36 protein-coding genes (1 of these 36 running past the window's edge) are annotated in these 57,671 nt (G+C 51.4%); 25 read left to right on the top strand and 11 right to left on the bottom strand.

Annotated features, from left to right (window positions below):
* The 14 genes from BOC67_RS08995 to BOC67_RS08930 form a co-directional block, all read left to right on the top strand.
* Nucleotides 1–501, top strand: partial view of a hypothetical protein gene (locus BOC67_RS08995; protein WP_291909603.1) — the 3' portion only. 111 nt of this gene lie to the left of the window's left edge; the window shows 501 of its 612 coding nt (coding positions 112–612); the start codon falls outside the window, past its left edge; the stop codon is at nt 499–501.
* Nucleotides 502–615: 114 nt separating this feature from the next.
* Nucleotides 616–939 carry a phosphopantetheine-binding protein gene (locus BOC67_RS08990; RefSeq protein ID WP_291909975.1) on the top strand — a complete coding sequence of 108 codons (324 nt, stop codon included), beginning with the start codon at nt 616–618 and terminating at the stop codon, nt 937–939.
* Nucleotides 936–2,129 (top strand): beta-ketoacyl-[acyl-carrier-protein] synthase family protein, encoded by a 1,194-nt coding sequence (locus BOC67_RS08985; protein ID WP_291909601.1) that lies wholly within the window; start codon nt 936–938, stop codon nt 2,127–2,129. Before BOC67_RS08990 ends, BOC67_RS08985 begins: the two co-directional genes overlap by 4 nt.
* 6 nt (nt 2,130–2,135) lie before the next feature.
* Entirely contained in the window at nt 2,136–3,200 is a 1,065-nt protein-coding gene (locus BOC67_RS08980; RefSeq protein WP_291909599.1) for a beta-ketoacyl synthase N-terminal-like domain-containing protein, read from the top strand.
* A complete protein-coding gene (locus BOC67_RS08975; RefSeq protein WP_291909597.1) occupies nt 3,194–3,973 on the top strand; it encodes a polysaccharide deacetylase family protein in 780 nt (259 codons plus the stop codon). The genes BOC67_RS08980 and BOC67_RS08975 overlap by 7 nt, the downstream gene beginning before the upstream one ends.
* On the top strand, nt 3,966–4,598 hold the full coding sequence (locus tag BOC67_RS08970) for an outer membrane lipoprotein carrier protein LolA (RefSeq protein ID WP_291909595.1): 633 nt from the start codon (nt 3,966–3,968) through the stop codon (nt 4,596–4,598). The genes BOC67_RS08975 and BOC67_RS08970 overlap by 8 nt, the downstream gene beginning before the upstream one ends.
* Nucleotides 4,576–5,202: a hypothetical protein gene (locus BOC67_RS08965; protein WP_291909593.1), complete on the top strand. Its 627-nt coding sequence runs from the start codon at nt 4,576–4,578 to the stop codon at nt 5,200–5,202. Before BOC67_RS08970 ends, BOC67_RS08965 begins: the two co-directional genes overlap by 23 nt.
* Before the next feature lie 6 nt (nt 5,203–5,208).
* On the top strand, nt 5,209–5,568 hold the full coding sequence (locus BOC67_RS08960) for a 3-hydroxyacyl-ACP dehydratase (RefSeq protein ID WP_291909591.1): 360 nt from the start codon (nt 5,209–5,211) through the stop codon (nt 5,566–5,568).
* 4 nt (nt 5,569–5,572) lie between these two features.
* Nucleotides 5,573–6,793, top strand: coding sequence for a DUF2062 domain-containing protein (locus BOC67_RS08955; protein ID WP_291909588.1), 1,221 nt, complete (start codon nt 5,573–5,575; stop codon nt 6,791–6,793).
* Nucleotide 6,794: 1 nt separating this feature from the next.
* A complete protein-coding gene (locus BOC67_RS08950; protein WP_291909584.1) occupies nt 6,795–10,670 on the top strand; it encodes a trifunctional MMPL family transporter/lysophospholipid acyltransferase/class I SAM-dependent methyltransferase in 3,876 nt (1,291 codons plus the stop codon).
* Nucleotides 10,657–12,180 (top strand): NAD(P)/FAD-dependent oxidoreductase, encoded by a 1,524-nt coding sequence (locus BOC67_RS08945; protein WP_291909581.1) that lies wholly within the window; start codon nt 10,657–10,659, stop codon nt 12,178–12,180. The genes BOC67_RS08950 and BOC67_RS08945 overlap by 14 nt, the downstream gene beginning before the upstream one ends.
* Entirely contained in the window at nt 12,158–13,873 is a 1,716-nt protein-coding gene (locus tag BOC67_RS08940; RefSeq protein WP_291909579.1) for a C45 family peptidase, read from the top strand. Before BOC67_RS08945 ends, BOC67_RS08940 begins: the two co-directional genes overlap by 23 nt.
* Nucleotides 13,870–14,250 (top strand): holo-ACP synthase, encoded by a 381-nt coding sequence (locus BOC67_RS08935; RefSeq protein ID WP_291909576.1) that lies wholly within the window; start codon nt 13,870–13,872, stop codon nt 14,248–14,250. Before BOC67_RS08940 ends, BOC67_RS08935 begins: the two co-directional genes overlap by 4 nt.
* Nucleotides 14,251–14,275: 25 nt before the next feature.
* Nucleotides 14,276–15,565, top strand: a complete 1,290-nt coding sequence (locus BOC67_RS08930; protein ID WP_291909573.1) for a phenylacetate--CoA ligase family protein — start codon at nt 14,276–14,278, stop codon at nt 15,563–15,565.
* A gap of 20 nt (nt 15,566–15,585) precedes the next feature.
* Here the strand turns inward: BOC67_RS08930 and BOC67_RS08925 are convergent, their stop codons facing one another.
* Nucleotides 15,586–16,071 (bottom strand): DUF6702 family protein, encoded by a 486-nt coding sequence (locus tag BOC67_RS08925; protein ID WP_291909569.1) that lies wholly within the window; start codon nt 16,069–16,071, stop codon nt 15,586–15,588.
* A gap of 68 nt (nt 16,072–16,139) precedes the next feature.
* Between BOC67_RS08925 and BOC67_RS08920 the strand changes: the two genes are divergently transcribed.
* The 4 genes from BOC67_RS08920 (at nt 16,140) to BOC67_RS08905 (ending at nt 21,168) form a co-directional block, all read left to right on the top strand.
* Nucleotides 16,140–16,724: a HupE/UreJ family protein gene (locus BOC67_RS08920; protein WP_291909566.1), complete on the top strand. Its 585-nt coding sequence runs from the start codon at nt 16,140–16,142 to the stop codon at nt 16,722–16,724.
* Nucleotides 16,725–16,739: 15 nt separating this feature from the next.
* Nucleotides 16,740–19,061 (top strand): M1 family metallopeptidase, encoded by a 2,322-nt coding sequence (locus BOC67_RS08915; protein ID WP_291909564.1) that lies wholly within the window; start codon nt 16,740–16,742, stop codon nt 19,059–19,061.
* Nucleotides 19,062–19,122: 61 nt separating this feature from the next.
* Nucleotides 19,123–19,944, top strand: a complete 822-nt coding sequence (locus BOC67_RS08910) for an alpha/beta hydrolase family protein (RefSeq protein WP_291909562.1) — start codon at nt 19,123–19,125, stop codon at nt 19,942–19,944.
* 120 nt (nt 19,945–20,064) lie between these two features.
* Nucleotides 20,065–21,168 carry an alginate lyase family protein gene (locus BOC67_RS08905; protein ID WP_291909561.1) on the top strand — a complete coding sequence of 368 codons (1,104 nt, stop codon included), beginning with the start codon at nt 20,065–20,067 and terminating at the stop codon, nt 21,166–21,168.
* A 170-nt stretch (nt 21,169–21,338) separates the two neighbouring features.
* Here the strand turns inward: BOC67_RS08905 and BOC67_RS08900 are convergent, their stop codons facing one another.
* From BOC67_RS08900 to BOC67_RS08860, 9 genes are all read right to left on the bottom strand, one after another.
* A complete protein-coding gene (locus BOC67_RS08900; protein WP_291909557.1) occupies nt 21,339–22,898 on the bottom strand; it encodes a SusD/RagB family nutrient-binding outer membrane lipoprotein in 1,560 nt (519 codons plus the stop codon).
* Between the two features lie 34 nt (nt 22,899–22,932).
* A complete protein-coding gene (locus tag BOC67_RS08895) occupies nt 22,933–26,058 on the bottom strand; it encodes a SusC/RagA family TonB-linked outer membrane protein (RefSeq protein ID WP_291909555.1) in 3,126 nt (1,041 codons plus the stop codon).
* Between the two features lie 347 nt (nt 26,059–26,405).
* The gene (locus tag BOC67_RS08890; RefSeq protein WP_291909554.1) at nt 26,406–28,010 is read right to left on the bottom strand and encodes a SusD/RagB family nutrient-binding outer membrane lipoprotein; all 1,605 of its coding nucleotides are present in this window, start codon (nt 28,008–28,010) and stop codon (nt 26,406–26,408) included.
* A gap of 28 nt (nt 28,011–28,038) precedes the next feature.
* Nucleotides 28,039–31,182: a SusC/RagA family TonB-linked outer membrane protein gene (locus BOC67_RS08885; protein WP_291909550.1), complete on the bottom strand. Its 3,144-nt coding sequence runs from the start codon at nt 31,180–31,182 to the stop codon at nt 28,039–28,041.
* A 593-nt stretch (nt 31,183–31,775) separates the two neighbouring features.
* On the bottom strand, nt 31,776–33,347 hold the full coding sequence (locus BOC67_RS08880; protein ID WP_291909548.1) for a SusD/RagB family nutrient-binding outer membrane lipoprotein: 1,572 nt from the start codon (nt 33,345–33,347) through the stop codon (nt 31,776–31,778).
* Between the two features lie 10 nt (nt 33,348–33,357).
* Nucleotides 33,358–36,843 (bottom strand): SusC/RagA family TonB-linked outer membrane protein, encoded by a 3,486-nt coding sequence (locus BOC67_RS08875; RefSeq protein WP_291909545.1) that lies wholly within the window; start codon nt 36,841–36,843, stop codon nt 33,358–33,360.
* Between the two features lie 11 nt (nt 36,844–36,854).
* On the bottom strand, nt 36,855–37,880 hold the full coding sequence (locus tag BOC67_RS08870; protein WP_291909541.1) for a FecR family protein: 1,026 nt from the start codon (nt 37,878–37,880) through the stop codon (nt 36,855–36,857).
* Between the two features lie 72 nt (nt 37,881–37,952).
* The gene (locus tag BOC67_RS08865; protein WP_291909539.1) at nt 37,953–38,543 is read right to left on the bottom strand and encodes an RNA polymerase sigma factor; all 591 of its coding nucleotides are present in this window, start codon (nt 38,541–38,543) and stop codon (nt 37,953–37,955) included.
* A gap of 147 nt (nt 38,544–38,690) precedes the next feature.
* Nucleotides 38,691–39,566, bottom strand: a complete 876-nt coding sequence (locus BOC67_RS08860) for an AraC family transcriptional regulator (RefSeq protein WP_291909537.1) — start codon at nt 39,564–39,566, stop codon at nt 38,691–38,693.
* Nucleotides 39,567–39,831: 265 nt separating this feature from the next.
* On the opposite strand from BOC67_RS08860, the gene BOC67_RS08855 reads away from it, so the two are divergent.
* The 3 genes from BOC67_RS08855 (at nt 39,832) to BOC67_RS08845 (ending at nt 45,782) form a co-directional block, all read left to right on the top strand.
* Complete coding sequence (locus tag BOC67_RS08855; protein WP_291909536.1) at nt 39,832–40,851, top strand: LacI family DNA-binding transcriptional regulator; 1,020 nt, start codon at nt 39,832–39,834, stop codon at nt 40,849–40,851.
* A gap of 232 nt (nt 40,852–41,083) precedes the next feature.
* A complete protein-coding gene (locus BOC67_RS08850; RefSeq protein ID WP_291909534.1) occupies nt 41,084–44,182 on the top strand; it encodes a SusC/RagA family TonB-linked outer membrane protein in 3,099 nt (1,032 codons plus the stop codon).
* 25 nt (nt 44,183–44,207) lie between these two features.
* On the top strand, nt 44,208–45,782 hold the full coding sequence (locus BOC67_RS08845) for a SusD/RagB family nutrient-binding outer membrane lipoprotein (RefSeq protein ID WP_291909531.1): 1,575 nt from the start codon (nt 44,208–44,210) through the stop codon (nt 45,780–45,782).
* 52 nt (nt 45,783–45,834) lie between these two features.
* On the opposite strand, the gene BOC67_RS08840 is transcribed toward BOC67_RS08845, so the two are convergent.
* Nucleotides 45,835–45,984: a hypothetical protein gene (locus BOC67_RS08840; protein WP_291909529.1), complete on the bottom strand. Its 150-nt coding sequence runs from the start codon at nt 45,982–45,984 to the stop codon at nt 45,835–45,837.
* Between the two features lie 942 nt (nt 45,985–46,926).
* Here BOC67_RS08840 and BOC67_RS08835 point away from each other — a divergent pair.
* From BOC67_RS08835 to BOC67_RS08820, 4 genes are all read left to right on the top strand, one after another.
* A complete protein-coding gene (locus BOC67_RS08835; RefSeq protein ID WP_291909526.1) occupies nt 46,927–50,214 on the top strand; it encodes a SusC/RagA family TonB-linked outer membrane protein in 3,288 nt (1,095 codons plus the stop codon).
* A gap of 18 nt (nt 50,215–50,232) precedes the next feature.
* Nucleotides 50,233–51,948, top strand: a complete 1,716-nt coding sequence (locus tag BOC67_RS08830) for a SusD/RagB family nutrient-binding outer membrane lipoprotein (protein ID WP_291909524.1) — start codon at nt 50,233–50,235, stop codon at nt 51,946–51,948.
* A 559-nt stretch (nt 51,949–52,507) separates the two neighbouring features.
* Nucleotides 52,508–55,774 carry a SusC/RagA family TonB-linked outer membrane protein gene (locus BOC67_RS08825; protein ID WP_291909521.1) on the top strand — a complete coding sequence of 1,089 codons (3,267 nt, stop codon included), beginning with the start codon at nt 52,508–52,510 and terminating at the stop codon, nt 55,772–55,774.
* Nucleotides 55,775–55,805: 31 nt separating this feature from the next.
* Nucleotides 55,806–57,512 carry a SusD/RagB family nutrient-binding outer membrane lipoprotein gene (locus BOC67_RS08820; protein WP_291909518.1) on the top strand — a complete coding sequence of 569 codons (1,707 nt, stop codon included), beginning with the start codon at nt 55,806–55,808 and terminating at the stop codon, nt 57,510–57,512.
* The last annotated feature ends 159 nt before the right edge of the window (nt 57,513–57,671 follow it).

Genomic DNA, 57,671 nt, shown 5'->3' with positions numbered 1-57,671 from the left:
AGAGCAGCCTACGACCACTTCTCGGGGCAATATCCGAAGTTCCATAAAATGGACCCGCTGAGCAAGCTCGGCTGGCTCGCCGCCGAAGTGCTGCTGAAAGACAGCCCCGTGCTGCAGCTGCCGAAAGAAGCCGTAGGCATGGTGCTTTCCAACCGGAGCGCCAGCCTGGATACGGACTTCCGTTATTATGCCACTGTGAAAGACATTGCCAGCCCGGCCCTGTTCGTGTACACGCTCCCCAATATCGTTATGGGTGAAATCTGTATCCGGCATGGGTTTAAGGGGGAGAATACCTTCTTCGTGTCGGAACAGTTTGATGCCGCCTTGCTGACAACGTACGCTGCCCAACTCCTGGCGGAGACGCCGTTACAGGCATGTCTGGTGGCATGGGTTGAAGTATTGGAACACCGTTACGAAGTGGCGATGGCGCTGGTAGAACGTTCGGGGACGCAGCCCCTGACCGCAGCGGCACTAAATTTTCTCTATAATAAAAAAATATAACAGGCGCCAAAGGCGCCAAAAGCCGGCGCTAAAAAAGGCCCCGGCAATAAAGGGCAGGCCCCCGAAAGGCAAGCCTTAAAAAACAACACATAATCCTTTGCTGCTTTGCACCGGATGCTGCTTTGCGGGAAAAAACCGCACACCAGCCAGCAAAGCAGGTCAAACAAAACAAACATGGAAAAGTTGATGGAGGATCTGAAATCGCAGATCATTGAACAATTGAATTTGCAGGAAGTAAAACCGGAGGATATCGGCAACGATGAGCCTTTATTCAAAACCGGGCTGGGCCTCGATTCCATCGATGCATTGGAACTGATCGTTCTGCTGCAGCAGCACTATAACATCCGCATTGCCAACCCTGAACAGGGTCCTGAAATATTCCACTCCATCCGTACGATGGCAGCATTTATTACCGCTCAACAAAAGCAGCAGGCATGAGTGTAAAGGTCTGGATAGCAGGCGGCGGCGTCATCAGCGGCATAGGCATGAACCTGGAGGAAAACCTGCAGGCGTTTAAAGACATGCGTACCGGTATGACTAAAATGCAATACCTGCAATCTGTCCACCAGGATGCCTTCCCCGTTGCGGAAGTAAAAGCGGACAACGATACGCTGGCCGATATGGCGCGCATGCCTGAAACCACCAGCCGCACCGCGCTGCTCAGCCTCATCGCGGCGAGGGAAGCCTGGAAATCCACCGGCCTGGGGGACATCTCCCGTTACCGCGTCGGATTCGTTTCCGCCAACACCGTAGGCGGGATGGATAAGACGGAAGATTTTTTTAAGGCCTTCCTTCCCAACCCCGGTGGCGGCCGTTTGCAACAGGTGGTTCACCACGAATGCGGCGCCGTTACCGAACTGGTGGCCGATGCCCTGGGCGTCCGGCATCATATTTCTACCATCAGCACGGCCTGTTCCTCCGGCGCCAATGCGCTGATGTACGGGGCGCGGCTCATCCGCAACAACATCGTGGATATCGTGATCGCCGGCGGTACCGATTCCCTGACGCGCTTTACCCTCAACGGTTTCAACACGCTGATGATCCTGGATCAGCAGCCCTGCCGGCCGTTTGATGAAACCCGCACCGGGCTGAACCTCGGCGAAGGCGCGGGTTATGTGGTGCTGGTATCCGATAACCTGCTGGCGCACATCCAGCCATGGGCAAGGCTCAGCGGCTTTGCCAATGCAAACGATGCTTATCACCAAACCGCTTCCTCTCCGGATGGCACGGGTAACTACCTGGCCATGAAAGGGGCGCTGGATATGGCGGGGCTCACCCCGGAAGACATTGGGTACATCAACCTGCATGGCACCGGCACGCAAAATAACGACGTATCCGAAGGCATTGCCATCAATCGCCTGTTTGCGCCGCACTTCCCGGCGATGAGCAGCACCAAATCCTTTACAGGCCACACGTTGGGCGCGAGCGGGGGAATTGAAGCGGTGTATGCGGCGCTGGCGCTGAAAGAAGGGATCATTTATCCCAACGCACGCTTCCGGCGCCAGATGAAGGAACTGCCTTTTGCGCCGGCCACGGCTTTCAGCACAGGGAATGATTTGAAACACGTAATGTCCAATTCATTTGGCTTTGGCGGCAACTGCTCCAGCCTGGTGTTTTCAAAAGAATAACGCAACATGAATATCTATATAAATGGCACGGGTTGTATCTCTCCGCAGGAAACTGCGCAGATAGGACCTTTGTTTTCCACCCTGAAGGAGTATGACCAGGTGCGGCTGCAAGCGGTAGATCCGGACTATAAACAATGGATAGACCTGAAGCAGATCCGCCGTATGAGTCGTGTAGTGAAAATGGGCGTGGGAGCTGCCAACCTCAGTATGGAAGAAGCAGGCATTAAAATGCCGGACGCCATCATCACCGGCACTGCCTACGGCTGCCTGGATGATACAGGCGTGTTCCTGAATAAAATGGTATCGCAGGAGGAGCAAATGCTCACCCCAACGGCTTTTATACAGTCCACCCACAACACCGTGGGCGGGCAGATAGCGCTGTTGCTGGGCTGCAATGCCTACAACAATACCTTCGTGCATCGCGGGTTTTCCTTTGAAAACTCCCTGCTGGACGCTACCATGATCCTCCGCGAAGGCGAAGCGAAAACTGTGCTGGCCGGCGGCCTGGACGAAATTACCCATTACAGCTACCAGGTGTTATCCCGCTTTGGCTTGTATAAAAAAGCGCCGGTAAAAACGATGGAGCTGCTGAAAAGTCCGGACCGTGGTACGATTGCCGGCGAAGGCGCGGCCTTTTTTGTGCTGAGCCCGGAAAAAGGGACGCATACCGTGGCGGAACTGGCGGGCGTATGCACCATCTATAAACCGCTGTGGGAAGGGGAAGTGATCGGTGAAATTGTGAAGTTCCTGGAAGCGCAGGACCTAACGCTGGAAGATATTGACCTGCTTGTAACCGGCAGGAACGGAGATATAGCACAGGATGAAATTTACGAGGAAGTAGCCGCCGCGCTGTTTCCCGACCATCCGGAGGCCTGTTTCAAACACCTCTGCGGGGAATATCCCACGGCGATGGCGTTTGGCGCATGGATGGCCAACCGCATCATTGCCGAGCAGGACGTGCCGGAGGCCGCGATGTTCTACGGGCAGGCGCCGGCAAGGATTAAGAATGTACTGATATATAATCACCATCAGGGTACCCACCACGCATTGATATTGCTGAAAGCATGCTAACGCACCGGTTCACATATATCATCCTCGGCATATTGCTGCTATGCTGGATCACGCTCCGCTTTGGCATGGAGGTGAACATCTCCGGCTGGTGGCTGCTGTTGCTGCCGTTGATATACCTGCCGCTGTGCGTATGGGGCGCTATTAAGATACAGGCCAACTACTTCATCCCGTCCGTATCACAGGCACGCACCAACGAAAAAGTGGTAGCGCTTACTTTCGATGACGGGCCGCTGCCGGAGTTCACGCCGCTGGTGCTCGACATCCTGAAGCAGGAGCAGGCGCCGGCCGCGTTTTTCTGCATCGGTAAAAATATCCCGGAGCACGACGAGTTACTGGAACGCATACACGCTGAAGGGCATGTAGTGGGCAACCATAGCTGGTGCCATGATTTCTGGTTTGACCTGTACAGCGCCAAACGCATGCAGCTGGACCTGGACCGCATGCAGGAGCAGGTGGAAAGTGTGCTGGGCCTTACGCCCCGGCTGTTCCGCCCACCGTACGGCGTTACCAATCCCAACCTGGCAACTGCCGTGGAAAAGGAAAGGCTGGTATCCGTGGGATGGAGCATCCGCTCCCTGGATACGGTAGCAAAGGACGAAGAGGCGCTGCTGCAAAAGATACTGGATGCCCTGCACCCCGGCGCAGTGATTTTACTGCATGATACTTGCAGGATCACCGCTGCCATACTGCCCAGGCTGATCAAAGGCATCCGCGAAAGGGGCTACCGCCTGGAAAGAATTGATAAACTTTTAAAAATACCCGCTTATGCGTAAATGGTTGCTGATAATGATTGGTGGATTGATAGGGCTGCAATCGCAGGCGCAGCAGGGCTTTAAAGCCGTGGCCGACCTGACGCCGCTGAAGCAGCAGTTTGCAAAAGCTGCCCAGGCTACACAAAGCATCCAATGTGATTTTGTGCAGGAAAAGAACCTGAGCATGCTTTCGGATAAGATTACCTCCAAAGGAAAATTCTGGTTTAAGAAAGATAATAAGGTAAGAATGGAATATACACAGCCTTCTTACTACCTGCTCGTCATCAACGGGAAGGATATAAAAATTAAGGATAGTCAGAAAGAAAATAAGGTTTCAGGGAAGTCCAACAAGTTATTTGAACAGATCAACAAAATAACGGTGGATTGTGTACGCGGGACTGTGTTGGACAATGCGGACTTTATCACCAGGGCATTTGAAAATCCGCAATACTATAAGCTGGAAATGACGCCGGCCAGCAAGGCGTTGAAGGAATACTTCAGCAAGATCACGCTGCTGGTAGATAAGGCGGACTACGGCGTGTCCAAAATCACCATGGCGGAGCAATCCGGCGATGATACCACTATCAGCTTTTTACATAAACAACTGAATGCAAACATCCCGGATGCGTTATTTTCTGCTAAGTAGTATGCTGGCGGCCATGGTGGCAACAGGCTGCAGGTCCGTGTACAAAGGCCTGCAAACGGATGCTGCTGCGCAGCCGGAGTGCATCAGGCAGTTTGCCCCGCAATTTACCAATACGCTGTACAGCGCCCAGGTGGATGTGACCAAACATCACCTGAGCGGGCTGGTGTTGCTGAAGCTTATGCCGGACAGCGCTATACGGCTGGTGTTTGCCAATGAAATGGGGTTTAAGTTTTTTGATTTTGAGTATGATAAAGACGGGAATTTTACCAAGCACTTTATCATCCCGAAAATGGATAAAAAGCCCGTGGTAAAAACGCTGAGCCAGGATTTTGCGCTCGTGCTCCTGCACCCGGACCTCCGCAAGGCCCATGTAGCCCGGGAAAACGGGGAGCGGTTTGTGGTGGCGCCTACGGAAAAAGGGAACAACTACTATATAACTGATAGCGCCTGTACGGAGTTGCGCCGGATAGAAAAGTCCTCGCGCCGTAAGCCGGTCGTAAGGGTGGAGCTGCGGCATTATCAAAACGGGATACCGGATAGTATCCTGATCAAACATCTCAACTTTAAGTTCAACATCTCCCTGCAAAGGGTAGAAAAAAAATAAAAAACTATGTTAGCTGGTAACTTCTATACCATTACGGAACAAACACAGGAAGGCGGGCAGCTCAATGCCACCATTGCCCTGAATGCGGAGCATCCGGTTTTCGGCGGTCACTTTCCGGAGCAGCCGGTAGTGCCGGGCGTTTGCATGATGCAAACGATCACGGAGTTCGTACGCACAGTAGCCAATCGTAAGGTGATGCTGCAAAAGGCTAACCAGATGAAGTTCATGAACATGATCGACCCCCGCCAGACGCCGCTGGTGGATGTACAGGTGACCTGCAAGGAGGAAGATGCCGCCCTGAAGGTGACTGCAGTGCTGAAGCGGGAGGATAAGACTTTCATGAAGTTCCAGGGATTGTTTAAATAATTGCATGTCGCTTACACCTACACATAACGGGCAGTTCGAACAGCGCCGCGTAGCGGTGCTGATACCCACCTACAATAATGCCGGCACTTTGGGGGCAGTATTGCAGGACGTGCTTGCCTATACCCATCACGTAATAGTGGTAAACGACGGGGCTACGGACCATACGGCCGATATCCTGGCGGAGCATCCGCAGGTGCAGCTGGTTTCGTATAGCCCTAACCGTGGGAAGGGAATTGCCCTCCGCAGGGGCTTTGCCTATGCGAAGGAACAGGGATATGATTACGTCATCACGATGGATGCGGACGGGCAGCATTTTGCTTCGGACCTGCCGGTGATGCTGGATAAAATTGCGGAGGATCCGGATGCGCTGGTCATTGGCGCCCGCAACCTGCAACAGGAAAACATGCCGGGGAAAAATACATTCGCCAACAAGTTTTCCAATTTCTGGTTTTATGTGGAAACGGGCCTGAAAGGGCCGGACACGCAATCCGGCTACCGCTTGTATCCTCTTCATAAAATGGGCAACACCCGGTACTGGTGTACCAAGTATGAATTTGAAATTGAGGTGCTGGTGCGCAGCGCCTGGAAGGGGATAAAGATAGACTGGGCGCCTGTTAAAGTGTACTATCCTCCTGCTGAAGAGAGGATTTCTCATTTCAGGCCCTTTCGTGATTTCTCCCGCATCAGCGTGCTGAATACGGTACTGGTATTTATCACGCTCGTGTACATCAAACCGCGGGACCTCATCAGGTACCTGTCCAAGTGGGAAAACTGGAAGAAGTTGTGGCGGGAAGAAGTGCTGAACCCCGGGGAGAGTAACGCAAAAAAAGCGGCTGCCATCGGCTTCGGCGTATTCATGGGCATTGTGCCTATCTGGGGCTTTCAGCTGGTAACGGCCATCCTGCTCTCTATCCGCTTTAAATTGAATAAGGCGCTGGTAGTGCTGGCGGCGCATATCAGTACGCCGCCGCTGACGATCGGGGTGTTGTACGCCAGCTTCATTACCGGGAAAATATTCATGGGGCAATCCTCCCGGGACCTGCTGTTCCTCGGGCAAACCCTGGATGCCATACAGGCCACTATCAAGGCCAACTTCCTCCAATATGTGGTGGGGGCCGTCACGCTGGCCATAGGGGCCGGCCTTGCGGCAGGACTGGTCAGCTTCGCGCTGCTGTCCATCTTCCGGAGGAAAAAACAAAATTCTGCAGATTCAGTAACAATATAAAATGGGCAACTTCTTCGTAGCAATATATAACTTCTTTGAGCGCCACAAGGCATGGCTGTGGATATCTACCGTCCTTAGCTTTTTGCTCGTGGGCTTCTTTGCTTCGAAGGTAAAGCTGGAAGAGGATATCACTAAAATCCTCCCGCAGGATAAGAAACTGGACAAGCTGCAACAGGTATTCCAGGATTCCAAATTTGCGGACAAGCTAATTATCACTGTTTCCCAGCGGGACACTGCCGCCACGGCTGTACCCGACAGCCTGACTGCCTACGCAGCCGCGTTTACCGCTGCGGCGCAGGCGCAGCTTTCTCCCTATATCAAAAACATACAGGGCCAGGTGGAAGATGCCACCGTCATGAACCTGATGCAGCTGATACAACAAAACCTGCCTTTGTTTTTGGAGGAAAAGGATTATGCGCGGATCAACGAGCTGACCCGGCCGGATACCCTGCAAAAATCCCTCGTGTATGACTATAATACCCTGATTTCCCCTACAGGCCTGGTGTTGAAGCGGATGATACAGTCGGACCCCGTGGGGATCAGCTGGATAGGCGTGAAGAAATTACAACAGTTGCAAGCCGACGATCAGTTTGAGCTGTATGATAATTTCATCATGACGAAGGATCACCGGCACCTGATGATTTTCATTACGCCGGCCAATCCGCCTACGGCCACCAAAGTGAATACGCGCTTCCTGGCGGGGCTGGATCATTTGCAGGACAGCCTGCTGCCGCATTATCCGCAGCTGGAGGCTTCCTATTTTGGCGGTACGGCCGTCAGCGCCGGCAACGCTGCACAGCTGCGCAGGGATACCTTGCTCACGCAGGGTATTACGGTGTTGCTGCTGGTAGCGCTGATCGCGTTTTTCTTCCGGAAAAAGAGAGCGCCGGTGCTGGTAATGCTGCCCGTGGTATTCGGGGCGCTGTTCTCACTGACGTGTATATACGTTTTTAAGGGGCATATCTCTGTGATTGCCCTCGGCGCGGGCGCGGTAGTACTCGGTATTGCCGTGAATTATTCCCTGCATGTCTTCAATCATTTCCGCCATACGCCTGACCCGCGGGAGGTGATCCGGGACCTGGCCACGCCTATGACGCTGGGTAGCTTTACGACGGTGGGCGGCTTCCTCTGCCTGCAATTCGTACAGTCGCCCATGTTACACGACGTAGGCCTGTTTGCGGCCTGCAGCCTGATCGGCGCGGCGTTGTTTTCCCTCATCTTCCTGCCGCATTGGATAGCGACCGGTAAGCACCCGGAGGCGGCGGCGCCGCATCACGACACCTGGGTGGACAAGCTTTCCGGCCTGAAGCCGGAGAAGAACAAGTGGCTGGTAGCCGGCATTTTTGTACTGACGGTCGTATTTTATTTTACCGCGAAGCGCGTGGCTTTTGAAAGCGACATGATGCGGATGAATTATATGTCGCCCCGGCTGCAGGCAGCAGAGGCGCGCCTTAACGCCGTAAATGCCTACGTGGCGCAATCCGTATATGTAGTCACCGATGGCGGCAGCATGGAAGCCGCGCTGGAAAACAGCGAGCAGCTGATGCCGCTGATCCGCCAGCTGCAACAGCAGGGCGTGGTGCTGAAGGTAGCCGGGGTGCAGTCGCTCCTGATTTCCGCCAAAGAGCAGCAGCAGCGGATCGACCGCTGGAACGCTTACTGGACGCCGGAGAAGAAGCGCGCCGTGCTGGATTACCTGCGTACCCACGGCCAGCCGATCGGTTTCAGCGCGGGGGCTTTTGATAAGTTTGAAACGTTGCTGAATGCGGATTACCAGGTATTAACCCCTGATCAGCTGGAGGTGCTGACCAGCGGTTCCCTGGGCGATTACATCATGCAACGCAACGGCCATACCTCCCTGGTAACCCTGCTGAAGGTGGACCCGGCGCAAAAGCAGGCCGTGTATGCCGCGCTGGATAAACATCCGCATACGACGGTACTCGATAAACAGTATGCCGCCAACAGGCTGGTAGCCGTGATGAAGGACGAGTTTAACAGCATCGCCTGGATGACTTCCCTGCTGGTGTTTGCCGCCCTGCTCATTTCCTACGGGCGTATAGAGCTGGCGCTGATCACGTTTATCCCCATGGCCATCAGCTGGGTTTGGATACTCGGTATCATGGGCCTGTTTGGTATTAAGTTTAATATTGTCAACATCATCCTGAGTACTTTTATTTTTGGGTTGGGAGATGACTACAGCATCTTCATGATGGATGGTTTGTTACAGGAATACAAGACCGGCCGGAAAAATCTGTCTTCCTTCAAGTCCTCGATTTTCCTCAGTGCCATCACGACCATGCTGGGCCTGGGTGTTATGATATTCGCGAAGCATCCGTCGCTGAAATCCATTGCGCTGGTGTCTATCATCGGTATAGGCACGGTGGTATTGATTTCGCAGGTGATGATCCTGGTGCTGTTCAACTTCCTGATCACCAACCGGGTGAAGAAGGGCTTTGCGCCGTGGACGCTGAAGGGGTTGACGCTGTCCGTATTTTCGTTTAGCTACTTCACGTTAGGTAGCTTCATCCTTACTTTCCTGGGTTTTGTGTTGATCAGAATCAATCCTTTCAATAAAGAGAAAGGGAAGTTGCTGTATCACCGCATCCTGTCCAAATACACCTGGTCCGTGATGTACATCATGGGCAACGTGACCAAGCGGGTGGAGAACCCGTTGAACGAGCGGCTGGAAAAGCCGGCGGTGATCATCAGTAATCACCAGTCGTTCCTGGACATCCTGTTATCTACCATGCTGTACCCCAAAGTGATCCTGCTGACCAATCAATGGGTATGGCGTTCGCCGGTGTTTGGGGCTGTAGTGCGCTATGCCGATTACTACCCCGTGGCCGATGGGGCGGAAGGAGCCGTGGATAAGCTCCGCGAGCGGGTGGAACAGGGTTATTCCATTGTCGTATATCCGGAAGGGACCCGTTCCCCGGACCCTGCGATAAAGCGTTTCCACAAAGGGGCGTTTTACCTGGCGCAGGAACTGGGGCTGGATATTTTGCCCATTGTGATGCATGGCACGGCGCAAACCATGCAGAAAGGGGACTTCCTGCTGAAGGACGGCTACATCACCCTCCGTTACCTGCCGCGCATCGCTGCGGACGACAGGAGCTGGGGGGATAACTACAGCGCCCGTACGAAATCCATCTCCCGGTATTTCAAAGCCGAATATGAAAAGCTGCGCCGGGAAAAGGAAACGCCGCAGTACTTCCGCGAACAGCTGATCTACAACTATATTTATAAGGGGCCGGTGCTGGAATGGTACATGCGTATTAAAACGCGTTTAGAGGGCAACTACGGCACTTTTGACGCACTGGTGCCCCGGCAGGGAAAGGTCATGGATATTGGCTGCGGATACGGATTTATGTCGTATATGCTGGCTTGGTTATCTCCCCAAAGAAAAATTATTGGGGTAGACCATGATGAAGAGAAAATTATTACCGCTAACAACAACTATAGCAAAACGGACCAGCTCACCTTTATCCATGGGGATATTGCGGAGATGGAGCTGGATCAGTACGATGCGTTTATCCTCAGCGATGTGATGCATTACCTGACTGCAGCAGAGCAGGAGCGCCTGCTGGCGCAGTGTATTGCGCACCTGTCGGATGATGGCGTCATCGTGCTCCGCGACGGGGATATGGACCGCAGGCAGCGGCATGAAGGCACTAAATTTACCGAATGGCTTTCCACCAAAGTATTCGGTTTTAATAAAACAGGCAGGGACGGGCTAACCTTCCTCTCTGCCACGGGTATTCGTAATATCGTAAAAAAGTATGGAGCTGTAGCCGAGGAGATTGACAATACCCGCTATACGTCTAACGTCATTTTTGTTATCCGAAAATCCCCCCAAAAGCAATATGCGCAGCAATGAAGTCATTGTAATCGGTAGCGGACTAGGTGGCCTGGCCACCGCAGCTATTCTGGGCATGAATGGTTACAAGGTACGGGTGTACGAAAAAAACCGCCAGATAGGCGGTTGCCTGCAAACCTATTCCCGTGAGAAAGTAATTTTTGATTCCGGCGTACACTACATTGGCGGCCTGGCGCCGGGCGAGAACCTCTATAAAGTGTTTAAATACCTCGGTATCCTCGATAAGCTGAAGCTCCGCCGTATGGACCTGGATGGCTTTGATCATATCGCCTTTGGGGATGATCCGGCTGTGTACAAGATAGCGCAGGGAGAGCAGCGCTTCATCAACGCCCTGCTGGAGCACTTCCCCGGCGAGCGGCCGGCATTGGAAGCGTACCTGCAGAAGGTGAAGGAGATATGCAGCAAGTTCCCCCTGTATAACCTCCGGATGGGAGATTATGAGGAGAAGCGGGAAGTATTGCACTATAATACCGCGGATTTCCTCCGCAGCATTACGGCGAACGAAAGGCTGCAACAGGTGCTGGCAGGCAATAACCTGCTGTATGCAGGGGTGGCGGAAAAAACGCCTTTGTATGTGCATGCCCTGGTGCTGAACAGCTATATGAACAGCTCCTGGAAGTGTGTCGACGGCGGCGGGCAGATTGCCAAATGGCTGGGCCGCCGCATCCTGGAAAACGGGGGAGAGATCATCCGAAACACCGCCGTGACGGCCATTGTAGGCGAGGGGGACCGGGTGGACCACCTGGTGCTGCAAAACGGGGAGCAGGTAAAGGCAGACTACTTCGTGTCCAACCTGCATCCCGCACAAACCACGGCTATTACCCGGAGCGACATCCTGCGGGGCGCCTACCGCACGCGCATGCAGTCCCTGGAAAACTCCACCGGCGCATTTGTATTGAACGTGGTATTAAAGCCAGGCAGCTTTCCCTATCTCAATTACAACTACTACTATCATACCACCGGCGACGCCTGGGCCGGTATTCATTACCAGGCGGACGCCTGGCCGCAAACCTACGCCATCTACGTGGGCGCATCCTCCCAGCATCCGGAGTATGCCGACAGCCTTTCCGTGATGACGTATATGCGTTACGAGGAAATGGCTCCCTGGAAGGATACTTTCAATACCGTATTGCAGCCGGGCGCCAGGGGAGAGGATTATGAGCGCTTCAAACGGGAAAAAGCGGAGCAGCTGATTGCCTGTGTGGAAAAGCGTTTCCCGCGTTTCCGGGAGTGCGTGCAGTCGTACTACGTGGCCACGCCGCTCTCTTACCGCGATTATATGGGCACTGCGGACGGGAGTATGTACGGCGTCATGAAGGACTCCGGGGACCCGCTGCGGACCATGGTATCCGCCCGTACCAAGTTATCTAATTTGTATCTTACCGGGCAAAATCTGAACTTGCATGGAATTCTGGGGGTAACCATGAGCAGTGTGATCACCGCTTCGGAATTAGTGGGTATGGAGTCTTTAGTAACAGCTATTAACAATGTATCAGTATTCGACATATAATGCCAGCAGGCAAAAGAAGAAGCGCAGCGGGTGGAAAAAGCTGGGCAGAGGGTTGTTGTATATCCTCGGGTTTTTCCTCGTATTGCTGATTAGCCTGGCTATCTATTTGGTGGTGGTCAGCAAAATACCGCCGCCGGAAATTGCCGATAAGTCCGCCTTGCAGCTTGAGCGTAAGCAGCTGGACAAAGAGGCGTACACCATCGGCAACAACTGGTTCCGCCACAGCCGGACCGGGCTGTATGAAATGTACGTGGAGGGCGCGCCTTTTGAACGGGGCGTTATCAACGGCAAGCTGAGCAAGGAGCTGATCCAGCGGCAGGAAGATGTGTTTGTAGCGCAGATTGCGAAGATGATACCCAGCACTTTCTACCGGCATTTTCTCCGTTATTTCATCGGGTTCTTTAACAGGGACCTGGCGGCTAATGTGCCGGAGGAGTTTAAGGAAGAGATTTACGGGGAGTCGTTTTCCGCCTCTCCGAATTATGATTACATCGGCAGTAACTACGAACGGCTGATGAACTACCATGCCGCCCACGACATCGGGCATGCGTTGCAGGGCATGTACCTGGTGGGTTGTACTTCCTTTGCCACCTGGGACGACCGCTCTGCCGACAGTAACCTGATCATTGGCCGGAATTTCGACTTCTACATGGGCGATAAGTTCGCCGAAGATAAGATGGTCGTGTTTTATCATCCGAAGCAGGGCCACAACTTTATGTTTGTGACCTGGGGCGGGTTTACGGGCGTGGTGTCCGGCATGAACGACCAGGGCCTGACCGTTACCCTCAACGCGGCGAGAACGGATGTGCCTTTTGGCGCGTCTACGCCGGTATCGCTGGTGGCGAGGGAGATATTGCAATACGCCAAAACCATTGACGAGGCCTGGGCGATTGCTTCCAAACGGAAAATGTTTGTGTCCGAATCATTCCTGATCGGTTCAGCCATTGATAATAAAGCAGTAATTATTGAAAAAACGCCAACCGGTATGGATAAGTATGATCCCGGCAGGCATTTCATTACCTGCACCAATCACTTCCAGGGGGATTCCCTGAAAACGCTGGGCTCCAACAAAGTGCAGCTGGCGCAAAGCGCGTCCGCCTACCGCTACCTGCGGCTGACGGAGCTGATGGCGCGCAACGGTAAAAATGATGTGCAGAAGACCATTGCCATCCTGCGGGACCGCAAAGGGCTGCACGATGCCAATATCGGCCTCGGTAACGAGAAGGCGATCAACCAGTTTATAGCCCATCACGGGATTGTTTTTGAGCCTAAGAAGAAGCTGGTATGGATATCTACCGCGCCTTTCCAGATGGGGGAATTTGTGGCGTATGACCTGAATAAAATATTCAGCATGCATGGCCTCCAAAGCAATCATGAATTGTATGATACTGCGCTGAGCGTGCCGGCGGATACTTTCCTGGCTACGAATGAATACGCGCAGTGGCAGCGGTTCCATCGCATGAAGGACCAGATCATGAATAAGGAAAACGTGGACCTGCATGCTTTTGTGGCCACCAACCCGGAGTATTACCATACTTATGTGCTGGCCGGCGATTACAGTTTCAGGCTGAAGAATTACGCGGCGGCGAAGCAGTATTATACCACCGCGCTGACGAAGGAAATAGCCACCAAAGGCGAGGAAGAGCATATCCGCAAACAGCTGGAAAAAACGAATAAAGTGCTGCAAAAATGATCATTGGAATAGGTACAGACATCGTGGACGTAGGGCGCATAGCTGCGAAGCTGGCCAAGGGCACGGCTTTCAGGGACCTGGTGTTTACCCCCGCGGAGATAGCGTATTGCGAACAGCAGGCGATGCCGGGAGAGTCGTACGCTGCGAGGTTTGCCGCCAAAGAGGCCCTGCTGAAAGCTTTTGGCACCGGCTGGGGCAACAATGGCGGCGTTAATTTCAATGAAATAGAAGTCCGCAATGATGCCAATGGCAAGCCTGAATTATTTTTGCTGGGCGCCGCCGCAGCGCGTTATGAGCAGCTGGGCATCAAACGCATATGGGTGTCTTTATCACACGAAAAGACCGCTGCTATTGCGATGGTGGTGATAGAAGGATAACCTTTTAAAACAGAATAACAGAGCTATGTATATACCCGATATTGAATTACAGTCTTTAGACGCCATCAGGGCTTTCCAGGAAAAGGAAGTGCTGCACATGATCGGTTACCTCCAACAGTTTTCACCGTTTTATAAAGACTGGTTCAAGCGGCATCATATACAGGTAGACGACATCCGTTCGCTGGAAGATGTGAAGAAGATCCCGCCTGTTACAAAAGAAGCGTTGCAGGAGCAAAACTGGGATTTTTTATGTGTGGATAAAAGCAAGATTGCGGAATACACCACTACCAGCGGCACGCTGGGAAGGCCTGTCATCCTGGCTTTGACGGAGAAAGATTTACAACGGCTTACCTATAACGAATATATTTCCTTTAGTTGTGCAGATGGTACGGACAGCGATGTGTACCAGCTGATGCTGACGCTGGACCGGCAGTTTATGGCGGGCATGGCGTATTACAACGGCATCCGCCGGCTGGGCGCAGGCGTACTGCGTGTAGGCCCCGGCGTGCCGAGCATGCAGTGGGAAAACATTGAGCGCATCAAGCCTACGACTATTGTAGGCGTACCTTCATTTTTGGTGAAGCTGATTGCTTATGCGAAGGAGCATAACATTGATGTGAACAGTACTTCCGTGAAGAAGGCCGTATGCATCGGGGAGAATATCCGGAACACGGATTTTTCATTCAATGTATTGGGCAAGAAGATTACGGAACAATGGGATATCAAGCTCTATTCCACTTATGCTTCCACGGAAATGCAGACGGCGTTCACGGAATGCCGGGTAGGGCATGGCGGCCATCATCATCCGGAGCTGCTGTATGTGGAGTTGCTGGATGAAAACAACGAGCAGGTAGGCCCTGGCCAGGATGGAGAGGTAACGATTACTACGCTTGGCGTGGAAGGCATGCCCCTGCTGCGTTACAAGACAGGCGATATTTGCCGGTATTACGAAGAGCCATGCAGCTGCGGCCGTAATACCATCCGTTTATCCCCGGTGATTGGCCGTAAGAAGCAGATGCTGAAATTTAAAGGGACTACTTTATATCCGCCGGCATTGTTTGATTTGCTGAATGAGATGGAGGAAGTAAGGGAGTATGTGGTGGAGGTACATTCCAACGAGTTGGGTACGGATGAGATATTGCTGCATTTATGGCCCCGGGAGGAGTCGGAGGAGATGGACCGGAAGATTAAGTCGTATCTCCAGGCGAAGTTGCGGGTGATACCACAGGTGCGGTATTGCAGCCAGGCGGAGATCATGAAGATGCAGTTTCCGGAGGGGAGCAGGAAACCGGTGAAGTTTGTGGACAGAAGGTAGGGGATTTTGTTGATCCTCCCCTAAAACCCAAACACCGCCACCGCCTGCGGATTATCCAACTTATAACTCTGCCTTTTCCCTCCCACGATCACATGTATCATGTTCGTCTGCGTAGCATGCTGCTCGTACAACACATCATTGCGCACCTCCACCTTCTTCGGCGCCGCCACATTCTCCGCCTCCAAAAAGCTCCACACAGCATCCTCTTCAATCTTATACCCGATGAACTTCAGCGCCACCGGCCTGCCGTCCAGCTTCACGGAAATATGCTGCTGCAGGTACGCCGCAATATAACCCTCCACCTGCTTTCGGTTAGCCGGCTTAATAATATCAAAAGAGGTCTTGAACTGCTTCTTTAACGTGTTCTCCAGGTCGTCCGTGAAAATCCGGGCGCTTACCCCCAGCTCCCGCCGGGCCGCATTATGGGTTATTTCCGTAACGCTCGCATAAAATGGATGCAGCGCCAATACCATACTTACCCACCATTTACATAGTAATAATCCCACTAGCAAAAAATTTTAGGAAAAATTAACTTTTTGGTTATATAATTACAAATTTAGATAAAAGTAGTGCAATGGATGGTTTGTATTTTCAGTTGGGCTGGCAGCACATTATTAACTGGGACGCCTATGATCACATCTTGTTCATCGTCGCCCTGTGTGCCATGTACCTGTTGCGCGACTGGAAGAAAGTTTTGATTCTGGTTACAGCATTTACCATTGGTCATTCCATTACCCTGGCGCTGAGCGTACTCGATATCCTCAAAGTGCCGGGCGAAATTATCGAATGGCTGATACCCGTTACAATCTGCATCACTGCAGCAACCAATATCATCCGGAAAGACAGTGAACCGAAAAAATTGCAGCTGAATTATTTCTATGCCTTGTTTTTCGGCCTGATCCACGGCCTGGGATTTTCCAATTACCTGAAAAGCCTGCTGGGCGCGCAAACCAATGTGGTAGGCCCGCTGCTCGGATTTAACCTCGGCCTGGAATGTGGTCAGATCGTAATTGTGATGATTATTTTATTGATCTCCGGAGTACTCGTCAACCTCTCCGGGGTAAAGCGCCGCGACTGGAACCTCTGCGTGTCCTCAGGCGCTTTTGGGATCGCCCTCGTCATGGTGATCGAAGGAGCAAGAGCAATGTTTTTGAATTAGTATTTTATACCGTTTATGAGAAGAAGTATATTCCTGCTTGGAATCCTGTGCAGCAGCACCTTTGCCCTGTATGCACAGAATAATCCCGGCTCCAACCATGGCAACCGCTTCGAGCAACTGGGCACGATGCTCCAGACGCCAAATATCTACCGCTCCGCCTCCGGTGCGCCAGGCCCTAAATACTGGCAGCAACGGGCCGACTATGACATCGCCGCCACGCTCGACGATGAAAAGCAACGGCTCACCGGCGCTGAAACGATTACCTATTACAACAACTCCCCTGATCCGCTCACTTACCTCTGGCTCCAGCTGGACGAAAACCAGCACGACGCCAAAAGTGAACTCCAACAGATCAACGGCAGCCGCATGTCTGATAAAATGACCATGAGCGCCATCAACAACATCCTGAAGGAAGATAAGGACCTGGGAGTAAAAATCGCCAAAGTCACAGACGCTGACGGTAAACCCGTGTCCTACACCATCAATAATACCATGATGCGCCTGGACCTGCCGCAGCCGCTCATGCCGGGGGAAAAATACCGCTTCAAAGTGGAGTGGTCCTATAACATCCCGGACCGCATGACCGTTGGCGGCCGCGGAGGGTACGAATACTTCCCGGAAGATAAAAACTACCTCTACACCATCACACAGTGGTATCCACGCCTGGCGGTATATTCCGACTTCCAGGGATGGCAGAATAAACAATTCTTCGGCAGCGGCGAGTTTGCCCTGACCTTCGGCAACTTCAAAGTACGCATGACCGTACCTTCCGATCACATCGTCGGCGCTACCGGCGAATGCCGCAACTACCAGGACATGCTGACGCCGGCTCAGTACCAACGCTGGCAGCAGGCGCAGTCCAGCAAAAAACCGGTGGAAATCGTGACCCTCGAGGAAGCAAAGAAAGCCATGAAAGGCCATGCTACCAGCACTAAAACCTGGGAATATGAAGCCAGCAATGTGCGCGACTTTGCATGGGTGTCCTCCCGCCGCCTCGTGTGGGACGCTATGGCCACCAACGTGGAAGGCAATAAGGTAATGGCCATGTCCTACTACGGCCAGGAAGCCTACCCGCTCTACAACCGCTATTCCACCAAGGTAGTGGCGCATACCCTGCAATCCTACTCCAAACATACCATCCCTTACCCTTACCCGGTGGCTATTTCCGTGGAAGCGGCCAACGGGATGGAATACCCGATGATCTGCTTCAACTACGGCCGCGCCGATAAGGACGGTACCTATTCCGAAGCCACTAAAAACGGGATGATCGGCGTAATCATCCACGAAGTAGGACACAACTTCTTCCCGATGATCGTCAACTCCGACGAGCGCCAGTGGACCTGGATGGACGAAGGTTTAAATACTTTCTGCCAGTTCATGGCCGAGCAGGAATGGGACAGCAACTTCCCTTCCGGCCGCGGCCCCGCGCATAAGATCGTAGACTATATGAAGATGCCAAAGGACCAGCTGGAACCCATCATGACCAACTCCGAAAACATCATCAACTTTGGTCCTAACGCTTACGCCAAACCAGCTACCGGGTTGAATATCCTCCGGGAAACCATCATGGGCAGGGAGCTGTTCGACTTCGCCTTCCGCGAATACGCGCGCCGCTGGGCATTCAAACACCCAACGCCGGCGGATTTCTTCCGCACCATGGAAGACGCCTCTGCGGTAGACCTGGACTGGTTCTGGCGCGGATGGTTCTTCGGCACGGAACCTTGCGACATCGCCCTGGATTCCGTTAAATGGTACCGCCTTGATTCGAAGAATCCGGCCGTAAATAACGTTGCCGCCAAAGCGGAATACGACAGGAACATGGATCATGTGGCCCGCCGTAAAAACAAGGCGGAAGGCGTGAAATACGTGGTAGACCAGGACCCTGAGCTGCAGGACTTCTACAGCAAATACGACCGCTTTGCCGTGTCTAAAGAAGACCAGGCAGCTTTCAATAACTATTACAACAGCCTCACACCAGCCGAAAAGAAGCTCTACGACAGCAAAAAGAACTTCTATGAACTCACGTTCAATAACAAAGGCGGTTTGGTAATGCCGCTGATTGTGGAATGGACCTTTGCCGATGGTACGAAGGAAGTAGACCGTATCCCGGTGTACATCTGGCGCAAAAATGAAAACCAGGTCACAAAAGTATTTGCGAAAGATAAGCAGGTAACCTCCGTGCGACTGGACCCTTACCGCGAAACAGCCGATATTGACGAATCCAATAACAGCTGGCCGCGGGAAGCCGCTCCTTCGCAGTTTGAGCTGTTTAAAGGCAGCAATACGCCACGAGGGGCCAGCACCGGCGATAACCCGATGCGCAAGGCAAGAAATTAAAAAAGCAGCAGCAATGCTGCTTTTTTTTTAGATATTTATTGCCGCATTAATTATTTCCGTTATGAGGACACTCTTGTTTTTTATTTTCACTTTCCTGGCGCTGAATGCCTGCCAGGCGGCGCAGGTAGACACGGTTTCCATTCCCAGCGCCGCCATGCACCGCAGTTTCAAAGCGGTGGTCATTACGCCCGGCAGCTATAAAAGTGGCAGCGAACGCTACCCCGTGGTGTACCTGCTGCACGGCTATGGCGGTAATTACAGTAACTGGATCTCCAAAGTGCCCGCCCTCAGGGAGCTCGCGGATCTCTATAATATCATGATCGTTTGCCCGGACGGCGCCATCGGCAGCTGGTATATCGACAGCCCTACCGATAGCAACTGGCGTTTCGAAACCTATGTGGGCGCCGAAGTGCCGGCTTATATCGACCAGCATTATTCCACCGTGCCTTCTCCCAAAGGCCGCGCCATTACGGGTTTAAGCATGGGAGGCCACGGCGGTTTGTACCTGGGCATCCGCCACCGGGATATTTTTGGCGCAGCCGGCAGCATGAGCGGCGGCGTGGATTTCAGGCCCTTTCCGAAGAATTGGGATATCGCTAAACACCTCGGCGATCCCGGCCCGGACGGGACTAACTGGACGGTATATACGGTGATCAAACAGGTGGAAAAACTGGACAGTACCAGCAAAATGCCGTTGATCATCGATTGCGGCGTCAGGGATTTCTTTATCGATGTAAACCGGAACCTGCACCAGGTACTGCTGCAACGGAAAGTGCCGCATGATTATATCGAAAGACCGGGAGCGCATGACTGGGCCTATTGGAGTAATGCTATCCAATACCAATTGCTGTTCTTCCATCGATTTTTCAGCAGTGATCTTTAACGGAAAGGCGGCATCGTTCCACACATGCGTTGCCTTCTCCCCATAAAAAAACTAAAAGCAGGTAAAACCTGCTTTTTTAACTACTTTTATTGTAATCGATTGCATTTTATTTTTTTGGGTATGAAGAAAAGTATAATCCTACTGGGCAGTATCCTGCTCGTTACCTGTTTATTAGCGCTGACGGCATATGCCGACGGGACGAGGCCTAAGAAATTCCGGCATCCCGCGATCCTCAATTCCAAAGCGTCGCTGGACCTGATCAGTCAGGAGGTGGACAAAGGCGATCCCGCCAGGGTGGCTGCGTACAAACAGGTGGAAGCATTCATTGAACGCAGTGATTATCCCACTTCCTTTTTCGCGACGGTAGTAGTTGGTTCCAACGGCGCTACCTCTCCGTCCAAATCTCAAATACGCCGCGATGCGGAACTCGTATATGCGTACGCGTTAGCATGGGCCAAAACCGGCAAGCCGGAATATGCGGAAAAAACGATTGGCCTGATCAACGGCTGGTCCTATGCGTTCAAAAATTACGACCTGCTGAATGCCGCCACCAATAAGCGCCAGCCGGGGCTGGAAGCCTGCTGGACGACCCCCGGCTTTGTAGCCGCTGCGGAAATCATGCGGCACTACAAAGTAAATGGCCAAAGCGCCGGCTGGAAGGAAGCGGACATTGCGCAGTTTGGCAACTACCTCCGCACCGTTGTAAGAGAGTATATCAACGTAATGCCTGTCTACAACAACAACTGGAATGCCTCCCAGGGCTACGCCAAAATGGCCATCGGCATCTTCCTGGATAGCACGGCACTTTACCAGGAAGGATACGACATCACGAAAAAATTCATGCCCATCATCATTAAGGAAAACGGGGATATCCCTGAATACTGCGATCGTAAGGACTGTGTTCACTTCCAGTATTCGCTCACCGCTTTCTCCTATGCCGCTCAACTCGCCCAGTTGCAGGGGGATCATTCGCTTTGGGAGTTAGGGAATCGATTAATGGCCAGGGGATATGATTATATGCGTAAGGCATGGGATAACCAGGCGGAATGTGCCTATTGCAGCGCGTCCAGCAAAATTTTTCCGGGTACGGAAGTAGCCGCTAATTACTATAAGACGGCGAACCTGGACTACCTGCGCCAGTTGCAGGCCCCGCTGGGATGGCCGGGGGATTACACCTTCCTGGGATTTACCACCTATACCCATTATAAGGTGCCGTTTAAATAGCAAAAAAGAGGTCGTCTAAAGATTTAGTCGACCCGTTCAATAATTGCTAAATATGTCCTAGTTGTTATGAAAGTATCTTTTGTTGCAAGAGCTTAAAGAAGGGCCGTGAGTAAGATTACAAACGGCCTTTAACATCTTGTATGTGACCTATGTATTAATCGTTAAGTAGCTTATTTATCCCACCAAACGCGGGTGTTGAAGTTATTTGCGCCTTGTGTATTGATAGCGTCATTATAATTCTTCCCGTTCGCACTGGCTTCAACAGCAGGGTAGAGCATCCTTCTCGGAATCTGACCGCCGTTATTATCACCCGGATAAATCACAGGCGTTAATTTAGGATAGTCCGATCTCCTCCAGTTACTGAACACTTCGTACCAATCCAGGAAGCTTGCCGCCCAATACTGCGTATTAATCTGTTCCAGCGCCTTAGCCGGATCAAACGGATGCGCAGTCAGGTAAGCGGTTGCAGCGCCTTCGCTGATCGTAGCGGCAGCATCGTATTGCTTCAGCTGCGTCATGGCTGCCTTCACGCCATTGGCATAGTGGGTAGCGGCATTAGCGCCTACATTCCAGCCGCGTTGCGCAGCTTCCGCCAGCAGCAGCTCGGTCTGCGCATAGGTTACGAGAGAAGTATAACCGTCCAGTTTCGCAAAGATGTCTTTACGCACAGTGGAGTAATTGGCAACGGTATCCTTGAAGCCGGGCGCATGGTGTACGTCATTTGGCGTGTTCGCGCCGTTTTCATCATAACCGTTTGGCAGGCCTATCTGGTTGGCCGGGTTCCTGTCGCCCGTCAGGTTGATTTGCGCATAAACGGCCAGCCGCGGATCATTGTTGTTCTTCAGGAAATCCACAAACGTTTTGCTCAGGTAAATATTTCCTTTACCTACTGCATCCCACTCGCCACCGATGATATTACTGTTCCTGTTGACAGTAGCACGGCCACCGGCGCCATTGTGGCTCACGTTGGCATTGTCGTCAATAGAAGTGAAAGTACCGCCTGCATAACCTTTTTCCACCCAGGTTTTAGCAGTTGCTTCCTCTACTTTGCTCATGCGCATACCCAAACGTACCATCAGGGAGTAAGCCAGTTTTTTCCATTTGGCAAGATCGCCGGCGTAAATGATATCGCCTTTGCCTACTACGTCCTTGGAGGGATCCAGCGCTTTGGCTGCTTCATCCAGCTCCTTCAGCATATCCGCGTAGATATCTTTCTGGGCGTCGTATTTAGGCGTGGTGATGTTTTGCTGGTAACCTTTACCGGCCTCGCTGTAAGGGACCATTCCATACAGGTCGGTCAGGCGGTGATAGATCAATACGCGGGTGATCCGGCTGATGTTATACAGGTTAATGGCGCCCGGTTTGCCTTTGGTTTGCGCAATCACATCCTCAATGTATTTAACCTGGGAAGGATAGGCTACCTGGAAATAGGAGGCCGCAAATCCATCGTTACGGGAGTATTTATCCCCATTGTACCAGCCGGTGGTAGAGGCCAGTTGTTGGGTCATTAAACTCAGGTAAATAATATTAACGCGCCAGGTTTCGAAGCTGAAGTCGTTGTTACCGGTGAATTCCAGCTGCGCCCTTGTCAGGGAGTAAATCGGAATGGTAGTTTCAGCGGAGGCACTGTTAGGATCAGTGTTCAGCGTTTCGAAGTTTTTAGTACAGGACGACAGAAACGTCAGTGCCGGTACTGCCAGTAGTATGGTATATTTTTTCAGTGATTTCATGTTGCTGTTTTTTGAACTTCGTACAAACCCTTAATTAAAATTTCACATTCAGGTTCAGGCCATAAGAGGCGGTTGTTGGAACGCCTGCATATTCGAGACCCTGGCCAACGCCGGAGGTGTAGAAAGACTCTGGATCGATGTTAGGCACATTCTTTTTGATGTAGAAAAGGTTGCGACCAACAAGGGAGAGGCTCAAACCGCCAATTTTGTTGTTGAAGGCGCTGGCAGGGAAGTTATAAGTAAGGCTAAGTGAACGGAATTTGATAAAGTCTGCATCATACACCTGTAAAGCGGAGATGGTAGACAGCCTGTTGTAGTAAGTCTGTGCATCCACCTTGGCAGATACGGCTTTGCCGGTAGCGTCCACGCCGGTTACAGTAATACCGCCTTCGCGGCCGGCGAGGGTTTCTTTATGCAGACCCACGCTGTACGCAGTGGCGTTGGTGCCGGAATACATTACCGCGCCGTCTTTGAAGTCAATCAGGAATGAAAGGCCGAAACGTTTGTAGTTGAACTCGTTGCTCCAGCCGCCGGTGATAGGCGCAACGGCAGTACCGAGGTACTTGAGGTTGCCTGCCTGCGGAAGGCTGTTATCCAGTATCAGGTTGCCTTTATCATCTCTCAGGTAATCAAACCCGGTGATCTGGAAGGCTGGTAAACCTACTGCCTGCTTTACATACGCTCTTTCGGTCCTGGATTCGTCCATCTGTAAATCAGGCTGGCCTTCTGTCAGCTGTACAACGGTGTTCTTGTTGTTGGTGAAGTTGACAGTGGTAGTCCAGGCGAAATTTTTAGTTTTTACCGGTGTAGCGGATACCAACAACTCAATACCTGTATTCTCAATTTTACCCAGGTTCACATATTTTTTGTCGTAACCGGAAGTATAGGAGATGCTGCTGGCAACGATGTCGTTGTTGGTAGCTCTTTTATACCAGGCGAAGTCAACGCTCAGCCTGTTGTGCAGAAACGCCAGCTGCGTACCTACTTCATACTCGGTAGACATCAGTGGTTCCAGCGCTTTGTTTGGAATTTCTGTTGGCATGCTGCCGATAGGCGCGCCGTTAATGGAAGCGCCGGCGAGCGTAGAGTAGTAAAGCTGCGTTTTCTGAGGTTCCGCATCGCCACCCACTTTGGAGTAACCCGCACGGATCTTTGCCAGGCTTAACCAATCAGTTTTGATGGTTTCAGACAACAGGTAAGAAAGGCTGGCGGAAGGATAGTTGTATGAATTTTTACCCTTAGGCAAGGTGCTGGACCAGTCGTTACGGTCAGTCAGGTTCAGGAACAGGAGGTTTTTATATGACAGCTCTACGGACGCATATACGGACTGTATTTCCTTATTAGGGGTAGTCAGCGACGGTACCACGGAGCTACCGGTAGCAGGGCTGTAAACGTTCTTGTAAGCCAGGCCGTCGGCAGTCATACCGATGTTCTTTACATCCTGTTTCATGAAGTTGCCACCTACGTTTGCGCTTACATTGAAGTCGGCGCCGAGCTTTTTGTTAATGCCGGCCATCAGTTCGGCATTCAGCTCATTGAAGGTATTGGTTTGATCCCCCAGGAGTTTACCGTCATGTTTGAAAGCAATACCATAAGGCCAGATGCTCACACCGTTGAAGGTATAGTTATCATTGCTCAGGCGGCCCTGGAAGAATAACCAGTCAGTAGCCTGGTATTTCAGTGTACCCGTTGCCGTAGTCCTGTTCTTGTTGGTCAGGTTCGTAGCTTTGGCAGCGGCGAAGTAAGGGTTGGTATTGTACTGGTTGCCGCTGAACTCCGTTTCAAAGTCAGTCAGCGGGTCCCATCCCGGCGCCAGTGATTTGGCAGGCACGTTGTTCGGGAGGAACATGATTGCGAAGTTACCGTTAGCCGGCGCATCGCTCACGTTGGAACGGTTGGCGCGCTCTTTTGAATAGATCACGTTTACCGTACCGGAGAACTTCTCGTTCAGCTTATAGTTCAAATCCAATGCAACGTTATTACGCTTGTAATAGGAGTGGGGATATACGCCCTGGTTTCTCAGGTCGCCCAGCGACAAGCGGAAGGAAGCCATCTCATTACCGCCGGAAATAGCCACCGTATTGGAGATGGTGCTGCCTGTCCTGTAAAAATCTTTAAAGTGATTTTTAGAGACGTCGGAATAAGGGGAATTGGTACCGTTGAAAAGTGGCGTAGCGGAACCATCCAGTTTAGCGCCCCAGGAAATTAAGCCGGTAGCTTTAGCGCCGCCTGCATCCGTAGGTTTCGCCCCTTGCGTACCCTGGCCATATACATCCTGGAAATCGCGGAAATCATGTATTTTATCGATGGTGAAGTTGCTGTTCACTTCCACACCCAGGCCTTTGCGGGCTTTACCAGATTTGGTAGTGATGAGGATCACGCCGCCCAACCCACGGGAGCCGTACAGTGCAGCGGCAGGGCCGCCTTTGAGTACGGTAATATCTTCGATATCATCCGGGTTAATGCTGGCCATACCATCACCCATGTCGGAACCGCCGTATTTGCCGGGGTTACCCATGTTTGTATTGTTATACGGCACACCGTTTACTACATACAACGGCTGTACGGTACCTGCAACGGACACCGTACCGCGAATGCTCACGCGGCTTGACCCGCCTGCGCCGGTAGAAGGCGGCGTACTGTTCACACCGGCTACCTTACCCACCAGGGCATTAGCCACGTTGATCTCGCGGGCTTGTGTAAATTCGCTGCCTTTCACTTTAGTCATGGCATAACCGATACTCTTCTCTTCTCTCTTAATACCCAACGCAGTTACAACCAGCTCATTCAGTCCGGTAGCGCCTTCTTCCAGCGCCACATTCACCTCGTCGCTGCTGCCCACGGTGATTTCCTGGGAACCGTATCCTACAAAACGGAACACCAGCACATCTCCGGCTTTCGCTGTCAGCCTGAAATGACCATTCCCGTCCGTTTGGGTGCCCTTCGCAGTACCTTTGATCATGACGGTAACTCCAGGTAATACGGAGCCTTTAGCATCTTTTACTATACCATGAATCTCCTTCTGCTGGAAGTTGGCATGCCATGCAGCGGAGTTGGCCACCCTTGCAGCGTCAGCGGCAAAAGCATTGTCGGCGATCGCCGCGCTCAGCGTGAGCCCGGCTACTGCGCATACTTTTACAAGGCGTAGGTTTGTTTTCATACTTGCCTAATTTTGATTTGGTTTGATAAATGTTTATTTAAACCCCCGATGCATAAGTGAACCGTCCTTCATATTTGAGAGTCAGTGAAATCTTACAGGCCAAAGGGATACATCAGGTCTATTTTTTCGTATAGTCGTAATTGTTACAGTTAGTTTTGATTTTGATCGCTATGTAGTAGTCGGGGCTAAATGCATTTGGTACTATCCGGTTATTAAAAAATTGCAAATTTTTTTTGCAAATTTTTTGAAGTGTAATTTCTACACATTTTTAAGGGAGATAAAAAAGCCGGTCCTTGATAAGACCGGCATTGATTTTTTATGCACGCGATTCAAAAAAGAGTTGATCATTATTGTTTCGGATCCCACCACAGGTGCGTCCCGCCTATATCTTTAGGCTCGCTCAGGGCGCCAATGGCCCGCTGCATTGCCGCATTGTTGGTTTGATACTCGTTGCTCGGGAAGATGGCCCTTCTCACAAAATCCGTTGTACTGATTTTCCCGCCGCTATTATTAATTACCACGGGGAAGAGCTTGGGATAACCGGTTCTTCTGAACTCGGACCAGGCTTCCTGCCCTTCAGGGTAATTTGCAATCCATTTCTGTGTGATCACCCGTTCCAGGTTTCTTTCAAAGGAGGCCGCAGCATCCCACTTGATGGTGATGGTACTCAGGTAAGGGGAACCGGTTGTAACGTCGTTACTGCCTGGCGTAATCGCCTTCGGGTCCGCGTAAGCCAACGGCCTGGCAGTGCTGTTATTAATATAGGCGTCCGCTCCATCCAGTTTGTACTGATCAAACGATACCCGGATGCCCTGCTCATAATTCGCCTGGGCGCTGCCGGCATTGGCCCATCCGCGGAGGGCTGCTTCCGCCTTCAGGAACCAGGCTTCCGCTGCGGTCATCAGTTGTATCTTGCTGGGGAAGTCCGCCAGTTTGCTATAGCCCACATAACGCTCCTTCGCATCTATGTTGATACCGTTGCGGATACCTTTATAAGCGCCGGCTACTGTGGCATCGGTGGCGGTGCGGAAGTATTTTGGCAACCGCGGGTCGTTATAACCGCCCATGATCGATTCCATAGGCGCGCCCATACGGATATCATCCCAGCTGGAGTTAATAGTATTCAACGGATGGGTAGTGCTGCCGATATCCACCAGGAAGTTGTCGCTCGGGTCGAGCAGCAAACCCGCCGGGTCGGCCAGCGCCGCCTCGCCTTCCTGCTTCGCCTTCGCGGGGTCTATGCGCACAATACGCAAGGCAAGCCGTAAGCGCAGGGTATTGGCAAAGCGCAGCCATTTCGTATAGTTTCCCCCGTAAACCAGGTCCGCCTTGGCAAACAAGGTGCTGGCGGTTTTGCCGGCAAATGGGGTCAGCTGGGCAATGGCATCTTTCAGGTCCGTGAAAAAGGCATTGTAAGCTTCCTGCTGGCTGTCAAAATCCACCCCGCCTTCAGCATTGGGGGTATTGTACTTGGTGTAAATAACGGGCCCGTATATATCGCTGACCCTGTGCATTGCCTCTACCCGCAGAATTTCCGACATGCCTACCGCATCGGGCAGTTTCTTGTCTTTTGAAAACTGGATGGATTTATAGAGCGGATTCATCACGTTGGCGTAGGCAATGGTGAATGCGGAACTGGTCCAGCCGTCCAGCAGGTTGTAGTTCAGGTTGTTGCTGTTGCCGGCAAAAGGCGTGGCGCTCATCATGTACCCGCTGAATACATCGCCCAGGAGGTTTTGTTGCAGCTGGAAGGATGGCACCGGCTGATAGAGGTAAATGCTGCGCTGCGCCTGCTGCAACTGCGCTGCTACGATGGCATAATCGCCTTCCAGGTCTTTATCGGTAGAACCGTAAGGGTTCTTGTTGATCTCTTCGAAATTCTTTGTACAGCTGCCAAAACTAAGTATCGCCGCAACTGCCAGCCCTGCTATCTTCAATGATTGTGAATTCATAGCTTTTGTTTTTGTGGTTCTGAATCGGTTAGAGGGATACTTTCAGGTTAAGCCCGAAGCTGCGTGTAGCAGGCAGGCCAAATACATCCACACCCTGTAAACCATTATCGGTACTCATGCTCAGCTCAGGATCGTAAGGCGCTTTCTTGCTGAAGAAAAACAGGTTACGTCCTACCAGTCCTACCTTCAGGTCTTTGAGGACCTTGCTGTTCGTAGGAATGGTATATACCACGGAAAACTCTCTGAGGCGTACGTTGGTCGCATCGTACATATAGTATTCAGTGATACCGGCACGGCCGCCCACCGCGCCATAAAACACGGCCGGGTCGATAGGGCCGGCAAACTTGCCGCCACTGGCTTTGGTAGCATCTATGGTTACGCCGCCGGCGTTGCGTGCATCCGCAGTTGCCTGGGATACGCCGTATTCGTCCAGCATGGCCTGGGTGATGCTCATTACTTTACCGCCAAAGCGGCCATCGATCAGGAAGTTGATGTTGAAGTTTTTCCAGGTAATGCTGTTGTTCCATCCGAGTAAGAACTTAGGCGTAGGATTGCCGAGATAGGTGAGCGGGCCATCCGCTGCCTGCGGCTTGCCATTGTCGTCCACGAGGATGCTGCCGTCTGCGGCGCGTTTAAATGCCCGGCCGTAAATATCCCCGAAAGAGCTGCCCTCATGCAGCACCAGCGCATAGTTATTCACATTATCCCCTTTTGGTGTAATGGTGTAATCGCCGTGCAGCTGCGGAGCCAGCTCAATCAGGGTATTTTTGTTACGCGTGAAGTTGAAGGTAGTGGTCCAGCTCAGCGCTTTCTGTTTGATTACCTGGTAACCTAAAGTGGCCTCAATACCCGTGTTACGCACGTCACCTGCATTGATGAAGGCGTTAGGGTAGAGGAAGCCACTCGATATGCGGAAATCGAAGTATTGATCTTTGGTGTGTGAATTGTACCAGGTGAAGTCGAAGTTCAGCCGGTTATCAAAGAAGCGCCATTCTGTACCCAGTTCAACGGAAGTAGTCATTTCAGGCTTCAGTGGCTGGTTCAGGAATGCGCCGGATGTATTGGAAGTCAGGATACCGGAAGTAACGGTATTGGTCGGCAAAGTTGCAAAAGGTGCAATATCGTTACCCACTTTCGCATAAGATGCACGGATTTTACCATAGTTCACCCATTCCGGCATTTTAACCAGGTCGCTCAGGATGGTATTCAGCCCGGCTGAATAATAGAGGTATCCTTTCTTCATATTGGGGGAGTACGCCAGGGTGGAGGACCAGTCGTTACGGCCTGTCAGGTCTAAAAATACCTTCTCCCTGAAATTAATACCCGCAGTGGCAAATACGGATTGCAGCTGCCTTCTGAGGCCTGTAGGCGTTACCCGGGTAGCTGAATTCAGGTTCAGGTTACCGATGTGGAAAACATTCGCAAAGGCCAGGTCGCCGTCTTTTGAATCCAGGAAAGTACGGTCCTGCTTCAGGTCGGTGATGCTGGTACCGGCGGTGAAGTTCAGCCCGAAGTTATCAGAGAGCTTAGGCGTGCCGATCACGAGGAAGTCGCCATAATACTGCGTACTGGTGATGTAATCGTAAGTATAGCGGCCGTTGTTGTCTGCAATGGTAGTTTGTGTACCGGCATTGGCTTTCAGTTCATATTTATCCCATGATTTATTGGCGTTACCCCTGGCCTGTACATTCAGCCACGGCGTTAATTTATAACGGAGGGTAATGGCTGCAATCATGTTATCCTTCCTGTTTTCGGTGACGTTGCGGTTAAGGATCCAGTAAGGGTTCTGCTGGGAGTCCTGGCCGCTTTTCCCTTCTTCATAATTCAGGTTCCACCAGTTTTGCAGGTACATGTTGCGTTTGGCGCTCAGGTACTCAAAGTTATCCGCATATTGCTGGAAGTTGAGTCCTCTCGGGAAGAGGTACAAGCCGGTAAGCGCGTTATAATAAAGCCCGGAGCTGGGACGGTTATGCGCTTTCTGCGTAGTGGCCAGCACGTTCGCGTCGATATTCAGCCGGTCGTTGAGGAAGTTGGCGTTTTCCCGGAAGTTAACCGTATGCTGGTCAAACTTGGTCGTAGGCACTATTCCCTTGTTGGTTGTGTTGGAATAGGAGAAGTAGGTTTGTGCCTTTTCGGTACCGCCGGATAAATTGATGGAGTTGATCCATGTTTGTCCGTTCTGGAAGAAAGATTTTACATGATCCGGGCTGGCGCCTTTACTGCCCCAGCTATAGAGGTTGTCTTTATTCGTTTGCAGATAGGAGAATTGAAGGTCCGGACCGTAAGCGGCTTTGTCGAGCATAAAGTTGGAGGAGAAATTCACTTTCGTTTGTCCTGCCCTTCCTTTTTTAGTGGTGATCATGATCACCCCGTTGGCGGCCTGGCTGCCATACAGTGCAGAGGCAGAGGCGCCCTTCAGTACGTTCACACTTTCAATGTCGTCCGGGTTGATGGTACTGAGGATGTCTCCACCGTCCCTACCGCCGGAGGAAGCTCCGGATGATTGTCCCCACAGGTCGGTAGGTTGCGCACTGGTGAAGTTCGCGATAGGAACTCCGTCTACAACATACAATGGCTGATTTTCGCGTATAGATTTTTGTCCGCGTAATACCACTCTTGCAGAACCCGCAACGCCGGAAGCACTGCGGTTTACCTGCAAGCCGGAAATTTTACCGGATAAACTATTGACCACGTTAGTTTCTTTCACAGTGGTAAGGTCTTCGTTCTTTACCGACTGTGTGGAATAGGTTAATTCTTTGGCTTTACGCTGAATGCCCAGTGCGGTTACCACCAGCTCATTCAGTCCTCTTACATTGTCGTCAAGGGTTACATTAACTGTAGCGCTGTTACCTACGGCTACTTCTTTTGGAGCAAAGCCCACAGAGCTGAACACCAGCACATCTCCACTTTTAGCATCCAGGTGGTAGGACCCATCGCCGGAGGTTTGGGTGCCTCTGCTGGTACCCTTCACCTGTACGGTTACTCCTGGCAGCGCATTCCCTTTACTGTCACGTACAGTTCCGGAAACGGGGTTGTTCTGGAAGGTACTCTTTAATGAAACTGCCGTAGCCGGAAGGTTAGCGGCCTTCGCCTGCATTTGAACTGCTGTTATGGAAGTGAGGACCACACCGGTAGCCACGCACATTCTCATAAGGCGTAGGTTGTTTTTCATACATGCCTTTTTAAGATTAATGAAATGGGTATTGATCTGAGTTCTCCCCGGGAATTACATGCGCTATGTATGAAGTAGGTGTCGGACGGAAATTAAAGTAGTACCATGTGCGAGGGAAATTTTTTTCAGGCGGATCTTTTTCTCGCAAAGGGGCATAAGAAAGCAAAGCGCGCAAAGGGGGGTAAGATGGCAAAGGGCGCAAAGGGCCTGCGGCCTGGGGGACTTTTTTCTCGCAAAGGGGCATAAGAAAGCAAAGCGCGCAAAGGGGGGTAAGGTGGCAAAGGGCGCAAAGGGCCTGCGGCCTGGCGGATTTTTTGCTCGCAAAGAAACATAAGAAAGCAAAGCTCGCAAAGGGATATAAGCAAGCAAAGGGCCTGCGCTCTTGCGAACCTACTGCAAAAACCTCTGCGACTTAAACCACCTTACGCCCCTCTGCGAGAAAAAAACCTCATTGAGAAAAAACCCTCTGCGACTTAAACCACCTTACGCCCCTCTGCGAGAAAAAAACCTCATTGAGAAAAAAACCTCTGCGACTTAAACCACCTTACGCCCCTCTGCGAGAAAAAATCCCCTTTGCGAGAAAAAATCCGCCCCTACCGCAAGTCCCACCACAACGGTGTTCCGCCGGTGTCCGGCCCTTTCAGCGTTTTCTTGGCCCGCTCTACGGCCTGTGGGTTTGTTACATTTTCTATCTGGGGGATAGGTAGCCTGCGTATGAATTTTTCTGTGGAGATGGCGCCGCCGCTGTTGTTAATCACCACGGGAAATAATTTAGGGTATCCCGTCCGCCGGAACTCGCTCCACGCCTCCTGCCCCTCGGGAAACATCGCAATCCATTTCTGCGTGATGATCTTTTCCAGCTTTACTTCGTAAGCGGCATTGTTATCCCATTTGATGGTGGCGGTGGATAAATGTTTATCCCCGGCCGGTACGTTATTCGCCGCATTATGCGGGTCCACATAGGGTTTGGGCTTACTGGTATCGTTGTTAATATAGTCGTTGACGTTATTAATGCCATATTGCTGAAACGAACTGCGTATCCCTCTCTCATAATTTACGCCGGCATCGCCTGCGTTGCTCCAATTATTCAGGGCAGCCTCCGCTTTTAAAAACCAGGCTTCCGCAGCAGTCATAAACTGGATCTTACTCGGCAGCCTCGCCAGGGAGGAAAAGCTGGCGTACTCCTCTTTCGCCCTGATGGCAATGCCGTTGCGGATGCCATGATAGGTGTCAGCGCCGCCTTCCGCATGCACAAAGTAAAACGGCAGGCGTGGGTCCCTGTACCCGGTGAGGATGGATTCCATCGGCGCGCCCATGCGGATATCCGCCCAGTTGTAGCACATGATGTTCAACGGGTGCGTTACCGGCGTGATGTTCACATTGAAATTATCGTCCGGCGTAGTCAGCAATCCTAAAGGATGCGATAAGGCAGCCTCGCCCTCCCGCTTCGCCTTCTGCGGGTCCACCCCATTAATGCGGATGGCCAGCCTTAGCCGCAGCGTGTTCGCAAACTTTACCCATTTGGCATAATCGCCTTTATACACCAGGTCAAAGTTGGAAAACCGCCACGCTGCGTGGTTATTCACAGAGTCCGTCAGTACGCCTATGGCCTCGTCCAAATCCTTGAAAAACGCGTAGTACGCCTCCTGCTGGGAATCGTAATCGATGCTTTTGTCGGCGTTGATCTCGCCGTAATGCGTGTAGATGATCGGGCCGTAGATATCGCTCAGCCGGTGCATGGCTTCCACTTTCATGATCTGCGCCCAGGCGTAAAACTCCTGGTATTTACCCTTTGCTTTTTGCTGGGTGAAGTCGCACGACTTCATCACATTGCTGTACGTAACGATCCAGGGCTTTACATTCCAGTAGTAGAGCAGGCCGTAGTTCAGGTTGTTGATGTTGCCTTCATACGGGTTGGGGGACATCATATATCCCGAAAACACATCCGCATTCAGGTTCTGTTGCAGCTGCGCCGTAGGCGGATCGTTATATATCAGCAAGTTCAGCTGGGCTTGCGACATTGGCTCGCCCATCAGCTGGAAGTCCGCTTTCAGCTCTTCCTCTGTAAAATCATAGGGATTTTTGTTGATCTCCCCAAACCGTTTGGTACAGCTGAGAAGCAGGCATGCAACGCAAAACACGATCAATAATTTACACTTTTTCATAGCTGCATTATTAAAATCCTACTTTTAAATTCAGGCCCATGCTCCTTACCGGCGGCAGGCCAAATACATCTACACCCTGAAGCCCGTTCCCTGTACCCATCGATACCTCGGGGTCAAAAGGCGCATCCAGCTTAAAGAAAAACAGGTTGCGGCCAATCAGCCCTACCCGCGCGTTGCGCAGCCACTTCCACTTCAGCGGTATGCGGTAGCTCAAACTTAACTCCCGCAAACGGATATTCGTAGCATCGTACATATACAGCTCCCCGATGCCGGCGCGGCCGCCGATGGTCGTGTAATACGATTGCGCATCCAGGATGCCGTTAAACGGCCGGCCGTTTTCATACACCGCGTCGAGCTTCACGCCGCCGTTGTCGCGGGCTTTGGCAGTGGTTTCGCTAACGCCATACCAGTCGAGTACCGCCTGCGTTACGCTCATCACCTTGCCGCCAAAGCGGCCATCCACGAGGAAGCTCAGCGCCCAGTTGCCGTAATAAAAACTATTGTTGAAGCCCAGGGAAAAATCAGGATTCGGATTGCCTACCCTTTTCTGCTTCCCGTTGGTCTGCAGCCGGCCCTGGTCGTCCAGCAGGTACTGCCCTTTTTCATTTTTCACCAGCTCCTTGTTGCTGTAGATGTCGCCCCAGGAGCCGCCTTCCTGGATGAAGGAGCCAAACATATTCACCCCGAAGTCCGTGAGTACAAAGCTGTTGCTTTTATCCGCACCGGGGATTTCGTCGTTGCTAAGCTTGATCACCTTGTTGTTGTTGGCGGCAAAGTTGATCGTACTGGTCCAGTTTAATTTCTTATCCCGTACAGGCGATACCGTTACCGTCGCTTCCCAGCCCTTGTTCTGGATATTGCCCATGTTCAGGTAATAGGTGAGGTACCTGGAACCCGGCGGGGCAGGCACTTCCATGTATTGTTTGTAGTTGTTGTTTTTATACCAGGTTACATCCAGTGTGAGGCGGTTTTTAAACAGCCGCGCTTCCAGCCCGGTTTCAAAGCTCTGGTTATCTTCCGGCTCCAGGTACACGCCGGGGTAGGGAGTACGCTGGTTCAGCACTACGCGGGTAACGCCGGCAATGGTCTGCATGGTAAACGGCGCAGGGTTGCTGGCGTAGCTGGCAATATCATTCCCTACTTTGGCAAAGGAAATACGCGCCCGCAGGAACTCCAGCTGCTTAGGCAGCTTCAGCAGATCGCTGAGGATCAGGGAAGCGCCGGCGGAATAATAAAAGTATCCTTTCTTAAGGGTAGGCGTAAAGGCAAAGGTGCTGGACCAGTCGTTGCGGCCTGTCAGGTCCAGGAACAGCACGTTGCGTATGCCCAGCTGCACGTTGCCAAACAAGGCGTGCAGCTGCTTCTGCTCTACGGAATGCTGGGCGTCCATGGCCACGCTCATGATATTGCTGACGGCGAATTTATTCGGATACAGCAGCCCGGGGTCGGAGTTGGGATTGGCCCCGTTATACGTCCGTTCATGCGCTTTGATATCCGTGATGCTGCCGCCCAGGTTACCGGCCAGGTGCAGCCAGTCGTTGACTTTGCCGCTGCCGTTCAGCATTAGGTCCGCATAAAGCTGGGTGTTGAATTCTTTTTCCAGCGTGTACCTGCCGTTGGAGGCGGAGAGTACGACCTGCGTGCCGGCATAGGCTTGCAGCTCGTATTCGTCCATGGATTTATCGTAGCTGCCCCGGCTCTGGATAGACAACCAGTCATTGAATTTATAATTAACCGAGACGGTACCCATACCGCGGTAACGGAAGTCCTTACGGATATTGCGTTTCAGGGCCCACATCGGGTTTTGCTGGTCGTCCTGCCCGATCCACCTTTTATCATACCGGATGTTCCACCAGTTTTGCAGGTAGAGGTTACGCTCCATATCAGGGTACTCGAAATTATTTTTATAGTAGTCGAAATCGAGTCCGCGGGGGAAGGTGTACAACCCTGAAATAGGGCTGTAGTAAAGGCCGGAGGAGTGCCGGTTATTGGTGTTCTGTACCAGGAAGGAGGCGTTGGCATCCACTACCAGGCGGTTGTTAAACAGCTTGAGCGTTTCACGGAAATTGAGTGCGTGCCTCCTGAAAGTATTGGTAGGCAAAATTCCTTTGTTCGTTGTATTGGCGTATGACAGGTAGCTTTGTGCTGTTTCGGTGCCCCCGCTGTAGGAGATGCCGTTGGTCCAGGTATGGCCGGTCTGGTAAAAATGTTTTACATGGTCGGGCGCCTGTATCTTTTTGCCCCAGCTGCCCAGGGAGCCCGGTTGCTGGCTGTTCGTGGAGGATACGCCCGGCGGGTCCGTCTGCGCATAGCGGTATTGCAGGTCCGGCAGGAGGGAAGGGGTTTCCACGGTGAAGTCGGAGCTGAAGTCAAATTTACTTTTCCCCGGCCTTCCTTTTTTGGTGGTGATGAGTATGACCCCGTTGGCGGCCTGGCTGCCGTAGAGGGCTGCGGCGGATGCGCCTTTGAGGATGTTGATGCTTTCTATATCGTCGGGGTTGAGGTTGGAGATGCCGTCCCCGCCATCGCGGCCGCCGGCGCCGATAATGTTGTTGGACTGCCCCCATACGTCCGTAGGCTGGGAAGGCATGAAGTTGGCATAGGGTACGCCGTCCACGATGTACAGCGGTTGATTTTCGCGGGTGGATTTGTTGCCCCGGAGCACCACCCTCACGGAGCCGCCTATCCCGGAAGCATTACGCGTAATTGTTACGCCTGCAGTTTTGCCGGCAAGGGTGTTCATGACGTTGGCATCCTTTACGAGCGAAACGTCGTCGCCATTGAGTTGTTGGGTGGCATAGGGCAGCTCTTTGGATTTCTTTTGTATGCCCATGGCGGTAACTACCAGTTCGCCCAGCGCGCGGATGTTTTCCTGCATCACTACATGGAGGTCGCTGGAAGTGCCCAGCATTACTTCTTTGGTGAAAAATCCCACGGAGCTGAATACCAGCACATCGCCCGGCGCTGCTTTTATGGAAAAAGCCGCTGCCGCGTCTGCCTGCGTGCCCCTGCTCTTGTTCTTGATCTGAATTGTTACTCCTGGAAGTGGCGTGCCTTTGTTATCGCGTATGATACCGGTTACTTCTCTATCTAGTGAAACGTTGTTGTCCAATTCTACAGACGGTGAAGATTGGGAGTCACCGTCTGCGCCAACGATTATTTTGTTTTGTTTACGGGTGAATCTTAATCCCGTTTGGTGTGAAAGCTGTATTAACACCTCTTCGATTGGAATCTTCACACAGTTAAGTGTTACTTTCTTCCGGAGGTTTAAGTCTGATTTATCATAATGAAAGTTTAATCCTGTTTTGGTTGATAGTTCCGAAATAACATCCTCCAGGTTTTTATCTTTTGCCTGGATACTGACAGTAATGGGTATCGTAGGTTCCTGAACATGCCTGACGGCGTTGGCCACGGAGGTCAGGCTACCTGCAAGCAGCAGCGTCAGTATCAGGCCAAAGGAGAAAAACCATTTCAGTGGGCATGGCTTTACCCTCATATTGGCTTGTTTTAGTTTTCGAGATAAACGGTATCGCTTTTAATGGTGTATTTAATAGATTTAATGGTGCAAATCACGTCCAGTACTTCAGAAAGGCTTTCGTTTTTGGTAAAGGACCCTTTATAATTCCACTCGGTTTTGTTGCTGTTGTTAATAACGGTAACGCCAAAACGATTTTGAAGCGCGTTGGCAATATCGTTGAAGTTAGCCCCGTCAAAGATCAGGTAGCCTTTCCTCCATCCGATGATATTGTCCGGGTTAGAGAAGGTGGTTTTGATCATGTGGAGCGATACGCGGTTGTACCGCAGCTGTTCGCTGGGCATCAGGATGGCGCCTTTGCTGGCCGAGCCTGTTTTTTCTACTTTTACTTTCCCGCTGATGAGCGCTACGGTGATATCATTCTCGCTGGCGTAAGCCCGGATGTTGAAGGAGGTGCCCAGCGCCACGGTGGAGAGGTCCCCGCTGTACACGGTAAAGCTCCTTGCCGGATCATGCGCGGCCTCAAACATCGCTTCCCCCTCTTCCAGGAATACCTGGCGGGCATTGCTGCCGAAACGCTCCGGGTAGCGCACTTTGGTGCCGCCGTTCATGGCAATGGTGCTGCCGTCTTCCAGGGTAATGGTTTCCTTCAGGCCATTGGGCGTACTTACTTCCACAAAGCCGTTATTTACGGTACGTGTAACGGTTTTGGTGTTGGCTATAATAAGGGGGGGAGATGCAGGCGCCGTTGCGGGACGGTCGTTCCTGAAGAGGAATACCCCCGCGGCCAGTGCCGCCGCAGCGGCGACGCCAATATACCACGGGCGGAGGCTGCGTACCTTCGTGGCCGGTACAGGGCGCTCTGCCTGCGGTGCTATTTGCTCGTTTATGAGTTGTTTAACTTCGTCTAACTGTAGATTCAGCGCATCATCATTCATGATCACTGACTGATGACGGTTGATATTGTCGAACCATTGTTCAATGATATCCGCTTCCTCCGGTGAGCAGGTTCCCTGGTTGTATCGTTCCAGTAATATTTTAATCTGTTCTATGTCCACCTGATAGCGTTTTTGATATTGTAATGTCGTAATAACGTGGAATTGGTACTATTTCCGGCTAAAAAAATAATATCAGGCCATGATTCCCAGGAGGATGGAAACAATCAGCAGGATCATATCCGGTTGGGCATAGTTGGCTCTTAATATTTTTAAAGCTTTGGTTATCTGGTTTTTAACCGTTTGCTGGGAGAGGTTGAGGTGCGAAGCGATCTGTTCTACGCTCAGGTTCTCAAACCGGCTCAGCATAAATATTTCCTTCATTTTTTCCGGCAGGTGGTTGATGGCCTCAAACATTTCCTGCGTGCGGGCCTTGGTATCCACCTGGTCCGAAATGGAATGCGGCTGCTCGTCAAAATGTTCGATCAATTGCTGCAGGTACTTCCGGTAGGTGGTATTTTTCCGGTAAATGTCAATGATCTTATGGCGCGCTGCCTGGTACAGGTAGGATTTGAGGGACTCCTTCAGCACAAGGGACTGTCGTTTCTCCCAAAGGGAAACAAAAAGATCCTGCAACACATCCTTGCTGATTTCTGCAGCGTCCAGCTTACTGTAGATAAATAAATACAGGGCTTTGCTGTAACGCTCGTAAATGGCATTGAAGGCAGCAACGTTATCGCTTTTTAGCAGCGATACTAATTCGTGATCTTGATAACTGCTGTACATCGAATTACAGGAGAAGAAATGCGTTTTGGTTGACTAAATGTTAACTTATATGAAAGTAATATATTTTGGGAGATTTCCCTATTATTTTTAGGGAATAAAGTATCATATACGTGGTAATATAAAGGGAAATCTCTCGCGTGAAAATGATCAGGCTTCTTTTAACCGAAGCTCGATTTTATACTCTTTTGGCGTTTTACCGACTATCTCCTTAAAGAACCGGTTAAAGTTGGATAAGTTTTTAAATCCGCAGCTGTAGGCAATTTCCGCGATGGACCAATCCTCCTCCGTCAGGCGCTTGCAGGCATGGCCAATGCGCACCTCGTTGAGGAACTGTACAAACGACTTCTTGGTACGGTTCTTAAAGAAACGGCAGAAGGACTGCGGCGAGAGGTTCGTGATACTGGCCACATCCTGCAGGGATATCTCCTTGGAGAAGTTGTTCATCACATACTTGAAAACTTCGTCAATCTTATGGTTGTCCTTCACATTGTAGGCATGCGAATAACCGGTGCTGGCCAGGTAATAACAGTCCTTCGTTTCAGACAACGTCTTCAGGATGTGCAGCAGGGAAATAATCCGGTCCAGCCCTTCCTTGCGGGGCAGCGACAGGATCTCCGGCTTCAGCTTGTCATAAGTCTCCCCGATGATCTTCATCCCCCGCTGCGCCTTGTGGAATAACTCGCTCAGCGCCTTGGTCTCAGGCAGGCCATAAAACTTCTCCCCGAAGATGTCCTTCGGGAAATAAATCACAACAGAACGGGCCTTTTGACTTTCATCGCCTTTATAATACCCTTCATCATTATACCATACGTGCGGGATATGCGGACCCAGAAACACCATGTCGCCTTCTTCAAAGCTCTCAATGCTGTCGCCTACGATCCTCTTCCCATGGCTCTCTGTCACAAATACCAGTTCACACTCCGGATGAAAGTGAAACGGCGTATTAAAATAAGGATCACATCTCTCTATAATCGTGATCTGATTATCGGCAAAGGCCCCAACTTTAATAAGGATGGGTTTCATTCATGTATTAATTTAAACGAGTATTATTGATGGCATCTTGCTTCCTGGAAAGAAATACCATTGTCCTATGTTTGTTGCCAAATTATTAAAATTTGGTTAAAAAAATATCATCTTTTTTAAAATGGCCTTTTAATGTGATACAAATTACAATTGCTTTATATGCATGCCGGCCAAGGGTTATTTGGAATAATTACCACAACGATGTAAATTTCAACTTCATTTTGTAAATTACGCTGGGCTAAATCGATATAGCATAACTCTTATTATGAAAGGTATCTCTATTAAAGATATTGCAAAACAGGCCGGTGTATCTCCTACCACTGTCTCATTCGTACTGAATGGAAAAGCCAAAGAGAAGAGGATCAGCGATCAGGTAAGCAAAAAAATCCAGAAAATAGCAGGCAAACTTAAATATAAGCCGAACCAGCTGGCTCGCGGATTGCGCACCGGCAAAACCAAAACTATAGGCCTTATCGTCGAAGATATCGCCAACAACTTCTTCGCCACGCTGGCCAAAGTAGTGGAGGACGAAGCCGATAAATACGGCTATAAGGTACTCTACGGCTCCACAGAGGATAATACGGAAAAAGCCAAAGGCCTCCTCGAAGTCCTCAAATACCGGCAGGTGGACGGCTACATCATCACGCCCACCAAAAACCTGGACAAGGAAATAGAACAACTGCAGGGCGCCGGCAAACCGATCGTCCTCATGGACCGCTACTTCCCGCAGATGCCTTCCCACTACGTAGTGGTAGATAACTATAAAGGCGCCTACGTGGCTACCGAACACCTGACCAAACAAGGCTATTCCAAAATCGCCATCGTGACCACCACGTCCGACCAGGTGCAGATGAAAGACCGCCTCCAGGGCTATAACGACGCGCTGAAAGCCGCCGGCATCACGCCCAATAAAACGCTGGTGAAAAAACTGCCGTTCGACCTGGACCGGGAAGGGTTCAACGACGAAATCAAAAAATTCCTCACCTCCGTGAAAGGACTCGACGCCGTCTTCTTCGCCACCAACTACCTCGGTATCTACGGTATCGAAAGTATCCGCAGCCTCGGATGGACCATCGGTAAGGAAATCGGCGTGGTATCCTTCGATGATCACGACATCTTCCGCCTCCACAGTCCCGCCATCACCTGCGTGGCGCAACCGCTGCAACAAATCGGCGAAAACCTCGTCTCCATCCTCATGAAGGAACTCAATCAGCCCACCACCGCCCTGCAACAGGTAGTGCTGCCGCTCGACCTCATCATCCGCCCTTCCAGTTTACACAAGTAACCGCAATCATTCGTACTATAACGTTTTAGCCGGTATCCGTAAGATTATTTGACCAGCGCCGCAAAGCGCTGGTTTTTTTTGCGCATAAGTCAACCGTTTTTCTCCGCTCTTTGTTATACCTATAAAGTAACCAGGTTACAAACACAATCTCAGGAAACATCAGCCAATTTCCATTTGTCCCCCTGCCTGCACGTCGATTGACTCTTTTATTGCTTCACTTTATACAGTAAACATGCGTAAGAATTCTATTCAACTTATCCTTACTCTGTTCATGCTGCTGTCGGCGCCACTCGCATGGGCCCAGCAGGATGTCAGCGGACTGGTGGTCGACGATTCGACCAACCAACGCCTGGTAGGAGTGGTGGTGCTCGTGAAAGGATCGGGCAAAGGAACCACCACCAACGATAACGGGGAGTTCAGGATCAACGTCCCGCCCGGCTCCACCCTCAGCTTCCGGTATATCGGCTACCTGCAGAAAGATGTACCCGTAACCGGCGGTACCATGGAAGTCCGGCTCTCGCAGGACAATAAATCCCTCAGCGAAGTAGTAGTAACCGCGCTCGGTATCAAAAAAGAAAAGAAAGCATTGGGCTACTCCATCTCCGAAATCAAAGGGGATGAACTCACCCAGGCACGCTCCACCAACGTGGCCGCCACCCTCGCCGGTAAAGTAGCCGGGCTCAATGTAAGCCCCGCCTCCTCCGGGCCCGCAGGCTCCAACCGCATCGTACTCAGAGGTAATACCTCCATCGATAAAAGCCGCAACAACCAACCCCTCATCGTAGTAGATGGGATTCCTATCAATAACGACAACCTCGGCAGCGCCAACGAATACGGCGGCCAGGATGCCGGCGACGGCTTTTCCAGCATCAACCCGGACGATATCGCCACCATGTCCGTACTTAAAGGCGGTACCGCCGCCGCGCTATACGGCTCCCGCGCCTCCAACGGCGTGATCCTCATCACCACCAAATCCGGCAGCGCGCGCAAAGGGGTAGGAGTGGAATTCAGCAGCAACATCGTGCTGGATAAACCCATCGTCAATACGCTCGACTGGCAGTATGATTACGGCATGGGCCTCAATGGCGTCAAACCCACCACCATCACGGAAGCCCGCTCCGCAGGCCTCTTCAGCTGGGGCGCCAGGCTGGACGGCTCTCCCGTGATCCAGTACGACGGGGTGAGCCGCCCCTACAGCGCCGTAAAAGATAACTTTAAACACTTCTATAAAAGCGGCTATACCTTCACCAACTCCATCGCCTTCAGCGGCGGAAACGAAAAGGTCAACTACCGCTTCGGCGCTACGGACCTGAAAAACGAAGCCATGATCCCCAACTCCGGCCTGCGCCGCGATAACCTCAGCCTCAACGTAAACGCATGGCTGGGGCGTAAATTATTCCTCACGGTCAACAGTAAGTACAGCCGCGAAAGAGTGGACAACCGCCCCCGCGTGTCGGACTCCCCCGGCAATGCCAACTACTCCCTCTATATGCTGCCCACCAGCCTGGACGTCAATACCCTCAATCAAAGTAAATACGATGCGCAGGGTTTTGAAGCCCGCTGGGAAGCGAATGAATACGTTACCAATCCCTGGTTCTCGGTGTACGACTTCCGGCAGAATGATAAGCGGGACCGCTTCATCAACTCCGTTGAACTCCGGTACGACATCCTCCCGTGGCTCTATGCTAAAGGCCGTATCGGCGCGGATATGTGGTATCGCAACAACTTCGCCATTACCCCTACCGGCACCGCTTACAACACCGCCGGCCAGATCAACGACCAGGCCCGCCAAAATTTCTACGAAGTGAACGCTGATGCGATGATCGGGGTGGATAAAGCCTTCGGTAAAGACTGGCGGCTCACCGCTTTCGTAGGCGGCAACCAGATGCATAACAAGAATGATAAATTCTACCTCAACGGGAACGGGTTCTTCATTCCTTTCTTCTACGATCAGACTAACCTGCAAACCAAAACAGTCCTCAACGATATCCTGGAAAAGAAAATCAATTCCGTTTACGGCTCCGCGGAACTTTCTTTCAAGAGTTATCTCTACCTGACGGCTACCGCGCGTAACGACTGGTTTTCCACTTTGTCCCCGCAGGAATGGAGCATCCTCTATCCGTCCTTCGGCCTCAGCTTCGTCCTCTCCGATGCGTTTAAAATGCCGCAGTGGGTCAACTTCCTCAAGCTGCGTACCTCCTGGGCGCAGGTGGGTGGGGATACCGATCCTTACCGCCTCTTCCTGGCCTACCAGGTGCAAAATCCGTTCGATGGCCTGCCCCTCGCTGACGTGAAGAAGACGCCGGATGGTCAATATGCCGTGCCTAACCCTACACTCCGCCCGCTGGTCAACACCAGCTACGAAGCGGGCCTGGAAGCGCGCTTGTTTGATAGTCGGCTTACGCTGGATTTTGCCTTCTACACCCGCACCACCAAGGACGATATCCTGCAAACCACCATCTCCAACGCCTCCGGTTATAACGCCGCCTTCATCAACGTAGGGAAGGTGAAAAACACCGGGGTGGAAGTATTGCTCACAGGCGTGCCGGTGCGCAATAAAAACTTCACCTGGGAAATCACGCCTAACTTCTCCTATAACAAGAATGAAGTCGTTTCCCTCGACGCCGGTTCCACCAGCGTGCTGGTGGCCAATGTGCGTACGTTCAACGCCTCTATCCAGCATATCGTAGGCAAGCCTTTCGGGCAGATTGTAGGGTATAAATTCAAACGCGACGCGCAGGGCAACATCCTGTTCAACAGCGCGGGCAAGCCGCTGCAGGGCGACTATACCGCCTTTGGCACCGGCGTGGCGCCGTTTGCCATGGGTATCACCAATACGTTAACCTACAAGGCGTTTTCGCTCAGCTTCCTCGTGGATGGAAAATGGGGGAATAAAATCTATTCCGGTACCAACGATTACTCCTACTATTTCGGGCTGAATAAAGCCACGCTGGCAGGCCGCGAAGGCGGGCTCACCATCAAGGCGCAGGACCCTGCCGATCCTGCCAAATACGTGGATAAAAACGTGGCTGCACAGGATTACTATCAGAACATCGCCTTCAACATTGCGGAACCATTTATTTACAAAGGCGATTTCGTGAAGCTCCGCCAGGTGATCCTCACGTACGCGCTGCCGTCGGCCGTGCTGGCAAAATCGCCGTTCACCGGCGCTTCCCTCTCGTTCGTAGCGCGGAACCTCTGGATCATTTACAAGGACCTGCCGGGTATAGATCCTGAATCCAGCTATACCAGCGGGGCTGGCCAGGGCGCGGAAGTAATGGGTTATCCGCAGGCGCGCAGCTTTGGTCTTAACCTCAATGTGAGATTCTAGTAATCAAATTCTAAATCAGCAAACTATGATCCGTAATATATATAAAACACTGTCGGTGCTGGCCCTGGGAGGAATGCTGAGTATGGCGTCGTGTACAAAGAATTTTGAAAAGATCAATACTGATCCTACTTCCTCCTCCAATGTGCCGCCCTCCATCCTGCTCACCAGGGGGCTGCTGTACGCCTCCGGCGGCGAATACGAAGCCTGGCGGGCAAACATCATCTACTGCGGTATGATGATCCAGCATTTCGCCTCCCTGAACCTCACGTACGTGGGGGATAAGTACCTGTATAACGATGATTATTCAGGCGCGGCCTTCAATTCCTTTTACCCCAACGGGCTGAAGATCCTGACGGACCTGATGACCAAAACGGAGAATGATCCCGCAAATGTGAATTACCATGCGATCGCGCGCATCCTGAGGGTGGTGATCCTGCAACGGCTGACGGACCTCTACGGGGACGTGCCTTACAGCGAAGCCAGTAAAGGCTTTACGGACCTGAATTTCTATCCCGCCTACGATCCGCAGTCGGCCATTTACACCGGCCTCGCGGCCGAGCTGGAAACGGCCGCCGGTATGCTGGATGCCTCCAAAGCCAATCCCGGCAAGGCGGATATCACCGGTTACGCCGGCGATCCCCTGCAGTGGAAAAAACTGGCTTATTCCCTCATGCTGCGTATAGGCATGCGGTTGAGTAAAAAGGCGGATCAGACCCAGGCCCGCACGATTGTGCAGAAAGCCATTGCCGGCGGCGTGTTCAACGCCAGGACGGATGTATTCTACATCCGTCATATGGATGGGGAATACGATAACCCGAACAGCCACGTCATTGGTACCTACAATAACTCCCGCGGCCAAACGAATAAGGATAACCTGGCGATCAAGTATTCCAAATCGTTTATCGATATGCTGAAAACCAAGGGCGATCCGCGGTTGCAGATGATCAGCGAGCTGCCGAAGGCGGATTCCACGCCGGGCGGTTCGGACGTGCCGGCGGCGCAAAAAGGGTTGCGTAACGGTTACGACAATACGTCGGACCCGGTGTATGGCATCGCATCCGTGGATGATCCTAACCTGGCGCATTATTCCCAGCCCAAACAGGTGCTGGTGCTGGCCAATTCGCCCAACATTTTCCTGACCTACAGCGAGGTGCAGCTGATGCTGGCGGAAGCGGCGGCCCGCGGGTGGACTACCGGCGCGCCTGCAACTTACTTCATCGAAGGCGTGAAGGCGGGCATCTGGCAGTACACGCTTTATTCCTCTTCCATCACTTACAACGACGCTGCCGCCACTACGTATGCCACTGCGCAGTCGGCCGCGCTGGCAGGCGGTTTGAACGCGCAGTTGCGCGCCATCAACGAGCAGTATTACATCACCACGCTGCTCAACGAATACGAGGCTTACGCCAACTGGCGCCGTACGGGCTTCCCCGTGCTCACGCCGGTGAATTACAAGAACAACGAAACCAATGGTCAAATCCCGAGAAGGCTGCGTTACCCCCGCGGGGAGTATAACTCCAACGCGGCGCATGTGAATGCGGCGGTAGCGGCCCAGGGTCCGGATGTGTTTACCACGCCGGTCTGGTGGGATAAGCCTTAGTCGCGTAGCTATAGTAGGTTACAAAAAAGCGTAACGGCAGCAGGTATAGCCGTTACGCTTTTTTATTGGGGGAGAAAATCAATGCCGCCCGGGCGCTGCGTACGTCCGGGCGGCAAACGCGCGTGCGCGGTATGCCATTGTCGCCCGTGCCGGCCTTATGGCGCATGCTCCCGTCCAACGCTTCCTGCATAGTTGCACGCATCGGCTGCCATTCCTTCGCTGCAATACGCCGCCTGACACGAACCGGGTATCAGAGATACGCCCGCTCTCAAAAACGCCCCAGTGTGTAATTTATACGCAAACGCGTCCTCAAAAAATCTTGAAAAAATTTTAACAAAATATTTGTCTTACATGGAAACTTTGACTAAGTTTGATTTCAGAAAGCCAAAGGATTATTAAACACCACAGCTTTCTTTTTTTAGATACGGTAGCTAAAACGTTTTACTGCTGTATGATCACCTTACAACTAATGCAACGATTATCAAGGACAGACCAAAATCGAAGAGTAAATCAAGAGCGTATAGTGTAGCGTTTATCCTAAAAACAGATACCAACGAAATGTCTGAGATGAGTTAATAGAATAGTTAATTTATCAACCAGTTTATTGCACGCATGAGAAATTAAATTTTGCTTAAGGAGAGGTTAGGCTATAATACATCCCGATCCCGGCAGGAATACAGGCACAGTAGTGAACGGCAGTATGCACGGAAGTGAATACCAGCCTGGGATTTGCGCCGTTGCCACTCAACCGGTTTTTCCATGGAACAATAGCAGTACCGCTTTACCAGGTACGCCAAAATCTCAAATAACAAATCAGTAAACAGTTAGCATGAGTTAATAGAACTTTTATTTATCAACCACTTTTTTAACGCGATGTAACGGTGAATATGCTTGCCTGCATAGTGCCTCGCAATGTCTTGCCTGCACGTTTCATTTCAGTACCAGCATTGATATCCGGCTGAGAGCAGCTGTGCCAGGCGCCGCGAGGCCGCAGGGCTTTCCGTGCCCCGGCATTTACATCCCGTCAGGCAAAAAAAATTTAAAACCGGTTTTTCAATAACAGGAAAAATAACGGACAGCCACTGCTATGCCCGGTGCTGAACGTATCAGTTCACTTCTTAATTATCTCTTAAATCAGTAAACCATGAAAAGATCGCTAACCTTACTTGCGGTCCTTTTGGCGGTATGCAGCCAAATCGTTTCTGCGCAGGAAAAACGTAACATCTCCGGCGTAGTGCACGACGCAAAAGGAAACCCATTGCCAGGGGTAACAATTCTGCAAAAAGGTACCCAAACCGGTACCACTACAGATGCTTCCGGTAAATTCACCCTCTCCGTACCAGGCGGCTCCGTGCTTCAGGTGTCTATGGTAGGTTATGGAAAAACGGAAGTAACGATCACGTCTAAACCAACACTGGATATTTTATTGCAGGAAGATGCCAAAGGCCTCGGCGAAGTGGTGGTGACGGCGCTGGGTATCAAACAAAGCCGTAAATCCCTCGGTTACGCCGTATCGTCCGTAAAAGGAGATGAGCTGACCGTGGCAGGTACTACCCTCAACCCGGTGCAGGCGCTCTATGGTAAAGCCGCAGGGGTAGGCGTAATCGCCGGTTCCGCCGGTCCGATGGGCGGTATCAATATCAAGGTGCGCGGCGCGGCGAGCCTGACCGAAAACGCGAACAACCGCCCGCTCATCGTGGTAGACGGTGTGGTCATCCGCGACGCCAACACGTCCATGGCTACACGCGATTACGATCCGCTGCACTCGGTAGACTATGGTACCGGTATCAACGACATCAACCCGGATGATATCGAATCCATCGACATCCTCAAAGGCGCTAAAGCTACCGCCCTCTATGGGGAAAAAGGCGCTAACGGGGTCATGATGATCACCACCAAATCCGGTTCCCACGCCAAAGGATTCGGGGTAACGGTATCGCACCAACGTACTTTGGAAAAACCGGTGAACTATATCGATTTCCAGAACGAATACGGCTCCGGTACCACGCCATATGATATCATCTACAAAAATGTGAACGGCGTAAATACCCGCCAGATCTATAACAGCCGCTTCAGCTTCGGTCCTAAATTCAACAACGAACCGATTCAGTATTTCGATGGTACCATGCGTACCTACAGCGCCGTGCCCAACAACTTCATGAGCCTCTTCCAGAACGGTAATTCCAACCGTACCAACGTGGCCATCGCCGGTTCCAACGATAAAGGAAGCATGCGCCTGTCCTACACCAACTTCGGGTACGACGACATCCTGGAAAACTCATGGCAGAAACAAAATACCTTCAGCTTCAACGGTTCCATGAAAGCCAGCAAATTTGCTTCCTTTGATGTTACCGCCAACCTGTATAACGTGAAGTCCAACAACCGCCGCCCTTCTATTGACGGGCTCGTGGCATGGGGACTGAACCGCGATTATCCGTTCGAACAGCTCCGTGGGTTCTACAAGGATTCCACCGGCCACCGCCCGGATTATGATGCGCTGGGCCTGCCGCAGTTTATCACCAAGCTGTTCGACTTCTGGTGGAACCAATACGATAATTTCAATACCGACGCTAAAACGCACCTGATCACATCTGCAAAAGTTACGCTGAACTTTACAGACGACATCTCCATGATCACGCTGGCAGGTTTGGATTATACCAACACCGATTACATCAAAAAGGAAAAGGAAATCCGCGTACTTCCTAAGATACAGGGCGGTACCTACTCCATGAAGCGCGAGAACTACGCGATTCAAACCTACCAGACGCACTTTACCTATAACCACGATTTCCTGAATAACGACCTGCATGTGTACGCCCTCGTAGGTGGTAGCATCCAGCAGGATAACGACTACAGCGTATTTGCCAGCACCACCGGCGGCTTCCGCGTACCGGGATGGTTTTCGCTGGACAACAGCGCCAGCATGCCGGGCCTCGGCGATGCCAATAAAGCGAGAACGTCTTCCAGGGGCAGCCGCATTGTGTACAGCGCATTCGGTTCCTTACAACTGGGCTGGAAAGACCGCTACTTCGTAGAAGTAACCGATCGTACGGATTGGAACTCTACGCTCTATGCCAACAACAACCGCTTCAACTATCCGTCTGTTTCCTTCACCTGGGATTTCACCAAGGATATCAGCATTCCTAAACTGAACTACGGTAAGTTCCGCGCAGGCTGGGCTGATGTGGGCCGTGGCACCAACCAGAACTACTATGCCTACAGGTATTACGATGTGAACAGTATCGGCGGTTACAACAACGCAACTACCATCATCGGTCAGACTTCCCTGTTTGCCAATGAACTGCGTCCGGAACGTAAACGCGAATACGAAGTAGGACTGGAAGCAGGCTTCTTTGATAAAAGCCGCCTGCAGGCCGATTTCTCCTTCTACACCAACAACGTGTACGACCAGATCATGGGCGTGAAACTCTCCTCTGCTACCGGCGCCAACGAAATCCGTATCAATGCCGGTAACGTGAAGAACTGGGGTTATGAGCTGAGCCTGAAAGGTTACCCGGTAATGACCAACAACGTAACCTGGATGCTGGGCATAACGGCAGCGAACCAACGTTCCAAAGTAATAAAACTCTATCCTGGTATCACCACCAACCCGATCAGCGGTAACGATGGTTTCAAAGTGGTAGCGCAGGAAGGCCGCCCGGTAAACGACGTGATGATGTATGACTACCTGAAAGATCCGAACGGTAACAAGGTGGTAGACGCAAACGGCCGTTACCAGCTGGCAAACGAAATGAGCACAGTAAGCAACACCCAGCCGAAAGTGCTGGGAGGCCTGTTCTCCGACCTGCGTTACAAGAACCTCAGCTTCCACATCGGTATCGATTATAAATTCGGCGGTACTATCTTCTCCTACACCAACTACTACCTTACCGGCCTGGGCGTAACATCCAACACCCTTGCCTACAGGGATACAGAGCACGGTGGTATCACTTACTACATTGACAACACTACCAATAAAAAAGTGAAATGGGATAACGGACAGCCGGCGCCTGCACAGGCTAAGAACGGCCGCCTCTACTACGATGGTATGATCCTCGATGGTACGAAACAGGTAACTGATGCCAACGGTAATGTTAAATATGAGAAGAACGATATCATCACTTCTTCTACGGAATACTACCAGTCTTACATCAACGACCTGAGTACTGCATGGGGTCCGGACAGACTGTTTAAAAACGATTATATCAAGCTGCGCGAACTGGCACTGTCTTACGACCTGCCCCGGAAATGGTTGCAGCCTATTCACCTGCAGGGTGTGAAAGTAACTGCTGCCGCACGTAACCTCTTCTACCTGTACAAAACCATTCCGAACGTAGACCCTGAGTCTACCCTGGGTTCCGATGTGTACATCGAAAACTCATTCTACCCGTCTGTACGTACTTACAGCGTGGGTGTAAATGTTAGTTTCTAATCCGAAAAATGGGAACAAATGAAAATCAATCTCTCTAAAATATTAATAGCGGCCTGCCTGGGATTATCCCTCAGCGCCTGCCAGAAAGAACTGGAAGAGCAGTTCGCCAACCCGGAAAAATCCAATCCGCCCATTGAACAGAAATTCCCCGGTATGTTCAGCGCCACCCTTTATGGCTGGAAGCTTTACGTGGGCGATTACGGAGAATGGTATTACCAGCTGAACAGCGGTATGGGCGTACCTGGTTACGCGCAGATCAGTCAGCGCTACGTCACCTCCCGTTACTCCTGGTACAGCACTTACGACGACCTGGTGACCGGCAACGGTTTCGATGACGGCGGCCTGGTAAACTATTTCAACAACTTCTACCTGAATACCCGTAACTACGGCGCTATGCAGGACCTGTATGCCGGCGTGTCCTCAGATAGGAAGAACGAAGGAATGTTCTACATCAAGCTGACGACCATCGTCAGGGATTTTGGCGCGCTGAAGCTGGTGGACCTGGTGAACAGCATTCCTTTCGAGGATGCGTGGAAAGGTACGTCCGGCCTGTTTTTCCCGAAGTATGACGATCCGGCAAAAACCTATGAGTTTGTGATCGGCGAGCTGAAAAACATCGCGGATACGCTGCCGGTGCTCTACAACAAGCTGGACGACGCGCAGAAAGCGGAATTCGTACGGCAGGACTTTGCAGCCAAAGGCGACATCAACCTGTGGATACAGTATTGCAGCATGCTGCGCATCAAATATGCCGTGCGTATATCAGGCGTGAATCCTACGCTGGCGAAGCAGGTGCTGAGCGAGGAGCTGCCGAAGCCGCGCCTCACCAAGGATATGGTATGGCTGATGCCGCACGTGGCAGATCCGTTAAACGGCGGTACATGGGAGAGGGGCTGGTATGAAAATACCTTCGCCACTTTTATTCCGAACACCATCCTGAAGCGCATGAACTTCGGTACGGATAAGTACGAACCGGGTATTGACGATCCGCGTTTGCCGGCCATCGCGATGCCTACCAAATACAATACCTATGTGGGTATTTCCATGAATGCGGATTCGCAGGAAGCGGGTTATGCAGCAGGGGAGCGCTATTATCCTTACGCGGATAACCTGACGTCTTCCCTGGCGCAGAATGCGAAGTCCATGTACAACCATGCTACCTATCACCGCAATACCCAGCCGGGTACCTGGATGACGATGGCGGAAATGGACCTGCTCCTGGCGGAAATTGAGCTCAAAGGCCTGGGCGCTACCGGTAAAACGGCGGCAGAGCATATAGAAGATGCGGTGAAAAATTCTACTGCTTACTGGTATTGGGTGAATAGCATTAGTCCGTACGAAAAAACCAGCGTGCTGCATCCTGCGGCGCCGGCAGCTGCTGACGTAGCGGTGTATGCGGCTACGGTAAGGGCGAAGTTCACTGCGGCGGCTACCCTGGAAGATAAGATGGAGATCCTGATGCAGCAGAAATATATCCACCTGAACCTGCCGGGCGCGTACGAGCTGTTTACGGAGCTGCGTCGTACCCGTCATCCTAAGCTGGAACCGTTTACTTTCGGCGGCAAGGTGATGAAGCCGGTGGCGGAGCGCCTGCGTTATCCTAACTCTGAAGTGCAGACCAATACCGACAATTACATGAAGGTAAAGGCGGAGGACAATTATGTTTCTCCGGTGTTCTGGGTGCCTGCGGATAAGCGCGGGGTGACGTACTACCGGAATGATTATAACTACTAACTGTGCCTTAATAAGTGGTTTGACCGGGGCTGCGCGTTTGCGCGGCCCCTTTTTTTTGATACAGCCCCTCCGCGTAATTTTTACACAAAATCCCCAGTGATATTATTTTCTTAACGGGATATATTATTTTATCACCAATAACAAACCGTTAACATAAAATAAAAAAAATGTTAATTCTTTTTTGACAATCTCGTAATTATGCCTATGTTTGGTTCGTTATTTTTTCGCGATATGCGTTTAAACTTGTAAGTGAAATGGAAAAATTTGTGAGAGGGTACATTACAGGTTTTTTTTATTGGGTTTAAGCTAAAACGTTTTAGTAAAACGATTTACTCAAACCCGGGTAAAGCGGGAAAATACGCCACTCGGAAATATGATGCGACTGTAATAACACGGAAACTGATTAGGCACGCGAAAAACGATTTTTAGTAGGAACGGAAACCAAAATGCTAACTGTGAACCTATCCACTTTAGGGATGGCCAACTACCTGTATGAGTAGCCGTTTTCTCATGCTTATGTGACTGACTCACTTGTTATAAATTAAACCAAAAGGAAGCTATGCGAAGATCACTTCTTCTCGCCACGTTGCTTTTCTTATGCTGCGCTATCACTGCACTGGCGCAAAATAAAAAAGCTGTTACGGGTACCGTAAAAGATGAAAAAGGAACACTGTTGCCTGGTGTAACAGTGAAAGAAAAAGGCACCACCAACGGCACCATGTCTGCCGCGGACGGTTCCTTCAAAATTCAGGTAGGCCCGAACGCTACCCTGGAATTATCCTTCATCGGATATGCCAGCCAGGAAGTAGCAGTGGGCAACCAAAGCACAATCTCCGTTGTGCTCAAGGAAGACAATAAAAACTTAAATGAAGTAGTTGTTACCGCCATGGGTATGAAGCGCGAATCCCGTAAACTGGGTTACGCCATCACCGAACTGAAAGGTAACGACATCGCCAAATCCAACCAGATCAACCCGGTGGCCGCCCTCCAGGGTAAAGTTGCCGGTGTGGACATCTCCAGCGCTGCCGGTGGTCCGCAGGCCGCTCCGCGTATCGTTTTGCGCGGTGCTAAATCCCTCACCGGTAAAGACCAGCCCATCTTCGTTGTGGACGGTGTGATCTTCGAAAACGATGTTACCGCCAACGACGTGAACTTTGGTAACGTGCTCAAAAACCTCAACCCGGATGATTATGAGTCGGTATCCGTGTTGAAAGGCGCTGCTGCTACAGCCCTTTATGGTTCCCGCGCTATCAATGGCGCCATCCTCATCACCACCAAAAAAGGGGTGAACAGAAAAGGTATAGGCGTAAACGTTAGCCAGACCGCTCAGATGGAAAAAGTGTACCGCGGCCCTATCGACCTGCAGAATATCTATGGTCAGGGTCTGTATGGTACCTACGATAACACTGCCGGCGGTTACTCCTTCGGTGGCGTTATGGACGGAAGAGATGTACAACTGCAGGACGGTTCTACTGCCAAGTATTCACCTAAGCCTGATAACGTTACAGATCTCTACCAGACCGGTAAATACTTCAATACTAACGTTGCAATGGAAGGTGGTAACGACAAAGGAACTTTCCGCCTGTCTTACTCTCACCTGAGCAACAACTCTGTTTCTCCCAACAACAGCTTCGGCAGAAACAGCCTCTCATTCAAAGGTTCCCAAACCATCAGCAAAGTAATCAGCGCTGATCTCGGTGTAACCTATGCCAACTCTAAAACGCTGAACCCTGATCGCCAGGGTGGTGATTATACCTCCAACAACATCGGTCGTAAATGGGTATATGTATTCCCCCGTAACTACGATCCTAGCTATTGGAGCAGACCAGAAAATTACCTGGGACCAAACGGCGGCCGTGCCAACCTCTCCACCCACCTGGGTGCGGACTATTGGTACCAACAGGCGTACAACAGCTGGACCCGCAGAGAAAACCTCTTCATGGGTAACCTCGCCGTTAACGTTACGCCTACCGATTGGCTGAAATTTATCCTGAAGTCCAACTTCTCCAATGAGCAAAGTGCGGACCAACGTAAAGAAGTAGGTACTTCTTCCAACTTCACCGGTTCCGATGGTTACTACGGCGAAGCTGGCGTAAACAAAACCCAGTACACTTTCACCGGTCTGGCCCAGATCACTCCTAAAGTGGGTAAGAAGTTCGAAGGTTCCATGCTGACCCTCGGCGCTGAAACCTGGAACAGCGGTATCGGTAAACAATACAATAACTACACTGATGGTGGCCTGCGTATTCCTTTCATGTATGATCTGAGCAACTCTATCAACGCCGTGAAAGTAAACAACGATCCACTGCTGCGTAAACGTATCAACTCCCTGTTCTTTGCTGCCAGCTTCAGCTACAACAACGAACTGTTCCTGGATGTAACCGGCCGTAACGACTGGTCTTCCGCGCTGACTTATCCTAAAGGCAGCCTCGGTACTACATCCAACAGCTACTTCTACCCATCTGTAAGCGCTGCCTGGGAGTTCACCCAAACACTGAAAGACGCGATGCCTTCCTGGGTAACCTACGGTAAACTCCGTGGTTCTTACGCCATGGTAGGTGGTGATACTGATCCTTTCACGATCAACTCCGGTTACTATAACTCAGATTACTTCAATGGCGCCACTACCAACGGCGGTAGCCCGTTACCACTGATTACCTTCTATCCGAATGGCCAGCTGCCTAACCTGGCACTGAAACCATCCATCGCGAAAAGCTGGGAATTTGGTGCAAACGTACGTTTCCTCAACAACCGTTTGGGAATCGACGCTGCCTGGTACCGCACTGTAGTATCTAACCAGATCATTCCGCTGGCAACCACCTCCGAAAGCGGTGTAACCAGCCGTTGGGTAAATGCCGGTGCAATGCTCAACAGAGGTATTGAAATCGCCATCAACGGTACGCCTGTCCAAAGCAAAAACTTTACCTGGGATGTAACACTGAACGGTAGCCGCAACAGAAACAAAATCCAGGATCTCGTGGAAGGAGTTTCTACTTTCACCCTCGGTGAAGACCAGGGCGTAAGAGCGGTAGCAAGAGTAGGTGGCGCATATGGCGACCTCGAAACTGACTACGGTTTCACCCGCAACGCAGCCGGTCAGCCTATCATCAACCTCAACGAAGAAGGTAATGACTTCCCTGCACAATACAAACGCGGTTATGCTGTAATCGGTAACATCCAGCCGGACTGGAACCTGGGTCTGCAGAACCAGTTCAATTACAAAAACTGGTCGCTGGGTATCCTCGTTCAGGCACGTATCGGCGGCGACTTCTTCTCTGCTTCTCATCAATACGGTACTGGTCGTGGTACAACCGCCAACACCGTGTATGGTCGTGATAAAGAACATGGCGGTATTACCTGGACAGACGACAAAGGCGTTACGCACAACGATGGTATGATCCCTACCGGCGTAATTGCCGACGGTACGACTGTTAAAGTGAACGGACAGGATGTTAACGTAGGTGGACTCACTTACCAGGAAGCATACGAAAAAGGATATGTTAAACCACTGAACCCATTACAGTACTATGGTATGCTGGGCGACTGGGGTATCGGTATCCGCGAAACTTCTGTATTCGACGCTTCTTACGTTGCGCTCCGCGAGGTTTCTATCGGTTATTCCCTGCCAACAGAACTGGTTAACCGCTGGAAAATGCAAAGCCTCCGCGTTTCCCTGGTAGGCCGCAACCTCGGTTACCTGTTTAACAACCTGCCTAACCACATCAATCCTGAAGCAGTACGTAACAACGCAACCTTCGCATTCTCTGAATACGGCGGTGTGCCATTCATCCGTAACATCGGTGCTACTATTCAGATTGGATTCTAATCGTGTTGTTTAACATCTAACAAAAAAGAAAATGAAATCATTATATAAACTTGGAATCGGTGCGGCATTGGTAGGTCTGTCCCTGGCTTCCTGTACTAAAGGATTTGAAGATCTTAACCAAAATCCTAAAGTAAGCCCTACCACCTCTCCTGAGCTGCTGCTTACCCTGCCTGGTAAAGCAATCGTTGACCGCGATTTCGACTGGTTCTATGACTGCTACCAATACCAGATGCAATGGATGCAATTTGGTGTACCTGCTCCGGGATCCTCTATTGGCCGCCTGTTCAGCCCATCAAATACAAACGACTTCTATTCCGCTTTTTATAAAAACATCGGTCCAAACCTGGTGGATATCGATACCATTATCGCCAGGATGCCGGAAGCAACCCGCAATAACTTTGCGGAAGTAGGCGCTATCGCCCGCATTATGAAAGTATATGCTGCGTGGAGAGTATCCGATGCCAACGGTAGCATCCCTTACTCAAAAGCGTTTGGCGCACGTTATGGCGGTACTTTCACACCAACGTATGATACGCAGGATCAACTGTTTGATACCTGGGAAACGGAACTGAAAAAGTCCATTACAGCCATCACCAGCAAACTGCCTAACCAGCAGAGCGCTGCTAACTTTGATATTTATTATAATGGTAAAGTAGCTAACTGGGCTAAAGCAGCTAACGTACTGCGTATGAAACTGGCTATGCGCCAGCTGAAAAGGAACGCAGCCAAAGCAACCGCTATCATCCAGGATGTAATGACCAACAGTGCAGGCTTATTCGCCGGTAACGACGAAGAATGGAAGTTTGTTTCTGCTGCCAACACATTCGCTAAGAGCGGTAACTGGAACATGGCTAACACGCCGCTGGTAGCTTCCAAAAACATGATCGACTACATGGTCGCCAATAAAGATCCTCGCCTGGGTCTGTTCTTTGAAAAGAACGGTTATACCAAAGAAGCATTCGACAGCCTGAAAGCTGGCGGCGTATTCGATGCAGGCGCAACTTTTGTAGACCAGCGTTATGTAGGTGCGCCGGCCTCTCCGGATAAACGTAAAGATGCTGCATATGAAGGCTACTTCGCCGTTCGTAACTATAAAATGGGCTTCGCCGGTAAAGACTCCGTAAGTAGAAAAATTGATACGGTATCTTACCTGCAGCAACGCCTGTTCAACGCAGAAGCGGAGAACCGTACAGCGGGCGCCTATACGCAGCCTATCCTCACTTATGCGGAACAGTGCTTCATGATCGCTGAACTGGCAGTTCGTGGTATCATCACCGGCCAGGATGCAAAAACCTGGTACGAAAACGGTATCAAAGCATCTGTAAAAGCTTATGATGATATGGGCCGCATTGCCGACATCCAGGATTACGCAACAGTGTCAGAAAGCGCTGTAGCTGCGTACCTCGCTCAGCCTAATGTACAGCTGACCGGCAACCAGGCAACAGATCTCGAAAAAATCAACATCCAGATGTTCCTGAACCACTTCAAATCTCCATGGGAAGCGTGGGGTTCCTGGAAACGTACTGGCATTCCTAAAGTAGGCGGTATCCTGAATTATGAGCCAATGGTTTCAGCAGGAGCCACTATGACTATCCCACGCCGTTGGGCGCTGCCTCAGCCAACTGTGGTAGAGCAGGTGCAGAACTGGCGCGATGCCGTTACTGAAATGCAGAAAACCGGTGAATACGGCGCTGATGTGAATACCTTCACCGGCCGCGTATGGTGGGACATGCAATAAGTAATCATTTGTGATGATTAGATAGTACAGTAAAGAGTGAAAAAGAAAAGCCTCCGCAATTGTGAAGTGCCCCCAAAAAGTTAGACACTTTTGGGGGCATTTTTTATGGATAAAAGAGTCAGATACAGTTATCAGCAGAAACTGTCCATTGTCAAGGCC

Source organism: Chitinophaga sp. CB10 (genome assembly GCA_001870995.2).
Classification (GTDB): Bacteria; Bacteroidota; Bacteroidia; order Chitinophagales; family Chitinophagaceae; genus Chitinophaga.
Note: the sequence above shows the minus strand (reverse complement) of the source record. Positions and strands in the feature narration are given on the sequence as shown.

Bases quoted from the DNA above. Each gene is read 5' to 3' on its own strand.
- BOC67_RS08895 (WP_291909555.1), bottom strand. From the start codon at position 26,058: ATGAAAACAAACCTACGCCTTGTAAAAGTATGCGCAGTAGCCGGGCTC.
- BOC67_RS08930 (WP_291909573.1), top strand. From the start codon at position 14,276: ATGTATATACCCGATATTGAATTACAGTCTTTAGACGCCATCAGGGCT.
- BOC67_RS08980 (WP_291909599.1), top strand. From the start codon at position 2,136: ATGAATATCTATATAAATGGCACGGGTTGTATCTCTCCGCAGGAAACT.
- BOC67_RS08905 (WP_291909561.1), top strand. From the start codon at position 20,065: ATGAAGAAAAGTATAATCCTACTGGGCAGTATCCTGCTCGTTACCTGT.
- BOC67_RS08825 (WP_291909521.1), top strand. From the start codon at position 52,508: ATGCGAAGATCACTTCTTCTCGCCACGTTGCTTTTCTTATGCTGCGCT.
- BOC67_RS08975 (WP_291909597.1), top strand. From the start codon at position 3,194: ATGCTAACGCACCGGTTCACATATATCATCCTCGGCATATTGCTGCTA.
- BOC67_RS08955 (WP_291909588.1), top strand. From the start codon at position 5,573: ATGTCGCTTACACCTACACATAACGGGCAGTTCGAACAGCGCCGCGTA.
- BOC67_RS08840 (WP_291909529.1), bottom strand. From the start codon at position 45,984: ATGCGTGCAACTATGCAGGAAGCGTTGGACGGGAGCATGCGCCATAAG.
- BOC67_RS08915 (WP_291909564.1), top strand. From the start codon at position 16,740: ATGAGAAGAAGTATATTCCTGCTTGGAATCCTGTGCAGCAGCACCTTT.
- BOC67_RS08900 (WP_291909557.1), bottom strand. From the start codon at position 22,898: ATGAAATCACTGAAAAAATATACCATACTACTGGCAGTACCGGCACTG.
- BOC67_RS08875 (WP_291909545.1), bottom strand. From the start codon at position 36,843: ATGAGGGTAAAGCCATGCCCACTGAAATGGTTTTTCTCCTTTGGCCTG.
- BOC67_RS08835 (WP_291909526.1), top strand. From the start codon at position 46,927: ATGAAAAGATCGCTAACCTTACTTGCGGTCCTTTTGGCGGTATGCAGC.
- BOC67_RS08885 (WP_291909550.1), bottom strand. From the start codon at position 31,182: ATGAAAAACAACCTACGCCTTATGAGAATGTGCGTGGCTACCGGTGTG.
- BOC67_RS08845 (WP_291909531.1), top strand. From the start codon at position 44,208: ATGATCCGTAATATATATAAAACACTGTCGGTGCTGGCCCTGGGAGGA.
- BOC67_RS08970 (WP_291909595.1), top strand. From the start codon at position 3,966: ATGCGTAAATGGTTGCTGATAATGATTGGTGGATTGATAGGGCTGCAA.
- BOC67_RS08940 (WP_291909579.1), top strand. From the start codon at position 12,158: ATGTATCAGTATTCGACATATAATGCCAGCAGGCAAAAGAAGAAGCGC.
- BOC67_RS08910 (WP_291909562.1), top strand. From the start codon at position 19,123: ATGAGGACACTCTTGTTTTTTATTTTCACTTTCCTGGCGCTGAATGCC.
- BOC67_RS08965 (WP_291909593.1), top strand. From the start codon at position 4,576: ATGCGTTATTTTCTGCTAAGTAGTATGCTGGCGGCCATGGTGGCAACA.
- BOC67_RS08820 (WP_291909518.1), top strand. From the start codon at position 55,806: ATGAAATCATTATATAAACTTGGAATCGGTGCGGCATTGGTAGGTCTG.
- BOC67_RS08855 (WP_291909536.1), top strand. From the start codon at position 39,832: ATGAAAGGTATCTCTATTAAAGATATTGCAAAACAGGCCGGTGTATCT.
- BOC67_RS08985 (WP_291909601.1), top strand. From the start codon at position 936: ATGAGTGTAAAGGTCTGGATAGCAGGCGGCGGCGTCATCAGCGGCATA.
- BOC67_RS08865 (WP_291909539.1), bottom strand. From the start codon at position 38,543: ATGTACAGCAGTTATCAAGATCACGAATTAGTATCGCTGCTAAAAAGC.
- BOC67_RS08945 (WP_291909581.1), top strand. From the start codon at position 10,657: ATGCGCAGCAATGAAGTCATTGTAATCGGTAGCGGACTAGGTGGCCTG.
- BOC67_RS08960 (WP_291909591.1), top strand. From the start codon at position 5,209: ATGTTAGCTGGTAACTTCTATACCATTACGGAACAAACACAGGAAGGC.
- BOC67_RS08860 (WP_291909537.1), bottom strand. From the start codon at position 39,566: ATGAAACCCATCCTTATTAAAGTTGGGGCCTTTGCCGATAATCAGATC.
- BOC67_RS08850 (WP_291909534.1), top strand. From the start codon at position 41,084: ATGCGTAAGAATTCTATTCAACTTATCCTTACTCTGTTCATGCTGCTG.
- BOC67_RS08890 (WP_291909554.1), bottom strand. From the start codon at position 28,010: ATGAATTCACAATCATTGAAGATAGCAGGGCTGGCAGTTGCGGCGATA.
- BOC67_RS08935 (WP_291909576.1), top strand. From the start codon at position 13,870: ATGATCATTGGAATAGGTACAGACATCGTGGACGTAGGGCGCATAGCT.
- BOC67_RS08880 (WP_291909548.1), bottom strand. From the start codon at position 33,347: ATGAAAAAGTGTAAATTATTGATCGTGTTTTGCGTTGCATGCCTGCTT.
- BOC67_RS08990 (WP_291909975.1), top strand. From the start codon at position 616: ATGCTGCTTTGCGGGAAAAAACCGCACACCAGCCAGCAAAGCAGGTCA.
- BOC67_RS08830 (WP_291909524.1), top strand. From the start codon at position 50,233: ATGAAAATCAATCTCTCTAAAATATTAATAGCGGCCTGCCTGGGATTA.
- BOC67_RS08920 (WP_291909566.1), top strand. From the start codon at position 16,140: ATGGATGGTTTGTATTTTCAGTTGGGCTGGCAGCACATTATTAACTGG.
- BOC67_RS08950 (WP_291909584.1), top strand. From the start codon at position 6,795: ATGGGCAACTTCTTCGTAGCAATATATAACTTCTTTGAGCGCCACAAG.